This window comes from Bacillus sp. MZGC1 (assembly GCF_002998605.1).
GTDB lineage: Bacteria > Bacillota > Bacilli > Bacillales > Bacillaceae > Bacillus.
Genome location: NZ_PVRE01000001.1, coordinates 230,686 through 288,356, shown reverse-complemented (window position 1 = coordinate 288,356; position 57,671 = coordinate 230,686). Strand labels below are relative to the sequence as shown.

Sequence of the window (57,671 nt, the reverse complement as noted above, 5' to 3'; positions counted from 1 at the left end):
CCTACCGCATTTGGATAAACGTCAGCCTCAGCTGTATATATTTTAAAATGATACCATAATTCCACTTGTTATCATATATGTAAAACGTCATCAAACCGCTTCAGGCCACCCTTGTATATACATGTTATAGGTTCTAAGATACAGGCGGATTTCACTAGAAAAAGCAGATTATTGATCTGCTTTTCTTTGTAAATGCCATGTTTTTAGTTTAAGCTTTGTTTCATTTCTGCCACTGATCGAGATTGATTTATTTCCCGGGGAAGGAAAGTAACGAGCAGTAAATACTTCTCGGCCTCCGTTTACAAAAATCTCGATCGACGATGCATCGATAAAGATGTGAAGGTCGTGTAATTCCTCTATTGCTACTTCTCGAATTTCTTTTGATCGATCTTCAAATCGATCTCGCTCTAATGTTAATTTGCCTTCATCTTTATCATAAATGATACGGGCTGCCGCTCGAATACAGCATTCAAACCCTTTTTGTGTGTCAATTTGATCAATGAATACCTCTGCGCTTGTAATATCATCTACAGGAATCGATTGGACGGAGCGTTTGATATGAAAAACATTCTCTTGTTCATTGGTTCTCATCGCCTGGAGCTCAGTGACTGGTTTTTGAATCAGATGTCCGTTATCATCTAATCGCAGCTCTCTCGGGATCGTGAGGCAGTGTATCCATTGATACGAAATCGTTGGATGATGCTCTTCTCCTTGATCAGGCACCCCCATCCATCCGATTAAAAGACGTCTGCCTGATTCGTCTAGAAAGGTTTGCTGCGCATAGAAGTCAAAGCCGCGGTCCAGCTCCTCAAACGCTCCGTGCGTATATTGATAGGTATGATCATCCAATCTCCCAACAAAATAGCCTGATTGATGTGTATTATGATATTTTAAGCCATCCGGCTTGAGCCCCTGCGGGGACACAATCAATACATCCCGGCCATCTAATTCAAATAGATCTGGACATTCCCACATATAACCGAAATCCTCTAATCTATTTTTCCCACTGCCAGCAATCATGCCTTGAAACGTCCAATTGTCTAAAGTATCAGAGGTAAACAAGACGAGATTCCCTTTCAGGTCCAGGCTTTGTGCACCAAGAACCATGTACCACTGGCCATTTCGCTTCCATACTTTCGGATCACGAAAATGGGCGGTGAATCCTTCTGGCAGCGTCGCCACGACACCTTTTTTCTGAAAATGAATGCCATCTTCTGAAACAGCTAAACATTGATATGTCTCACGGTTTCCTTGTTCATCGCGAACGTTTCCAGTGTACATCACATACATCTGTCCATCGTCAATGACTGCACTGCCAGAATAACAGCCGTTTTGATCAAACCAATCACTTGGGGCAAGGGCGGCTTCCTCGTGCTGCCAATTCACTAGATCTGTCGATGTGTAATGGCCCCAAAATTTTGCGCCGTGTCCCGTTTTGAATGGCTGCCACTGATAAAAAACGTGGTAAACCCCTTTCCACTGAATCAACCCATTCGGGTCATTTAAAAGACCAACTGGCGGCATTAAATGAAAATGCTGACGGTACACATCTTTTTTCACCAAATGCTCATAGTTTCGAATACGGTCTGCTACCTTTTGACGAAGTGCTGCGTCAGTTGTTGTCATAACTGTGACCACTCCTTGATTATTTTTCTACTTCTTTTACTTTAAAGATGATGGTGAGAGTAAATGAAACAGCAACAGCGATTAACATACCAATCACATAATTCACCACATTCTGCACACCGTATGGCGCGGCAATCGCAATCATCGGAATACCCGTTAAACCATAGGCGTTGGCTGCAACCTTCGTGAAGACAACAAATGCCCCGCCTAATGAGCCTCCGATCATCGCGGCAATAAACGGCTTACGATAGCGGAGGTTGACACCAAATATGACAGGCTCGGTAATACCTAGGAAAGCTGAGAAAGCTGCAGGAAGTGCGATTTCTTTTATTTTCGCGCGTTTCGTTAAGAAAAAGACAGCCAATCCCGCCCCGCCTTGAGCTACGTTGGACATGGCCCAAATTGGCAGCAAATAGTTACGCCCAATATCATTCAGCAGTCCTGCTTCAATCGCATGGAAGCTATGATGAACCCCTGTAAGAACAATGAGAGAGTAGGCACCTCCGAAAATGAGTCCTGCTAAGAAGCCTGCATGATCATAAATAAATGTCAATGCATTCGAAATTCCAGTACCGAGCATTCTTCCAAGCGGTCCAACTGCAATAAACGTCACAAATCCAGTCACAATCACCGTCACAAACGGGGTCACAAGTAAATCAATACTGTTCGGAACCACTTTTCTTAAATTCTTTTGAACAAGACACATGATGTACACAGTCAATAAGACTGGAATGACTGTTCCTTGGTAACCAAGAAGAGCAATATCAAAATTGAATAAATGCATATACTCTGGTTTCGCATCCGTCAGCCCCCACGGGTTGAGCAGGTTCGGGTGAATCATAATCCCCCCAATAACGGCTCCTAAATACGGATTTCCACCAAACTCTTTCGCTGCACTGACCCCAATTAAAATCGGCAAAATGATAAAGGCTGCACTTGAGAACATATCAAGCATTTGGAAGATCGCAGAGCTTGGGTCAGCCCATTTGAAGGCTTTCATCATGCCTAATAGGCCCATTAATAAACCGCTTGCAACAATTGCTGGAATGATCGGTACAAAAATATTTGATAACGTCTTTGCAAAACGTGCAAGTGGATTCATTTTTTGTTTCACTGCTTCATCATGGCTGACAGGCTTTTGTTTCTCGTCTCCTGTCTCAAGACCAGTCTCACGAGCAAATGGTTCATATACTTTGTTGACTGCCCCCGTTCCAAAAATGATTTGGAATTGTCCCGAGCTTGAGAAAGCCCCCTTCACCCCTTCAAGTTCCTCAATGGCTTCTTTGTCAATCAGTTCCTCATCTTTTATCACCAATCTGAGTCTTGTTGCACAATGCGTGGCACTGATGACATTTTCTTTGCCGCCTAATCGTTTTGTTAATTCTTTGGCTGTTTTTTGATAATCCATGTTGTCTCCTCCTTTTTTAAAGCAAAAAAGACCTAAAATTCACCAACGATAAAAGGACATACACGTCCCCTCGTTACGCAAATTTTAGGTCTTGCCTGCCTGGCAGTCACAATCCCACGATATCAAATTTTGATTACGCTTTCATCATAGTATAAGAGTGAGACGTGCGTCAACCTCTTTTTTCGAATCAATTGACCCATATACACTAATAAGAGTAGTGTGCATAAAAAAAAGCCTGCATGCAGGCACAACCACTAAACCAATTCGGCATCCTGCAGACGCTGGACATGCAGCGTGATGTAGCCGATCTCCGATTCAGGGAGATGAAGTTCATATTCATTTTTCAACAAATCAGCGAGTCCACGTGCACACCGGTAAGCCAAATCATACTTTGTTTGGATAAAACTCAGCATGTCATCGTCCATGATTTGAAATGCCTCATTTGATTCCAACCTGCCTAATGCATACCTCAAATGTGTCACAAGCCGCTGATAGGAAATACTATCCTCATCAATTGAATGTTGAAAATAGCTTTCTATATGCTCGATCATTTCTTTGATCATCGTTGTATATTTCACGGTCTTTTTCATAGACTCCGTATTCATTTTGGCCGTATGAATATGGAGTGCCACATATCCTGCCTCATCGTCCGGCAGTTCAACCCCAAGCCGATCCTTTACATAACGAATGGCATACTTTCCAATATCATATTCCTGCTTATATAAGACTTTGATCTCACCAAGCAATTTATTATATAGCACAATGCCCTTTTGAATGCGCTCAATGGCAAAGGATAAATGGTCAGTCAGTGATATATGAATATGATCACTAAGCGGCATCATCAGTTCACCCTCTGCATAACTGATAATATGCTCTGCCACCTCAATATGCGCTTCGGGCAATGTCGCAAGAATTTGTTTGAATTTCTCATTTTCTTCACGCACAACAAAGATTTTCTCTATTTTTTGAACGGGAACGACGTCATTTTTCCCCTTCTGAAAAGCAATTCCAGGCCCCATCACAATTTTCTCCTGATCACCTTCCTTTACAATCACCGCATTGTTATTCAATATCTTATATATCTTCAAGGGGTATCCTCTCCCACCAGATAACGTTTCTTATGAGGGATTTTACCCTGTTTCATCTCTCATGTAAAGGTAAGAGCGGACCAGCACGCGCCTCTCTCGCCGTCTTCTCATCAAGCATCATCAGACTTTGCTTAAACGGTTTCTCTGACCTGCGCTTCTTCTTCTTTTCTTCTGCCAGCTTCTCTAGCTCTCTCTCTTTCACGACTTGAAAGAACCTATCATCCACCGCGGCCGCCTGAAAACGTTGCTGCTTCATCATCACACCAGGATTCACAAGCACATTCATCATGAAACCAAACCATACACTCAACCAGTTTTTGAATTTCCTCACTGAACATCCCTCCGCTTTTCTTAGAATCTAGCAGTTCTAGCAAAACAACTGCTCCTATCATATCCCGAGAAAAAAGAGAGGTTTGTCACAATCTGGGTGAAAAAACAAACTAGTTTTCAGAAGTTTTGTTGAAAAGTGCAGAAGATCATCAAGTACGAGGATGTTTGAATAAAAATTTTATACACACTCTATCCAAAAGATAAGCACACCTTATCAACAGGGTTTATCCACATATCAACATCCCATTACTAGATTTTGTGTATGCGATTTTTTTATTTTCCATATATATATCTAAATAATTGAGTTATCAACAGGAGTTTGTGCATAAGTGAGACTTTATAAACAAAATAGTTCTTTATAACTATGTAAAATAAGACCATTTTAGTAAAGGAATTGTTTTCATCGTATTGAATACTTAATAACGGGCAGTGAATCTTTCCTATTTATCCACAAAAAGAAAGGCTATCTCCCTAAAACACAGCTAGAAAGGGGAAAATTAATGAAAAAGGTCATCTCTCGTTCTTCTGTTCTATTGTTCTCCACTATTTTTATTTTATCCACATTCTTTACAGGTCAACAGGCTGCTGCCGCTCCATCGAACAAACAGGTGGAATTGGAAAAAGCAGAAATCTTCGGTGAAATCAATGTCAACTCTAGAAAACATACCACTGTTATTGTTGAATTAAAGGAAAAATCCTTAGTTGAAGCCAAGCAAGAAGGCAAAGCTCAAACAAAGGCCTCCCTCAAAAAATCTCGAACAAAAGTAAAAAATGCAGCACTCAAAGAAATTGATAAAGCGAGTGTTCGTCAGGAATATGAAAAAGTCTTCTCTGGTTTCTCTATGAAACTTCCTGCAAACGAAATTCCGAAGCTGCTAGCAGTTGACGGAGTAAAAGCCGTTTATCCGGATGTTACATATAAAACAGATGAAGTGAAAAAGGAAAGCATTCAGCTTCCAAATGAAGATGTCTCCCCTCTTATGGATAAAAGCGCTCCATTTATCGGTGCACCAAAAGCTTGGGATGCCGGCTACTCTGGAAAAGGGGTAAAAGTCGCTGTCATTGATACTGGAGTAGACTATACCCACCCTGATTTAAAAGGAAACTTTGGTTTATACAAAGGCTATGATTTTGTTGATAACGATTATTCTCCGCAAGAGACGCCTAAAGGAGACCCTAGAGGTGAATCGACAGACCATGGCACACACGTCGCAGGAACAATTGCTGCCAATGGACAAATTAAAGGTGTCGCAAAGGATGCCACACTTCTTGCGTACCGTGTACTTGGACCAGGCGGGTCTGGGACAACTGAGAACGTTCTTGCAGGCATCGACCGCGCTGTTACTGATGGAGCAGATGTCATGAACCTCTCTCTCGGAAACAGTGTGAATAACCCTGATTATGCCACAAGCATCGCACTCGATTGGGCCATGTCTGAAGGCGTTGTCGCTGTCACATCGAATGGAAACAGCGGACCGAACAGCTGGACAGTCGGTTCTCCCGGCACGTCAAGAGATGCCATTTCTGTCGGAGCAACTCAACTTCCGTACAGCCTTTATAGTGTGAAATTCCCGAACTATTCTACTGCAAAAGTGATGGGCTACTACCAAGAGAGTGATTTAAAAGCACTTGACCAAAAACAAGTCACACTCGTCCATGCAGGTATCGGTGACGAAAAAGCATTTGAAGACATCGATGTTAAAGGAAAGGTTGCCGTGATCGAACGAGGAGCCATTGCCTTTGTTGATAAAGTCGACAATGCAAAAGCTGCTGGTGCAATCGGCGTTGTGATGTATAACAACACCGATGGAGAAATTCCAGTCGATGTACCGGGTCTCGCTCTTCCTACGATTAAGCTTTCAAAAGCTGAAGGAACGGCGCTTGTCAAAGCCATTGAGGCTGGAAACAATACAACGACTTTCTCCATTCAATTTGTCAAAGAACTTAGTGAGCAAGTCGCTGACTTCTCATCTCGCGGACCAGTTGTGGATACGTGGATGATTAAGCCTGATTTATCAGCACCTGGCGTCAGCATTGTGAGTACGATTCCAACGCATAACCCTTCTCAGCCTTACGGATATGGCTCAAAGCAAGGAACAAGCATGGCTTCACCGCATGTGGCAGGGGTCGCAGCGATCATCAAGCAAGCAAAACCATCGTACACAACTGAACAGATCAAAGCACTGATGATGAATACAGCAGAAAAACTATTTGACGCAAATGGCAGCCCATTCCCTCATAACACACAAGGGACAGGCAGTGTTCGAATCATCGAATCACTCCAAGCGTCATCTATCGTTTCTGATGCCAGCTATTCTTACGGCACTTTCTTGAAAGAAAAAGGCGTTCAAATCAAAACGAAGAAATTCAAGGTAGAAAACCTTTCAAAAGCACCGAAAACGTATACCATTGATTACAAATTCAATGGCAGCGGCATCAGCACAAACGGAACGAAAAAAATCACTGTCAAAGGGAATTCCACTGGGTCCTTTACTTCCGCGGTACAAGTGAAATACGGTAAAACCAAAAAAGGAACGTACCAAGGCAGCATTACCCTTCGTGAAAATGGCAGAAAGGTCACAGAGATTCCTACTTTATTGATTGTAAAAGAGCCTGATTATCCGCGCGTCACTTCGGTTTCCGTTGAGCCGGATAACCGTGCTGGAAGCTATGTCATTAGCAGCTATCTGCCTGGTGGCGCTGAGAACCTTGCATTTCTCGTCTACTCGACAGATGGAGAGTATTTAGGTGAAGCAGGTGTTTATCAACATGTAGATAAAGGAGAACACCGCGTAAAATGGAATGGCACGATCAATCAAGGTCAAAAGCTGGAACCTGGTGAGTATACAATGCTTGCGTATGCAAGTTTGAAAGGGAAATCAGACACTGTTCAAACAAAGGAACCCTTCGATATTTATCCTGAATAAACGTGAATCACAAGAAAAGCCTTGTATGAGCGGATTAGCTCATCAAGGCTTTTTGATTATATATGGAGGAAAGAGAGTCTGATGTTGATATTGCTATGGATCGTTTCTTTTTTGACTGCTTTTTTTCTAACGATCACTTTGATGTATTTTTTCACCCTTTTACACGCGAAACATCCTCGTCCTTTTCATCAACCATGCGAGTTGACGGTCTATGGGTCTTCATTACCCGCTTAGTTTGCTGGTGACAGCCGCGTTTATTTTCATCATGATGCTCCTTTTCCACCTCTATTGGCTGCGTGGACGGTAAACAGACATACATACGTTATGCATCAAAGGCTTCTTTTAATAAACGATACGATGTGAGCCGGTCTTGCATGTGGTGAGTGATCGTCACAGCGATTACTTCATTTGTACGATACGCTTTCGCTAGTGCCGTCAGCTGCTTTTTCACAGAAGATGGCGTTCCAACCACCATCCTTTGACGATTGGCAGCCACTCGTTTTTGTTCATATGGACTGTAGGAATAAGCTTGTGCCTTTTCATATGAAGGAAAGCCCCCGAGGTTTTGCCCCTGTTCATTGGCGAGTAAGGATAAATCTAAGCTGACTGCCAGTTTTTCTGCCTGTTCCTCTGTTTCAGCACATAAAACGAAGACCGCAAGACTGACGCGCGGCTCATCACCGAATGCTGAAGGTTCGAACCGGTTGATGTATTGCTCCACAGAATCTTCTCCGCCTTCGCCATTGATAAATAGAGCAAACGTATAGCCTGCACCTGCTTTCGCCGCAAGTCTTGCACTCCCTCCAGAGGAACCAAGAATCCATACCTCTGGTGCAGTCTCTACCTTCGGAGAAGCGGTTAAATGGGGCAGCGGGTAAAATTCATCCGCTAGGTCGTGTAAATAGACCTTCAATTCTTCTACCTGCTCAGGATATTGATCACCTAGTCGTTTTCGTTCACCATGATGAAGGGCAATGGAGGAAATGGGCATACCACCAGGAGCACGTCCAATCCCAAGATCAATTCTGCCAGGAGCCAGTGCTTCGAGAACCCTGAAGTTCTCTGCTACTTTATAGGCACTATAGTGAGGCAGCATCACACCGCCTGAGCCAATACGTATATGTGACGTAACGGCTGATAAATGACCGAGAAGCACCTCTGGACTCGACCCTGCAAGCCGGTTTGAAAAGTGATGCTCTGATACCCAAAAACGGTGATAGCCCCACTTCTCTGCCTGCTTTGCCAATTCAACCGTTTGCTTCAATGCTTCAGCAGGTGTTGCATCTCCGATCAAAGGAGATTGATCCAGTATACTTAATTTCATCATGCTGCACCTCTTACAGAAATCCCCCTCTCTCAATCGAAAGGGGGGATGTCTTATTTATTTTCGATTAAAGCCCTTCTCTTTAACAAATTCTCCAAGGAAGGCACGCTTTGGCTGACTAAAGCCGCGAAGCATCTGCTTAGACCAAGTATCTTTTCTCTCTCCGTTTGTTCGTTCTTCATAATATGATGAAATACGATCATCGTATTCTTTTAAATAACGATCCACATGCGCTTCATCTTGCTGATATGCATTTTCATGATAAATGAGTTCAACTGGCAGCCGTTCCTTTTGTGACGATTGACTCGCTGGATGTCCGACAGCCAGACCAAATAACGGCAGCACATAAGATGGCGTTTTAAGTAATTCAGACACTTCTTTCAGTTGATTACGCAGACCGCCAATATAGCAGATCCCAAGTCCCATTGATTCTGCGGCTACACTCATATTTTGCGCAGCGAGCGCCGTATCAATGACGCTAATGAGAAAGGCTTCCGTATTCTCAAGCGCCTCCTGATGATTTTCCCCTGCTTTTTTTGCAATATCATCATGGCGTTTCAAGTCTGCACAGAAGACAAAGAAATGCCCATTCTTCTCAACGTATGGCTGATTCCCAGCCAGTTCAGCAAGCTTGGCTTTCTTCTCTTGATCTGTCACTCCAATAATACTATACGCCTGTACATAGCTTGATGTCGAAGCAGCCTGTGCACTTTTAATGAGTGTCAGCACCTCTTCTTCGGACAAACGCTCGTCTGTAAACGAACGGATGGACCGATGATTTAATATCGTTTCTATCGTTTTGTTCAATTCGAAGACCTCCTTCACTTGTACTATCATATGACAAAGACATATGGCTTTTCAAAAATTAAAACTCGCATGAAAAAAGACAGTCTATACTTAGACTGCCCTTACCCGTTTTATTTAAATAAATAACTTTGATATTTCGTTAATTGAACACTTGCGTTATAAGCAATCCCGAATCCAATAAGGACAGATAAGACAGAGCTTCCTCCGAAGCTGATAAATAGGAGCGGAATCCCTGTTACAGGCATCACGCCTATATTCATCCCAATGTTCTGGAACGTATGGATCACAATCAGTGCTGTATATCCTACACAGAAGAATGACGCAAACCGGCTATAAGGATGGATACGGTCGATCAGCACGACAAGCCGGTAGATCAAGAAGAAGAACATGATCACAACAAACGCACATCCGACAAAGCCAAAGGCTTCTCCTATAATGGAGAAAATCATATCTGTTTGTGCCTCTGGGACATAGACTTTTAAGTTTTTAACCCCATTCCCAAAAATCTGTCCAGCACCAATAGCCATAATGGCCTGGTCTACTTGATATTTATCAGACCCAGACGCATCCTGAGTCTGCGCTTGGTTGGCTGACGTAGAGCTATCAGGCAGCCAAGCGGTAATCCGGTTAATCTGATACTGCTGAATGCCAATTGTTTTCGCAACATCAGGGAAGAGAATGATCACGGCTAACACAGCGGCAACTAAAAGCACAACCACAGAACCGATGAGAGAAATCAGCTTCCAATTAACCCCTGATAAAAACACCATCACAACGACAATAAACATACAGACAGCTGCCGTACCTGCGTCCTGTAAGAAAATCAGTCCAACTGGAACGGCTGCTACACCGGCAATTTTTAATAGTAGGAAGATATCATCTTCTAATGTCCGTTTTCCTCTAGGGCTTGACTTACCGATGACAGATGCAAGCATCATAATCAAACCAATTTTCATAAACTCTGAAGGCTGAAGTGTCCCAATCCCTGGTATCACAAACCAGCTTTTTGCACCATTTTTAATTGGAGCAAAATCATGACCTCCGATTTGTGCAGGAGCGACTTTCAGAAAAAGTAACAACAGTATGCCACCTATAAAAATATAGAGGCTTAGCTTCTCTAATTGCTCCAAATCAAAGTAATTTATGGCTACAATACATATAACTCCGACCATGTAGTAAATAATCTGCCTCGTCCATGCATTAGATCCATACTGTCCAAATTGACCCGCAGCATAAATCGCAATGACACTGATGGCAAAGAAGGCTAAAAATATAAAAATTAAATCCCCTTGATAGTACGGAGATGTATTCTGCTTGTTCATGAACTAACCACCCTTATTACAAAACATAAAAGCCCTTATTTATATTAGATTGAATTTTTCACAAAAGCAACTCACCTTAAATATGACGGAAGATACATCCGAAAGGTTCCAATCATTTTTCAAAAAATGAAATACTTTTCATTCTAACAATAGGAAAAAATTCCTCTATACTCTTTCCATTCATCCGATCATGAGTCCTTTAAAAAGATTATTTTACAGATATTAAGGGGAAAATTCAATGACCTATGTGGCGATATGACAAGCAATTATCAAGCCAGCATAAGCTGTACGGAGAGAAAAGGAAAAAGCCACTTTCTACGGAATAAGGCCCATTTTCCAATTATTGAGTTTACTTCAAAGTCAATTGTGGTATAATACTTGTAACAAAATGTTCACAATATCTCCTAAAAACAGACACAATTGCATCCTGACCTCTCATTTGATTTGGATATCAACTTACAAAGGAGTTGGATACGATGGATATGTTCTTTGCGTACCTATGTATTGCAACGGCTACACCCCTGTTTTTATGGCTTGAAAACAGAAAAATTGCACTAGCTTCTATTCCACCCATTATGATTATGTGGATTTTCTTCGGTCTTTACATGACGAGCAGTTTATCTCCAGCAGGACATACCTTCATGATCGCATTCTTTGCCATTAACGTCATTTTGGCACACATTGCAGCGTTTCTCATTTATGGACTTCCATTCATTCGCAAAAGATTCAGCAGCACCAGATAAATCACGCACCACCTATTGGAGGCGTAATCAACATCATGATAAAAACCACTCACCTTTGAGGGATGAGTGGTTTTTTTATTATTTCTCTGAATGCTCAGACTGCTTTGGCGCAGAAGGTGAATAACCATCTTTGCTGTTCTCTCCGTGGCTGTAGTGAGCCGCAAAGATCCAAACAGATCCGATAACGAAGATAATCGCACAAAACAGACCAAACAATGTATTTCCGACTTGAACAGTTCCGTTCTCGCTTTCTGTCATGTGCATAAACATGAATAGCTGCAAGAACGCTTGAATGAAAGCAAAACCAAAGATAATCCATAGTTTTGCAGAACTGCCAATTTCAGCTCCAATGGCAATCCAGAATGCTAAGATTGTTAGCACAATGGATAGGATGAAGCCAACTACGTGTTTCCAAGGGAAGTGTTCGTGCTCTGCTGAGGAATTTGTTTTTCCAGCCATATCACAAAAGCCCCCCTAATCCGATCAAGTAAACAGCTGTGAAGATGAAAATCCATACAACATCAAGGAAATGCCAGTATAGACTTGAGATAAAAATCTTCGCTGCTGTTTGTGGAGTTAATCCACGTTTTTTAATTTGGAACAAGACCCCGGTAATCCAGAAGATACCGATGGATACGTGTAGTCCGTGAGTTCCTAAGAGTACAAAGAATGCAGACCAATACGCACTTGTATGGATGCTCGCACCCTCATGTACATAATGGAAGAACTCGAAAATCTCAAAGCCAACGAAGCCTGCACCTAGAAGCAGTGTCAGAATCGTCCAAATGACAACCCCTTTTGTACTTCCACGGCGCATTTCATGAACAGCAATCCCGCATGTAAATGAACTAACCAATAACAGGAATGTCATGATCAATACAAGCTTCATATCAAACAGTTCAGCTGGTAAAACGCCGCCAGCTGTTCTGCCATGAAGAACAAAGTAGGTCGCAAAAAGTGTTGAGAATAACACGATTTCCGCGCCAAGGAATATCCAGAAACCAAGGATGTTTAAACGTCCTGTTTCAGACTGATATTCAAGCGGTGCATTTGCATAGCTGCTATCATTATGTCCCATTACTTCTGCGCCTCCTTATTCTTTTTCTCTGTTTCAATCACTTCTTCAACAGGAATATAGTAGCCATCGTCATATTCAAATGAGCGTAAAATCATTGTTGCGAATACACCGATTAAGCCAATAATGCCAATCCAGTACCATTCAAATACAAGACCGAATGCACCAAGTCCGAAGAATGCAGACATGATGAGTGGTCTGCCTGAATTGTGCGGCATGTGAATTTTCTTGAATTCTTTTTCAGGATGAACGTCTACGTTGTTTTGCTTCCAATGATGGAATGCATCTGGTGTTGTCACTTCTGGAAGTGCTGCAAAGTTATAATGCGGCGGAATTGCAGAAGATGTCGCCCAGTCAAGAGTACGTCCATCTCCCCAGCTGTCTCCAGACACTTCACGTTTCGCGTGTCTCCAGCTGTAGTAGATGTTGTAGCAAAGGATGATGAATCCGATACCCATCATAAATGCACCAATTGTTGAAATAAAGTTTAGTGCAGTCCAGCCATCTTCTGGTCCATACGTATAAATACGTCTTGGCATTCCTTGCAGTCCTAAGAAGTACTGCGGGAAGAAACAGATGTTAAATCCGATCATGAATACCCAGAAGAACCATTTGCCGATTCTTTCGTTTAGCTTGTAACCAAACATTTTTGGATACCAGAAAACAAGACCAGCAAAACAAGCAAAGACAGTACCTGCGATTAATACATAGTGGAAGTGGGATACAAGGAAGTACGTGTTATGGTACTGGTAATCCGCAGCTGCCATCGCAAGCATAACCCCAGTGACACCACCGATAACGAAGTTCGGGATGAAACCAAGTGCCCAAAGCATTGGTGAAGTAAAGCTGATACGGCCTCGATACATCGTAAAGAGCCAGTTAAAGATTTTCACACCTGTTGGTACAGAAATCGCCATTGTTGTAATCGAGAAGAATGAGTTAACCGCTGCACTGTTCCCCATTGTAAAGAAGTGGTGAACCCACACAAGGAAACTAAGAACAGAGATTGCCACAATCGATACAACCATCGCTTTGTAACCAAACAACTGTTTTCTTGAGAACGTCGCAAAGATTTCTGAGAAAATACCGAAAGCCGGCAGGATGACGATATATACCTCAGGATGTCCCCAAATCCAGAAAAGGTTCGCCCAAAGCATTGGCATACCGCCTGCTTCGAGTGTAAAGAATGCAGAACCGAATAAACGATCAAATGTCATAAGTGCTAAAGCAACTGTTAATACAGGGAATGCGAATACGATGATGACAGACGTAATCAATGTTGTCCATGTAAACATTGGCATACGCATAAGTGTCATACCTTTTGTACGCATTTTTAAGATGGTCACCATGAAGTTAATACCTGTCATAAGTGTACCAATACCTGCAATTTGGAGCCCGAGCAAGTAATAGTTCTGTCCAGGACCTGGTGAGAAATCATTTCCGGCTAGCGGCATGTAACTCGTCCAGCCTGCACTTGGTGATCCTCCAATGACGAAGGAAATGTTGAACAGCATCGCTCCAACCATGAATGTCCAGAAGCTAAGGTTGTTCAAATAAGGGAATGCAACGTCACGTGCACCAATTTGAAGAGGAACAACGACGTTGATTAAACCAATTAAAAATGGCATCGCCATGAATAGAATCATGATCGTACCATGCGTTGTGAAAATTTCATTATAGTGGTTGGAATCTAAAAACGTATTATTAGGAAGCGCCAGCTGCGCGCGCATCATCAGTCCGTCTACCCCACCGCGGAAGAACATAATCACAGCAGCAAGGATATACATGATCCCAAGCTTTTTATGATCAACTGATGTTAGCCATTCTTTCCAGAGCCATTTCCACTTTTTAAAGTAGGTTAAAACAAACACGATAGCAATGGAAGTAAGAGCGATAGAAATTTGCGCACCAAGAATTAATGGGTCTCCAGTTACAAAAAACTCATCCCATTTCAAATGCATAACGGCCTCCTCCTTTCCTTAGTCAGTTTATTCATTATCTAGTTTTCTTTTATAGTTCTTCACATTCTCGAAAGGATCTGTTTTGGAATGCGGAGAAACTGATTGGTAACCTAAACGTTTGCGTGCTTGGAGTGCGTATTCAGAATCCTCTCCATGCTTCGCAAAGGATAAATGTGTTGATGAGAATGTCTGCACATCTGCAGCATCCGGAAGCATCAAGTAGTCATACGTTTTCTTCGTTAACTTTGGTGCTTCTTTCTTCGTTTTGCTTACCCATTTATCATAGTCAGACTGCGTCATCGCATTGACTTTGAATTTTTGCTGAGCAAAGCCCTCGCCTGTGAAGTTGGCGTTTCTTCCTTCATAAGTGCCAACTTGATCAGCTTGAAGATATTGTTCCATCTCCATTCCAGCCATCGCATACTTCTCCCCGCCTAGCTGAGGAATCCATAGTGATGCCATTGTATCAGCGGAAGTGATTTTGAATAAAACCGGCTGATCTTTTGGAATGTTTAAGTAGTTCACTGTCTCAATATTTTCCTCTGGATAGCTAAAGATCCATTTCCAATCAACAGCTGTAGCATAAACGACAAGTGGATCTTTATGACTTGTTGCTTGAGGTGCCTCTTCCAAAGAGTAAATTGTTTTTACAGTTGGAACCGAAAGGGCAGCAACGATTAATATTGGGATCACTGTCCAGATAACTTCTAGAAGCGTATTCCCGTGTAGTTCTGGGTTATAAGAGGCGTTTCCAACGTCCTTACGCTCACGGTATTTAACCAAAATGATGGTAAACAGTACAAATACCGCACCAACGATAAAGAGCATGAATCCAATGGATAAAAGGATTAAGTCTTTTTGTTGTGCTGCGACAGGTCCTTTAGGATCTAAAACAGCGATATTGCTGCAACCTCCTAATAAAAAAACACTCACGAGCATCGCTAATAAAAGCATAGGTTTAATGGCTCTGAACAAGAAGATCACCATCCTTCCTTAGATAATGTATAAATTGCTGAATAATTGTGAAAAGCCATCTGCCTTCGAAAACTTTTCTTCCCTTTGTAATGCTATCAAAATCTGTTAGAGTTAGCTTCCCTTTTTTCAAAAGTTCATTTATTTTTCAACAGATTTCTATTAAAATGTCATAAATTCGACATAAATTTATATTATTGCACACACAATAAATTTCTAGGATTTTGAAAAGTTGAGAGTTGAAGGCAAAGGACAAACAATCAAGAACTTTGTCAAATTTAGGTTTACCACAATAAAAAAGTTTGGTCGAATTTCAATTTAACTTAATGAAATTTTATCTAGGTAAACAATTTTGAAATAGGTATCCCCACATTTAACAAAAACCTTACTCATTTTAACGCAAGTTCACAAGAAAAGAAAGTATCGATTCTCTGCGATACGCTGTAAGAATTGGTAATGATGCTGAATTAGTGGAATCTCGCTAAAGACTTCCAGCAAAAAACCGGCTCAGCGCCGGCACTCTGCATTTATTCATCTCTCACTAAGATGTCAGGTCGTCTATAGATCTCCCCTTCATGTTCAATGTCCATGTACGTCCACTTGCCTGTATAGGTTAAAAAGCGGTTGCCCTCTTTTTCTACTACTATCGTATCCTCTGATTTCAGTCCAGGCAATGAAGGATTCCACGTAAACACTTGATGCAGCTGAATTTCTTCCTTCGATGAGGGAACAGCAATGATTTCCCTAGATACAAATCCCGTCTTTCCCCCTTGATGAAGCTTTTTCCAGCTATCAGGGAAGCCCTCTTTTTCATACTGAGCAATACCTGCTTTCAGTACATCTCCTAATGTTTTACCAGGACGTGTGGCGGCATTCATGACTGTATCAATTCGTGCAAGCCGCTCTTTGTTCTCTTCAAGCTCCTTTGGAAGCTGACCAAAGTAAACAGACCTTGTGACATTCGCTACGAGCCCGTGCCGTTCTGCACAGAGGACAACAAGCGCGTGCTTTTGAAGTGCTTTCTCTGTTGGAATCGGGTGACGGTATTGATGGATCCGGTCATCCGTTGCCACAAGCAGGACTTCTATCGTCATCCCTTGTGCAATGGCTCTTTGAGCAATAAGCGAAGCAATTTCGTGTTCGGTCTGCCCTGGCACGATTTCTTGACAGACACTTTCTACAATGACCGCTGTTTCATGACAAAGGATTTCATATTGACTGAGCAGCGAGGCAGTAAGGATCGATCGAACATGTGACAAATCCGGCTCGATCCATTCGAATCCATCCATTTGAATGTCCGCCCCAATTCGTTTACCTTTTGTGAGTTCTTGAATGTAGGGGGTCTCATCCTCATACCAATCCATTGTGACCACCTGAAAGGGATGATCGACATACGCCATTTCCTCTTCAATGATCCGCTTTTCTTCCATTTGATTCACAATGAGGACGAGGTCGTCTTTTAAGACGAGCAGCTGGCACACGCCCTCTGGCGTATTTAACACAATGTGATTCCTTCTTCCGCCTGTCAGCCAGGAGAAGTTATTTCGCTTTTGAATCAAGACACCATCAAGCTGCTTTTCTTCCATTAGTTCTCTTACTTGTTCAATCATCTAATCACCTGCCTGTATGAAGTGTTTGAATGAAACGGTTAAAAGCTGTTTTCCCTTGCTCAGTTCTTTTAAACACACCCGCCTGCGAGAGAATTCGAGAAAAAATAGAGCCAATTTCTTGTTGTAAAATGGTTTCGGTATTGTCCTCTGTAAAGGTGTTCTCTTCAAGCAGTCGCTTTGCCCATGTTTCGTGTTTCATGATAGCAGGACGGGCTTTGATTTCTTCAAGAGGACTTTCGGATAGCAATGCCTCTTTTAATTGGCTTAACTCCTCTGCTAATCTGCCAGGAAGGACAGCAAGGCCCATGACTTCAATTAATCCGATATTCTCTTTTTTAATATGGTGGACTTCTTCGTGCGGATGGAAAATGCCGTCTGGGTGCCGCTTGTCTGTACGGTTATTACGCAGCACTAAATCTAATTCATAGTCATCCCCGTGGCGTCGCGCAATAGGTGTAATGGTATTGTGCGGAGTCTCTCCTGTATGAGCGATCAGCCCCACCTCTTCATCTGAATACAATTTCCACTCATGTAAGATAAAGTCTGCAGCGTCCGCGAGCGACTGCCGCTCGCTGCTTCGAAGGCGGATCACAGACATCGGCCATTTCACAATGCCAGCTCGCACATCCGGAAAGGCTTTGAGAGAAAAGACTTCTTCCATCTCTGCTTTCGCCATCGGAAATTCATGTGCACCGCCCTGAAAATGGTCATGACTTAATATACTGCCTCCGACAATCGGAAGGTCGGCGTTCGACCCGATGAAATAGTGCGGGTATATAGATATGAAGGAAAGCAGTCGTTCAAAGGTTTTTTTGGTGATGCTCATTGGCTCATGTTTACCTTTGAACACTATGCAGTGCTCGTTGTAATACACATAAGGTGAAAATTGCAGAAACCACGATTCACCTGAGAGTGTCACAGGAATAATCCGGTGATTCTGTCTCGCTGGATGGTTGATCCGCCCCTCGAAGCCAACGTTTTCTTTACAAAGGAGACAAAGAGGGTATTGCTTTTGACTGAGCTTCTTAGCTTCAGCGATGGCTTTGGGGTCCTTTTCCGGTTTTGATAGATTAATGGTGATCTCCAGCACACCATCGTCTGTTGGTGTAAACCACTGTACATTTTTGGCGATCCTGCCTGTATGAATATAGTGGGCATGCTGCTGCATCGCATAGAACCAGCTTGTAGCTGCCTCTGGTCCCTCATGTTGGCGTTTTTCTTCAAACTTCGCATAGATGACACTTGGAGGTGCCACCAAGCAGCCCATGATTTTCGCATCTAGTAAATCACGATACGTATCCGTCCCCTCAGGAATAAGGCCTGTTTCAACTGCCCAATCCAGCATCGGCATTAAAATGTCTTCAAGGTCTCCTTCTCCTGAGACTGTTCTTGCTTCAGCGTCATCGAGCCCGAGCACCTCAAGCAGCCGATTTCTTGTATAATCGATATCTAGTGATGTCATCAGCTCTTTATTGATCCCGTATTGAATCAGCTGTTCCAATTTTTCAAAAATATCAATCGCCATTCCCTCTGTCCCCTCTCTTGCCTGCCTGTTACGCTTTATTCACTTTGGTAGCCATCTGGATGCTTCTGAAACCAATCCCACGCGCTCTGAATGATCGTGTGAAGGTCAGCATATTGAGGTGTCCATCCCAATTCTTGCAGCGCTTTTTCAGAAGAAGCAATCAGCTTTGCTGGATCTCCCGCGCGTCTTTTTGCCACTTGTGCCGGGATGGCATGCCCCGTGACTTTTCTGACAGCTTCTACGACCTGCTTCACGGAGAAACCTGTTCCATTCCCTAAGTTGTAGGTAGCACTACCTTTTCCAGCACGCAGCCGATCAACGGCTAAGATGTGTGCCTCTACTAAGTCCATCACATGAATGTAATCTCTAATACACGTGCCGTCCTCTGTCTCATAATCATCACCGTAAATCTTGATCTGATCCCGTTTTCCTAAAGCAACTTGCAGAATAATTGGAATGAGATGTGTTTCAGGCTGATGATCCTCTCCGACAAGTCCTTCTGTATGGGCACCAGCTACATTAAAGTACCGAAGCACCACGTATTCTATTCCATACGCTTGCTCAGACCACTTCAGCATTTTTTCAATCGCTAATTTTGTTTCTCCATAAGGATTCGTTGGGTTCGTTTCATCCGTTTCAACGATCGGCACGCACTTCGGTTCACCGTATGCAGCAGCAGTTGAAGAAAAGACGATGTGTTTCACATCAAATTCATTCATTATTTGTAGTAAAGCGGTTGCTCCGCCGACGTTGTTGTCATAGTACTTAAGCGGGTCTGTCACACTCTCCCCGACAAGTGAATCTGCCGCAAAGTGCATGACCGCTTCTATTTGATGCGTTTTGAAAACCTGTCTTAAAAAGACGTGATCCCGTAAATCTCCCTCTTCTAAGACAGCTCCTTCCAAAACAGCTTCTTTGTGGCCTGTCTGCAAATTATCCACTACCACTACTCGTTCGCCTTTCGCTAGAAGAGCCGCCACCGCATGACTGCCTATGTACCCTGCTCCTCCACAAACTAAAATTGTCATCACACTTCCTCCTTTGTGAGTTCTCTTGCGCCGCCTCCAATTCCAGCTGTGTAAAAAGAGGCTTGAATGCCTGTTTTCTCTTGATATATCGCACCAGTTTCTTCTATAAATGAACCCAGCAGTTCTTCTTTCACAATGCTGATCGTGCATCCGCCAAAGCCTGCACCTGTCATACGGGAGCCAATCGTCCCCGGGTGCCGCCAAGCTGCTTCAGCCAGTGCATCTAGTTCAAGTCCTGTTACTTCATAATCATTCTTTAAAGAAAGATGAGAAGCCTTCATGAGCCCACCTAGTTCTTCCATTTTATCATCTTTCAGAAAATTTACTGCTTTCATCGTCCGCTCGTTTTCCGTCACGACATGTCTTGCCCGTTTGCGGCATATGTCATCTTCAATCAAGTGGGCATGTGCTGCAAATTCATCCGCAGTGAGCTCACATAAGTGGGTGATGTCGATTTTTTTCCGAAGATCATTTAAAGCTGATTGACACTCTGCCCGGCGCTCATTGTATTTGGAATCAGCCAGTGTCCGCTTTTTGTTTGTATTGGCGATGACAAGCGCCAGTCCCTCTTGCCGAAAAGGACTGTATTCAAAGGCAAGGGTGTCACAATTGAGCAAAATGGCGTGATCTTCTTTTCCAAGGGAAATCGAAAACTGATCCATGATCCCGCAATTGACGCCAATAAATTCATTTTCTGCACGCTGTGAGAGGAGGGCAAGACGGGCATTTGAAACGCTGAATGAATGCCATTCGTTGATGAGAACAGCGGTGACAAGCTCAATGGAGGCAGAGGAAGACAGACCTGCGCCATTTGGAATATTGCCGCTGTACACAATGTCAAAGCCTTCTTCTATCTTCATCCCTGCTTCTATAAACTGATTGAACACACCCTTCGGATAATTCGCCCAGCCGTCCGATTCCACGTAAGCGATTTCATAAAGGTTGAATTCTTTCACACCATCGCTATCAAAGTTCAAGGAATACATTCTCACGCGGCCATCTGAACGCTTCGCACAAGCAGCATACGTTCCGAGAGTAAGTGCGCATGGAAACACATGGCCTCCATTGTAATCTGTATGTTCACCAATCAAGTTCACCCTTCCTGGGGCAAAAAAATAGCGAAGTTCTTCTCCATCTCCAAATTGCTGGTGAAATGCCGCGCGTAACGTCTCGATCATATCCATTCCCCTTTTCTCTTCTGATACTTTTATTTTAGTTGTCCCAGCAGCATCAGTTCAATGGTAAAAAAACCGTTAAAAAATACCCTTTTTTTGCTGTGAATGGTACGATGTGATATGAGGTGTAACATGATTCTAAATAGAAAAAGGTTGTTTTTTGCTGCGAAGGAGGATTTCCAATTTGAAGAAGGAAGCATTTGCATTTCGTTTTCACCATTCTGATGTGACATTGCCGGCGCAAATATGGTCTGTTGGCTGGGAAGTACAATCATCTTCGTTATATAGCTGGAATGGCGTGGAGCGGAAAGATCAAGGCAAGTGCATCTTTCAGCTCACACTGTCTGGACATGGCATGATTGAAATCGGAGAGAAACGTTTCAAAGTGTTGCCGGGTCAGGCCTTTCTCGTGAAAAGCCCAAGTGCCTATCAATATTATTTTCCAGAGGACAGTGAGCATTGGGAATTCCTTTATTTAACGCTTTACGGGGAAGCCTGCGATCTTTGCTTTGACCAATTTATTGACCAAGGAAAGCAGGTCATGCGTTTTCATCCAAATTCCAGACCGATCCGCCTGCTCAAGAACATTTATGATGAAGCCAGTGAAAGACGGATTACCAATCCATTTGAGGGGTCTAGCCTTGCTTATCAATTTGTCATGGAACTATATTCATATTTGCCAAAGCTTGAGGGACAAATGGAGAAATGGCCCGAGCCCATCGTTCAAGCTGCCTTGTTTGCCAGCCATCATTTTCACGAGGAAATTGGCCCGGACGATATGGCAGCTGCGGCACGTTTATCCAAAAGTCATTTTACGAGGGAATTCAAAAAAGCCACTGGCTTCACACCTATTCACTATCTAACCAATATCCGGTTAGAAAAGGCGGAAACGTTACTGAAAACAACAAAATACTCGATTGAAGAAATCGCCATACAGTGCGGCTACCGAAATGCGAATTACTTGAATAAAGTCTTTCGAAAGAAAATCGGCATGTCTCCAAAGCAACTGCGGGAAACAAGCGATGCATAATAAAAAGCAGCCGCTTTCACAATTGGCTGCTTCTTTTACGCTTTCGTCAGGTCAACATGAATTCTCCCTTGTCTTAAAACAATGGTCATTTGCGTGTCAGGTGTCATTAAGTTTTCTAAAATGTCCGTTGCCGTTTGAAGCGCAATGTCCATTCGGTTGATCTTTTCCTTTTCTTGTTCCGAAAACGCTTCTGGATGTGCGGTCATTTCTTTGACTAGCCTCAGCACTTGTTCATGCTGCTTTTCTGTTTGCTGATATATGACATCATATAATTCGTCTGGCCTGCTGCTCATTTCACATCACCTATCTTTTTTCATGTGTTAAATCGCATCTTCTTTTGTTTTCTTGAAGACGAACCATTTACTGGCGACATAATTCACAACCACAATCACAAAGTTGACAAGAATTTTTGCGACGGTTTCATTGAGCGCCATTTGGCTCACAAATAAAATCATCAGCCCCAGATCTACACCTAGAGACATGAGACGAACACTAAAAAATGAAGAAAGCTCACGCATAAGGCTTTTCGTATCACGAGCCTTTTGCTTGAAGACATACTTCTTATTGGTGATATAAGCAAAGAGAACAGCAAATACCCATGAAACAACTGTAGCTGTTTTATAATCCATGGAAAACATCTCAACGAATAAGTAGAAGCTGACTATGTTGACAATGGTTGTACACACACCCATCACAAGATACATGACAACTTCTTGATACTTTTGAAAAAGGCTATACATGTCTTTCTTCATTCCTTCTTGGTGGTTTCTGTTTCTTTTAGAATACCATCTTGAGAAGAACTTCCCAAACGAACAATATGTACGTCCTGCACAGATGAAATTTGTTCTACTTGATGGCAAATGTCAACCTAATTGGTTTATATAAGCCAAATGATTTAGGTCTTTTTCATTATTTTAATTTATAATCTTTTAACTGACTTTACAATTGTTTATTATTAGAAGTAAGAAATCAATATTTATGGGTTTTTTAGTCATTTTTTTAGGAACGTGGTAGGTGATAGATTTTACAAAATAGGTTAAATGTCATCATTTTTCGACAAAATCTATTTTGCGCTGTTTTCATCCACACGTACAGTTACTAGACGGTTTGTTCAAGTCATTGGTTGCAGATGAATATGTCTTATTGAACTGGAGGATATTATGGATACGCAAGTGAAAAGAAGAGTTGACGAAGAGTGGGTTTATTTGATTCAGGAAGCGAAAAAAATTGGACTAGGCATCGAAGAAATACAAGCTTTTTTAACATCCAACGGTGATCAGAAGATGATAAACAAACCGTAAATCAACGCCGTTATCCTTTGTCTTTCAGACTGCTTTGGCTAAAAGTTCTGACTTGTCAATTGACCTTTTGAAAATCCTTTCATGACGATACGCTACAGTAATTGAACACCCCTTCATACCAATCCCTTCCACTCATGGGGTTCTGTCTTTCTATATTAGGAGGACAGTCCGTTTCCCGTTCTTTATATGATCCCTTTATAGCCGCTATTCATGAAAATTGTCATTCTCACGTTATAAAACCAAGCTCCCCACCCATATATTAAGCATGAAAACAATGAGAAAGCAGAAAGGTGGGTAGAGCGTGAGTTCAGATTCCCTTTCCTATTATCACCAAAAAAAGGATCAGTATTATCATGGCGTGAACCCGGTCATTGTCAGCCGTATTCGTGAGGAATGGACGTCTTTATTGGATATCGGATGCGGCACAGGCAAACTTGGAAAAGTCCTGAAACAAAAGGGCCGGACCATTTATGGAATTGAATCGTTTGAGGATGCAGCAAAAGAGGCTGAGCAAGAGCTAGATCATGTGCTATGCGGAAATATTGAACAGATGACTCTCCCTTACGAACATGAACACTTTGACTGCATCATTTTCGGAGATGTCCTTGAACATTTATTGGATCCGTGGGCCGTTTTAAAGAAGGTCAAACCCTTCCTTAAAAAAGAAGGAATCATCCTGTCATCCATTCCGAATATCGGTCACATATCAACAGTTTTAGAATTACTAGCCGGCAGATTCACTTATACAGATGCAGGATTAATGGATCAAACACATTTACGTTTCTTCACCCTTCACGAAATTCATGCACTCTTTCATTCAGCAGGCTTTCGTATTCGCGAACTCGAAACCATTCGCGTAAAGCATCCTTCCTATGCAAGCGTGATGAGTGATTTACATGAATTACTCATGAAGCATGGCATTCGTTCAGATTTTCACGAGGCCGCTACCGCCTATCAGTATGTGGTTGAGGCGGTTCAGTTTCATGAGTAACCCCACCATCCTGTTTGTTTTATGTGTAAATGATGAATCGATGTTTCAGGCTTGCTTTCGGCAGCTCGCTTCACTTCCTGCTCCCCATGGATATCATGTGGAGGTTTTGCCGATTAGACATGCATCCAGTATGACCTCTGCTTATAATGAAGCGATCACCCATCCAGCTCAGTTTAAAATTTATCTTCATCAAGATACCTTGATTGTCAAACAGCATATGCTGCTTGAGCTGATCCCGCTTTTTTTACAGCATCCATCACTTGGGATGATTGGGGTCATAGGAGCTGAAAGCGTGCCTGACAATGGGATTTGGTGGGAGAGTTCTCATTGCAGGGGGAAAGTCATTGAATATCGTCACGACACCTATCAGCTGCTTTCGTTTGAAAGAGGTCGTCAACAACAGGCGGAAACGCAAGATTATATCAATGCTTCGGCGATTGATGGTCTTTTCATGGCGACGCAGTATGATGTGAAGTGGCGTGAGGATCTCTTTGATGGCTTTCATTTTTATGATGTTTCGCAGTCCTTTGAATTCGTCCAGCAGGGCTATGAGGTTGGAATTGCGAGACAAGAAGAGCCTTGGTGTATCCACAAATGCGGAGATCATTTTGACGCAGAAACATATGAAAAAGCGAGACAAACATTTCTTGCGAATTATCGGTAGAAAGCACCCTTTTCGGGTGCCTTTTTTATGATATACTGTCATAAACAACCAGATCGTCTCATATGCATTGGAGTACCTTGTCCCTAATTCGTACAAAGGAGGAAACAATGGCAGACAAAAAAGTTCATTATAAGAAGGTTGCCGCTTCAGAGGATTTTCGAAAACTTCTCGAGGAAAAACGCAGATTTATCGTACCGATGACGATTTTCTTTTTTCTCTTTTACTTTTCACTTCCGGTTGCTACATCCTACTTCACCTTTTTGAACACGCCGGCAATTGGCGCGATCTCATGGGCTTGGTTATTCGCCCTCACACAATTTGTCATGACCTGGGTATTATGTGGACTTTATGCGAGAAAAGCAGCTCAGTTTGACAAATATGTAAGCGCTTTAAAAACTAAATCAAGAGGTGATGACGAATGAGCATGACCGCTTTTATTTTATTCATAGCGATCGTAGGGCTCACATTGGTCATCACATATTTTGCTGCGAAAAAAACGAGCAATGCGAGCGATTTTTACACGGCAGGCGGAGGTTTGACTGGGTTTCAGAACGGCCTTGCCATCGCCGGGGACTATATGTCTGCCGCATCATTTTTAGGGATCGCTGGAATGATCGCGTTAAATGGATTTGACGGCTTTTTCTATAGCATTGGCTTTCTAGTGGCGTATCTTGTCGTTCTTTACGTTGTGGCCGAACCGCTTCGAAATCTAGGGAAATATACGATGGCCGATATGATTGCTGCACGATTTAAGCGTCCTGCCATTCGAGGGGTTGCCGCGTTTAACACAATCACAGTCTCTACTTTTTATATGATTGCACAGCTTGTTGGGGCAGGTGCATTAATCAAACTGCTTCTTGGCATTGATTACTGGATTGCTGTGCTGGTCGTAGGTGTCTTGATGACCATTTATGTCGTGTTTGGCGGCATGATCGCTACCAGCTGGGTACAGATCACAAAGGCTGTGCTTCTCATGCTTGGGACCCTGATTATTTCACTGCTTGTATTTGCAAAGTTTGATTTTAGTCTGCTGAAGATGTTTGAGGAGATGAAAACAGCGACCCCGCTCGGTGGGGCATTTCTTCACCCGGGAAATAAATATGATGTGCCTTTAGAGACGCTGTCTTTGAACCTTGCTTTAGTGCTTGGGACAGCAGGTTTGCCGCACATTTTGATCCGGTTTTATACGGTAAAGGATGCCATTTCTGCGCGTAAATCTGTTTTATCCGCTACGTGGATCATCGGCATTTTTTATTTAATGACGGTTTTCCTTGGCTTCGGTGCTGCTGCCTTTGTTGGAACAGAAGCGATCACAGCAGCAGATGCAGCAGGAAATATGGCCGCTCCTCTGCTCGCCCAAGCCCTTGGAGGTGATTTATTATTTGCCTTTGTTTCCGCTATTGCCTTTGCGACCATTTTGGCAGTGGTAACTGGTCTCGTCTTATCCGCAGCGTCTGCCTTTGCCCATGACTTTTATAGTCAGATCATCCGCAAAGGGAAAGCGAGTGAACGGGAACAGGTGAAGGCGGCACGCTTTGCTTCCATAGGCGTGGCCATTCTTTCCATCATTCTTGCATTATTTGCCCAATCCTTAAACGTCGCTTTTCTTGTGTCACTTGCCTTCGCCGTGGCAGCAAGTGCAAATTTACCATTGATTATCTTCACTGTCTTTTGGAAACGATTTAATTCTACGGGTGCCATTGCAGGGAGCTTAGTAGGACTGTTGAGCGCACTGATCATCGTCTCGCTCAGTCCAAGCGTCTGGGACCCATCGGGAACAGCCATCTTTACAGGAGATCCGCTCATCCCGCTGTCGAACCCTGGAATTATCTCGATCCCACTCGGATTCCTTGCCGCTTACTTAGGCACGATATTCTCCTCTGAAAAAGCAGATGATGACACCTTTACGGAAATTCAAGTAAAGGCACATACAGGCATGCATATGGATACTGATTCATAAGGAAAAGCCGGCAGCGAGCCGGCTTTTTAATAGCGCTGAAATAACTCTGGATTTTTCGGAACGTTTTCTAAATAAACGATCTTTCCTTTGTCGTCCAGTTCTGCAATGTCAATTCCTTCTGCTGTATAGACACGGCCATCCGAAAGTTTCCCGCAAACAGCCCAGTTCGTTTCATATTTTCCGTCTTCTCTTTTTTTCCATCCATCCCACATATGCTTGATGTCTTCATGCACGTGGAAAAACGTGTTTAAAAACTGTGTAAACGCTTGGATGCCAGGCTTCTCGGCACCATTTAAGACAATCATGACATCGTCAGAAAACAATGCTAGCAATTCATCCATTTGCTCCTGTCCTTTTCCTGCTTCATCGTAGCGGCGAAAATACGTATCGAGCACTTCCATTGTTCATTCTCCTTTATTTACCTGTCATTTCGAAAATAATCGAACAATTTAATTGTACACAATTGTTTCTCACCTGTCTATTTTCCCTGAAATCAGAAAAGACATGAATTGAGTCAATCCATGTCTCCTACAGGTTAAAGAGATGCTTTTTCTAATGCAACAAGTGCTTTCAATTTTTCTGCTGCTTTTTTTGGATCAGCGCTCTGGCTAATGGCGCTAATGATGCTAATACCATCTGCCCCTGCTTGGATGACTGGTGCAGCATTGTCGTATGTGATACCCCCGATTCCAACAATTGGAATATGAAGACCATGACGACGTACTTCAGTGATCAAAGATACTCCTTGGACACTGCGTGTATCCTTTTTCGTTTCTGTTGGATAAACTGGGCCCATGCCGACATAATCTGCGCCGTCCTTCATGGCTTGTTTCACTTCATCTAGGTTATGCGTAGACACACCTAATATTTTATTTCCGATCCGTTGTCTGACGTCTTCTGCATTTGTGTCTTCCTGTCCAACATGAACGCCATCTGCATTAAGGTCTATCGCTAGCTGTACATCATCATTCACAATAAAAGGAACATTTGCTTCTTGGCAAAGCACTTGAAGTTGACGAGCCAATTGTTTCTTCTCTCCTCCTTGCAAGGCTCCCTCGCCCTTTTCTCGAAATTGAAACATGGTGATTCCGCCTTGAATGGCTTCTTTTACGACATCAAGCGGCGGTCTGCTTGTATTCGCTGTTCCCATAATAAAATAAACCGATAATTGCTGTTTGATTTGCTGTTGATCAGCCTTTGTCATGTGAAATTCCCCCTATTCTCCCCATAGTCACCACATCATCGCCAGTTGTGTGTGTGAGTGAATTTAACAATTCCATTTGAAACGTCCCTGGCCCTTTATCCTGAGTGTAATGAGCTGCCCTTTCAGCTGCGACACCATAAAACAGTAATGCAGCTGCTGACGCATGAATAGGCCGTTCACCCACTGCACAAAATGCCCCGATGACAGACGTCAGTAAACAGCCGGTTCCCGTCACCTTGGTGAGCCATTCATGTCCATTATGAATAGACAACACGTCCTCTCCATCTGACACCACATCGACTTTTCCTGTGATCACCACAACGGTCTGAAGTGTCCTTGCCGCTTGTTTGGCTAGTGCCGATACATCTCCGTTCGCTGCTTTCGCATCAACGCCTTTTGACTCCCAGCCATCCACTCCAAGTAAATGAGCCATTTCTGCAGCATTTCCTCTGACAACGGTCATGTTCACTTGCTCTAACAGCTGTTTTGCCGCTTTCGTTCGAAACGTTGTCGCACCGACGCCGACAGGATCTAATAGAACAGGTACACCATTTTCATTGGCAGCTTGTCCAGCCAGAACCATGGCCTCCACCGTGTCCTTTGTCAATGTGCCGATATTGAGCACAAGTGCATCCGCCAACTGCGCCATTTCAGCCACTTCTTCTTTGGCATTTGCCATGACTGGCGAAGCGCCTAAAGCAAGCAGACCATTCGCTGTAAAATTCGTCACGACTTGATTGGTGATATTATGAACGAGTGGATTTTCCGCTCGAACCCTCTCCAATAAATGAGACACGCAGCTTGTTTTCATCCGTATCGTCCTCCCTTTTACTCTGCTCCCCACACATAGGATTTAGTATGCTTTAACCATTCTCTTGCCGCAAACGACAAATAGCGATCCTTTCGCCAAATGACTCCTAAATGCCACGGGATCGACGTGTTTAAGGAAATGACTTTCACCTTTTCAGGATCAAGATCACGGCAGATCCGCTCAGGCAGAAGACCAATTCCCAAGTTCTCGGCTACCATCTCACTAATGAAATCCCATTGAGACGTTTCATAAATGACATTGGGCCGGAATCCCGCATTCATACATTCATTCAATATCCGGCTATGCAGAACAAAATCTTCTCGAAAGAAAATAAAAGACTCTTCCTTTAAATCAGCTAAATCAACCTTATCACGACCTGCCATCGGATGTGATGGATGCGTCACGAGCTTCATGTCTTCTTTAATAATGGTGTACGTATGAAAAATTTTATCATTTGCAGGCAGAACAATGACACCAATATCTAACGAACCATCTTCGACCCCTTCCTCTACTTTAATAGAGCCGTGCTCCACCAATTGAAATGTGACATCTGGATACTGCTGGCGGAATTCTCCCATGACATTCGGGAAAAAACTCGATCCAATCATCGGCGGCAGCCCGATGCGAATATGTCCTTTTTTGACATTCATTAAATCATTTAGCTCGCTCGTTAAATTCTGAAATGATTGTGTGATTTCACTCGCCTGTGTATACATCGTTTGTCCAGCATCTGTCATTTCAACCTGCCGGCCATTTCGATAAAACAACTGCACCCCCAGCTCATCCTCGAGATTTTTGACCATCTTGGAAATGGTAGGCTGCGACACATAAAGAGATTGTGATGCTTTTGTGAAGCTTTTTAACCTCGCCACTTCTAAGAAATATGTTAAATGTCTAATGTCCACATGACTCACCCTTCCTATAGACAAAAGGAATACTAACTATTCGATATATGTATTTTACCTATAACTGAACGTGCTGTACACTTTAAAGTAAGCTAATCAATTGGAACGTTGTCATGTTTTTGTGAAACAGTGAACAATTTATATAGAAAAAGGAGTGAACAGAAAGTGAAATTGCTCAAAACGCCGCTGATTGCTGTCCTTCAGATTATGGCTTTGTTTGTTTTTGCGAAATTGATGAATGTGCTCGCGGCCTTTTTGCATTTAAGAATTCCGGGCACGATTTTAGGCATTCTGGTCATTTTCTTATTACTTCATTTTAAAATTATTCAATTAAAATGGATTGAACTTGGCGCCGTATGGCTGCTTGGAGAACTGCTGCTATTCTTTATCCCGTCAGCAGTTGGTGTCATTGATTATGGAACATTGCTTTCTCAATCTGGCACAAGTATTGTCCTTGTCGTCTTACTTAGTACCTTTGTCGTCATGCTCTCGACTGGTATCATGACGCAAATGATTGCGAAAAGAAAGGAGCGAAAAAAGCTATGTTAGTTGGCGCACTATTTCTGATCTTAACGGTTCTTTTATATCTCGGATCAAAAGCGGTGTATAAACGGCATCCGAAGGTCTATGTCTCCCCATTACTTGTGACGCCGCTTGTCCTTGTCGTCTTGCTATTAATCGTCAACATTCCTTACGATGCATACAATCAAGGCGGTAAATGGCTCACGAATATGCTTCAGCCTGCGACTGTTGCTTTTGCCATTCCTTTATATAAGTATTTTCACATTCTGAAGAAGCATGCAGTGGAAATTATTTTGAATGTGGCTTGTGGTTCTGTCATTGCGATCCTATCAACAGCATTTATCGCCAAGTTGTTTCATTTGGATACAGGCCTTATTGAAAGTCTTGTCCCAAGGTCGGTCACAACACCGGTGGCGATGAGTGTGTCAGAAATGATTGGCGGCATGCCGTCCGTTACGGCTGTATTCGTCATTTTAACCGCACTGTTTGGGTCAATCATCGGTCCAATGGTCATTCGTTATTTCCGTATTGATAATGACATTGCCATGGGCGTCCTGCTTGGAACAGGTGCACACGGGGCAGGAACATCGAAGGCATTTGAAATGAGCTCCGTCTCAGGGACGATCTCAAGTGTGTCGATGATTCTTTCAGCTATTATTACATTATGTGCAGCGCCTCTCCTCATGTCGTTTGCCTTATAAAAAAGCCATTTCCTTTATCGGAAAATGGCTTTTTCTTATGCTTGGATAAAGACAACCTTTAAATAATTTCCTTCAGGATAATTCTTCGTTGTACGGAAATCCTCAGGAAGTGTATATTCTTCAAGGATACGATAGGTTTGCCCTGATTCTTTAAAGGCCTGCGCAATAAATCCTTTGAATTTCTTCATACCAAATGCACTGCTATTCGTTGATGCCACAATGACGCCGTTCTCAGCTGTGATTTGGATGGCTTCTTTTAATAGCTTCTTATAATCCTTCGCCGCACTGAATGTGTGCTTTTTCGTGCGTGCAAAGGATGGCGGGTCTAAGATGACAAGATCATAAGTCCATCCTTTTTTCGCAGCAAACGGAAAATATTTAAAGACGTCCATGACTTTCATATCCTGCCCGTCCACATCTATATCGTTGACTTCAAACTGTTCAGCTGTTTTTTTCAAACTGCGGTTTGCGACATCTACACTTGTCGTCCGGCTCGCTCCGCCAAGCGCTGCTGCCACGGAGAAAGCGCCTGTGTAAGAAAATGTATTAAGCACGCTCTTTCCTTTTGCATAACGATCTCGAATCGCTTTTCTCACATGACGTTGATCAAGAAAAATGCCTGTCATCGCACCATCATTTAAGTAAACCGCTACGTTCATGCCATTTTCTTTCACGATGAGAGGAAATTCACCTTTCTCTCCCTTCACAAAATCATCATCTTCTATATACTGTCCAGACGTATCAAATCGTTTCTTTTCATAAATGCCTTTATAGTCTGGATATACTTGCTCAAGTGCAGCCAATACTTCCGCCTTTAATGTATAGACTCCTTCGCTATACCATTGGATGAGATAGAAACCGTCATAATGATCAATCGTGAAGCCGCCAATTCCATCACCCTCTCCGTTGAACACACGGAAAGCAGTCGTCTGCGCATCACGAAATAAATGCGTTCTGCTTTTCGCTGCCTGCTCAAGCTTGGAGACAAAAAAGGCTTGGTCTATTTTTTCGTTGGCATCAAATGTGATTACCCAGCCGATTCCTTTATTTTGTACACCATAATATCCTTTTCCTAAAAAGGCGCCTCGCTCATCCACCCATTCAATCAGCTCGCCTTCTTTCACACCGCTTACATGAGATACAGCATCTTTGGAAATGAGCGGATATCCCTTTTTCACTTGTTCTGCAAATGTTTGTTTTAATGAGATTTTTTTCATTTGTGTCATCCTTATCCTAAATTGACTCTCTCTATCCTATCATATGAATGTATACGTTACTCCTATTATGATAAGATGAGGAGAAAAATATCAACACACCATAGAGGAGGCTCTTTTTTTGACGACATTACGATTAGATCATACAGGTATTATGGTCACAAATATTGATCAGTCCATTGATTTTTATGAAAAGGTCGTGGGCATGAAATTAAAGGATCGCATCACTCATACAAACGGAGTCATTGAGCTTGCATTTCTCGGTTTTAAAGATGAGACAGAAACGGAAATTGAGCTCATCCAAGGGTACAGCAGCGACCTGCCATCTGAAGGAAAGGTCCATCATCTTGCCTTTACAACAGACAATATTCATGCTGAATTCAATCGTATTCAAAAGCTGCAAATTGAATTAATTGATGAAGAAATTACGACGTTACCAAATGGATACTGCTACTTCTTTTTCAGAGGCCCAGACCAAGAATGGATCGAATTCTTCCAGCGCTAATATTTCCTAGGAAATGGGGCCAGTTACCTTTATCATCATATAAACTGCGATATTTCTTAGGCTCCATAAAAGAAAAAGAGTAAGAGCATCCATATGCCCTTACTCTTTTTTTATAACACCTTACTAAGAAATGATTTTGTCCGCTCATGCTGCGGGTTTCCAAAGAGAGCCTCCGGTTTGTCTTCTTCGACAATATATCCGCCATCCATAAAGAGCACGCGGTCTCCTACCTCTCTCGCAAAGCCCATTTCATGTGTGACCACAATCATTGTCATGCCTTCGACGGCTAATTGTTTCATAACTGCTAATACATCCCCGACGACTTCAGGGTCAAGAGCAGATGTCGGTTCATCGAATAATAACACTTTCGGGTCCATTGCCAAGGCTCTTGCAATGGCGACACGCTGTTTTTGTCCACCAGATAATTGGTTAGGGTAGCTTTTGGCTTTGTCTTTTAAGCCGACCTTTTCAAGCAGGTCTATTGCTTTATCGACTGCCGCCTTCTTGTCGGCGCCTTTTACCTTCATCGGTGCGATCGTGATGTTTTCTAAAACGGTTTTATGAGGAAATAAATTAAAGTGCTGAAACACCATCCCCACTTCTTGTCGTACTTTATTGATATTCACCTTTGGATCTGTAATCGTATGTCCGTGGACAACGACTTCGCCAGCCGTAATATCTTCTAATTTATTGAGACATCTTAGAAACGTGCTTTTGCCTGATCCAGAAGGACCAATCACACACACTACTTCCTTTTCCTCGATGACTGCATTAATGTCCTTTAACACTTCGTGATCGCCAAAGGATTTCTTTAAATTTTTCACCGTAATCATACTCATTTGATATCAAATCTCCTTTCTGCGTAGCTAGCCAGTAGAGAAAGTAAATAAATGATCACGAAATAAATGATACCGACAATGAGCCAGACATTCAAAGGATCAAATGTTGCCGATGCTTGTACTTGTCCCCGCTGCATAATATCGGCGATTCCGATAATCGATAAGAGAGACGTGTCCTTCAAGCTGATGATGGCTTGGTTTGTAATCGCTGGAAGCATGCGGCGGAATGCCTGCGGAAGGACGATAAAGCGCATGTTTTGTCCCCCTGTAAAACCTAAGGAACGTGCAGCTTCTGTTTGTCCTTTATCAATGGACTGAATTCCTGCACGAATAATTTCTGAGAAATAAGCCCCTGCATTAATCGCTACTGTAATAATCCCTGCCGGCACTCGATCAAGCGATATGAATTCAAGTGTATTCAAACCAAAGTAAATGAAGAATAGCTGTACGATAAATGGTGTGCCTCGAATGGCATTGACAAAGACAAGTGCGATGAAGTTTAAGATTTTAAAAGGTGACAGACGGAATAATGCCACAATCAAACCGATGATAAATCCTAAAATGATGGCAACAACAAAGATATATAAAGTGGTTTGCAAACCATCCATTAAATATGGAAATGCATTAATAATCGTGTCCATGTTTCTCCCTCCCTAATTCACATACGGTGCCACATAAAGAAAGCGCGCTCGGAGCGCGCCTCGCTTGTGTTATGACTTCAAATATTTATCAATAATTTTGTCATATTCACCGTTTTTCTTTAGGTTCTCTAGACCTTTATTGATCTTTTTCAATAGGTCTTGGTTTTTCCCCTTCATCACAGAAATACCATACTGGTCTCCATTCAATCGGTCTCCAACTGTTTTCAATTTTAAATCTTGTTGTGCGATTGCATACGTAATGACAGGATAATCCTCTATTAAGGCATCTGCATTTCCGTTTGAAACTTCTTGGAACATCGATGGGCTGTCATTAAATTGAACCACTTCATACCCATATTTATCTGCGTTATCTGATGCAAATTTTGCACCTGTCGTCCCATTTTTAACAGCTAGCTTTTTCCCCTTTAAATCATCAATTGATTTGATGCTGCTGTCCTTTTTCACAACAACTGTCAGTCCAGCGTCGAAGTATGGATCTGAGAAATCTACCTTCTTCTTACGCTCATCTGTAATACTCATCCCGCCCATTCCTACATCAAGCTGGCCTGCCTGCATTGCTGGAATAATGCCTGAGAAGTCCATAGCTTCAAGTTTCACTTTGAAGTCTTGGTCTTTCGCGATTGCGTTAATCAGATCAACGTCTATTCCTTCATATTTACCGCCCTTTTCAAATTCAAACGGCGGATATGTTGTATCTATCCCTATTTTATATGTGCCTTTGCCTTCTCCCGAACCGCTGTCCGATTTTGATCCACAGGCTGCCATGACGAGCACAACAATGAGTCCCATGATCAGTAACATCGATTTTTTCATAAAACACGACCCCCTATTGTCAGTTTTGTCTAAATATTCGCAATACCAATAATACTATACCACGCTAAATCTATAGCGTGTGATATTTTTTATCAATACCAAAGATCCATACAATACTAGATCAATAGTCTCTTTAAATTTTACTTTTTTGCGAATAACTCATTTTATTCTAAAAGAAGAGTGATTCACAATCATGATGTGAGATAATCTTACGAAAAAACGAGACATCACCTTGAAAATCTCCGTTTTTTCTAACATACGAAAACAGACTCTTGAATTACCTTCTTCTCTCTATTGATATCGTAATATATTTTTTCCAAAACCCTCTTTTTACCTAAAAATATGTAAACGCATACAAAAAGATGGATGATCCCTATTTCTTTCACAACTGGTTGAATTTACATCAAAAAACATGTTTTACAAATTGCAAGAGAGCGCTTAAAATATAAGAAGATACTGAATATGGAAAGTGAATTCAGATGAATGGACATCGAACTAGATGGATAGATGAAGAAAGGAGGATATAAATTGGCCGAAACAGGTGTTTTGTCGTCCGTTGATGTAGCGAATATGTTAAATGACTGGTATGTCATGATGAAAAAAAGAGAAATACAAGGTGCGATCCAGCTAAAAGAAGAGATTCTTCAAGCGTTTGATCGAATGGAAGAGAATCAAGACGTCTTACTTTACTATCAATTGCTAGAGTACCGTTTTAAGGATCTCATCGAAGATACAGCTTCGTTGGATCATAGTCTTTTTGTTGATGAAAATGCGATCCGTACAGATGACATGCTCAGTTACTATTTCTATTTCTTTAAAGGGATGTATGAAATGCGCAGAGGCAATCAGGATACGGCATTTCACCTTTTAAAATTGGCCGAGGATAAATTAGATCTCGTGCACGATGACATTGAAAAAGCAGAATTTCATTATAAAACAGGGTGTCTTTACTATAATATAAGGTCCACGCTTCTCTCCATACACCACTTAAAGATGGCTTCATCTATTTATGACGCAGATCCATGTTATGTGAAAAAATCAATCAGCTGTCAAATGATGCTCGCTTTGAATTATGCTGATCAATCGAAATATGATGAGGCAGAGTCATTATTTGAAGAAGTGATTCATTCACTAGAACAAATGGAAGACCCAGATTTACTTGGTCACGCGTATTGCAATGCAGCTTTTATTAAAAGTCTTAGAAATGAATACAGTGAAGCTGTGCCGCTCCTAGAAAAAGCTTTATTGATCGAGACATTTGAAACGTCTTCTCCAGGCGGCTACTTACTTGCCATGTATGTCTATACAAAAGCACTGTTCAAGCTGAAAAAGCCTGGTTTGTTCCACTATTATGTACAGCTTTCACTACAAAAAGCAGAAAATTTAAAACAACGAAACATTTCACTTAAATTATCCATTTTAGAAACACTTATGCTTCAGCCAGACAACATGATGGAGCAAATCAAATCTTATTGTGATCAATTAGAATCTATGAATTTCCTTGTCGATCTTGAAGCCATCTGTCAGGATGCAGCTGCTTACTTAACGGATCTTGGACTTCATGAAGAATCCACTTATTTCTGGAACAAGGCGTTGTCCTTAAAAACTTGTTAAAAATATGGAGTGATGTATGATGAAAAAATGGTTTATCACAACTGCGATTTTGACACTCTTGATAACAGGTGTTTCCATTGGCGCTTCTATCCAAAAAGACAGCCAATCTGCACAATCTCAAGATATCATTCAAAAGAGAGACCGCGGCACCAATCCTTAAAAATGAAAAAGAGCAGCTGTGAATATAACAGCTGCTCTTTTCTATGCGCTAATCAATTTCTCGTTTAATATTTTGCATTTTTTCATCTAAGTAATGGGCGATATCTGCCGCTTCCTTCAATTCATCGGTCAGCTGATGAGGGACATCGTTTTGCAGTTTATAATAGATTTTATGTTCAAGGCTCGCCCAAAAATCCATCGCTATGGTCCGCACCTGAATCTCAACCTTCACATGCTCCACACGATTCGTTAAGTACACAGGGATTTCCACAATTAAATGAAGACTTCTGTAGCCATTTGGTTTTGGATGTTGAATGTAATCCTTCACTTCAAGGATTTTTAGATCCTCTCTTTGCCTCAATACATCCATAATATTATAGATATCTTGAATAAAAGAGCAGATGATACGGACACCTGCGATATCATGGATATACTCCTTGGCACATTGTGTTGTGATGTCGCATCCTTTTCTTGCTAATTTATTTACAATGCTTTCAAAGGATTTGATTCGTGATTTTGTATGCTCTATTGGATTGTGTCCATGGATTAAATTATATTCCTGGCTGATAATTGAAAACTTTGTATCCATTTCATCTAATGCAAATTTATATACTAATAATTCATTTTTCCAGTCTTCCATGACGTTTTTCAAATCTTCTACATGAGTTGCTGACATATTCATTTCTTTTTGTCATCTCCTTTTGGGAAACGGCGGCTGCACCGCTTTCCGTTTACTAGACGGAGAAAAGACTCAAAAGGTTTTAAAAAATACGTCGTCAGCCTCGCTGTTTGTAATACGTTAACGCCAGCGCAAGCGCGAGTACAGAGCCTTTCACAATATCCATCGCGTAATAAGGGACAGACATCATCACAAGTCCATTTTGCAAAATACCGATGAGCACAGCCCCAATAAACGTACCAAATGCATTTGGCTTTCCTGCTCCCATGACGGAAAAACCGATAAAAGCTGCCGCTACGCCATCCATTAAATAAGGTGCGCCAGCATTTATTTCCGCTGTCATCACCCTTGATGCCAGCACAATACCACCGATTGCTGCAAATAAAGCCGAGAGCAGATATGCTGCGATTTTATATTTGTTTACATGAATACCGGACAAACGAGCCGCTTCCTTATTCCCTCCAATAATGTACATAAATCGGCCGTGCTTTGTGTAGGTCATGAAAACATGTGCAAATAGCACAATGGCTGCCATTAAGAGAATGATATATGGCACCTGGCCGATTTTGCTGAAAAAGGCGGGGATTGTGCCCGTTGAGAATGTACCGTCAGGCAGCACCATGTTTTCAGAAATGGTCGCCCCTTTCGTATACGTTTGAGCCAGTCCTTGAATGATAAACATCATAGCTAATGTCATGAGCATATCTGGAATTTTCATTTTGACAATCATCAAGGCATTGAGTAATCCAACAATAAGGGCAGCCGCTAGCGCAGAGAGGATCGCAATCAGCGGGTTTTGCGAAAACCACACGAACATAGAAATCACAATTGCATTCGATAACGTTGCGACTGATCCGACTGATAAATCAAAGCCGTTTACTGCCAATGAGATGGTAAGGCCCACCGCAATAATGGTCACAATGGAGATAGACCGTAATATATTGATGATATTCCCTGATTGCAAAAACGCTGGATTCGCTGCCGCAAATACCACAATCAATACGACAATGGTTAAGATCGTGCCATATCGATAAAAGAAATCAAATAGATGAAAGGATGGCCGCTGTTTTTTCATTTGCTGCACAGGGGCTGGAATTTGTCGTTCACTCATGATTGTCCTCCTGTTGAATGATATAAAAGCTCTTCCTCAGTCGTTGGCGCAGTCATTTCCCGGGCAATGCTGCCATCATACAGCACGTAGACTCGGTCTGCGATACCTGCAATCTCCGACAGCTCACTTGACGCATAAATCACAGATTTCCCGCGGGCGGCAAGCTCTGCAATCAGGGTGAAAATATCTTTTTTCGCTCCAACGTCAACGCCTTTTGTTGGTTCATCAAAGAGATAGATATCCGCTTCAGCCAGCAGCCATTTTCCTATGGAAATCTTCTGTTGATTTCCACCGGATAGATGCTTCACCTTTGCTTCAAGAGATGGGGTTTTGACACCAAGCCGTTTGACGATTACGTCTGCTTCCCGCTTTTCCTTCGAACGATGTAAGAAGCTGAACACTCTTGAGAATGAACGAAGACTTGCAGCCGTTAAGTTCCATCCCACGCTCTCTTCTGTTAGAACCCCTTCCTTTCTACGTTCTTCCGGCACAAGGGCCATTCCAGCTCTCACGGCTTGATGAGGCGATGTGATGCGAACGGTTTGACCATGAAGCTGCACAGTTCCCGTCTTTTTTTCTGAGGCGCCGAAAAGGGCTTTACACAATTCCGTTTTTCCAGCACCGACAAGGCCTGCAATTCCGAGAATTTCTCCCTTTTTCACGTGAAGATGAATGTTGCGTAATTTATGCTGGTCGTTTAGCTGCTTCACTTCAAGCACAATAGGTGCATCCTTCAAAGGTGTACGGAGCGGGAATTGCTCCTCTAATGGCGCACCTAGCATTTCTTCAATAATCTGCTGCGGATTTGTATCTTGAACGAGGTGTTTTGCGACATCGGTTCCATTTCGCATCACTGTCAGTTCATCACAGATGGTGAAAATTTCAGGCATGCGATGGGAGATAAACACAATGCCCGTTCCATTCTGTTTCAGCCGATCAATCATTGAGAATAACTTGCTTGTTTCTGTATGACTAAGAGGGGCCGTTGGTTCATCTAAGATTAAAATGCTGCATTTAATCGAAACGGCCTTGGCAATGAGCACCATCTGTTTTTCTGCAAGGGTCAGATCACTCACAAGGCGTTTTGTGGAGATGTCGATGTCCATTTCTTTTAATAGTTGAGCTGCCTTACGGTGCAGCTCTTTCCAGCCGACAAATGTTTTTTTCTCAATCTGATGCATCATCATATTCTCACCAACACTTAAGTAGGGAACTAGCGCCGTATCCACTTCTTGATGGACCGTCTGCACACCATATGAGGCCGCATTCTTTGGGGTTTGAATGGATGCCGCCTGACCATTGATATGGATGCTTCCTTCATAGTGCGAATGAGCGCCAGAAAGAACTTTCATTAACGTGGACTTCCCAGCACCATTCGCTCCAATCAGCGCATGAACCGTCCCTTTTTTTAATGTAAAATTCACTTGATCTAACGCTTTTACTCCTGGGAATTCAATCGAAATATGTTTCATACAAACAAGCGGCGAAGTCATAGGTGTCCTCCTTCTCATGATCATCATCTGAAAAACGAAACACTCTCTATGGAAGAGAGTGCACGTCGTTTATTTTGTATAATGCTTCTTCAAGGTCTTCATCCAATCTTCTTCAAAAGCAGTCGATGAGCCGAACCCCTTCACTTCGTCTGCAAGATTGACCATATTGATGGCTTTTCCTGCTTGTTGAAGCTGATTTTGCGAGATGAGAGAGGCCTCAAGGTCATAGGAAGATGGCGTTTTCTCACTCGCTATTTTCTTCGCAAGAATTCTCACGTCAACAGCGCCGATGAGCTTCGGATCAACCGCTGCTGTGTACTTCCATGGACTTTCTTTCGCTGTCATTTCTTGAAGATCAGCATTTGACACATCAATCCCGTAAATCTTCACTTCTGTTCTTCCTGCTTCCTTTAGCGCTCTTGCTGCGCCAATGGCAAAGGCATCCCACGTGGCAAAAATAGCGTCAAGTTTACCCTTTGGATATTTATTCAGCATGGCTGCTACTGCATTTTGCGTTTGAACAGACGTATCAGAGGAAGCAATGCCAAAGCGGTCAAGTTCCTTGATCCCTTTGTGTTGGTTGAGCGTTTCTTGATAGACCTTGTTTCGTCTCACCATTGGCGGGAACCCATCTACCCAGAGGTATGCAATATTTGCTTTTTCTTTAAAATCAGATACGAGTGCGTCTAATGATTTTTTCGCTAATTGTTCGTCATCTTGAGACGTCACTGTGACCCCTTTGATGTCCTTCAGCTTAGGATTCGAATCAAACGCTACGACTGGAATGCCCTTCGCTGTAATCTTTTTCACGTCAGCGACGGTCGCCTCGTCGTCCCCATGAGAGATGATAAAGCCATCATAATTTTCTTCCAGCGCCTGAGAGATCGCATCATGGAATTTCGCTGTATCTCCATTTGCGGTGTAGACATCTACCGTAAAGCCAAGCGCTTCACCTTCTGCCTTCGTCCCAGCTAAAAACTGCGCTGTATGATCATCTCCTCCGATTTTACGGATGACTTTAATTTTTGCTCCCTGTCCCTTTGCAAATCGCTTCGGTACATTGTCAAAGGAGACCTTTTCGTTCGCATTTGCCTTTGAGCCTGCACTTGATCCAGTGCCGCAGCCCGTTAATAGGATCGTCAATACCATTAATAATATAAGACATGATGTAAAATGCTTACGCTTCATTGCTGTTCCTCCTCAAGTTGTTTTTATTTTTCACATCGGAAAACTAGGTAAAACAGTGGGAAAACGCCAGTAAACTGTTCTTTCATTTGAAAAAGAGACGAAAAAAAGCCTCTCCTGGAAGAGAGGCTTGATCACCGTTGCATGAAACATGTATCGGGAAGTCTTCCTCTCTTATCTGTCAAAGCTGTAACAGCTTTGCAGGAATTAGCACCAATTTCTATAGTAGAAACGGTTGCCGGGCGTCATAGGGCCAGTCCCTCTGCCTCTCTTGATAAGAGATCCGTTATGAAATTTTGTTTTAGTTAAAATGTCTTCTTTACTTTAATGTGATGTCACATCAATGTCAATGATTTTTTTGAAAATTTAAAACAATGCGTTTGTGGTTCAGACATGCTTAACTTCCGATGATTTTCTTAGCAGGTGATGATTTCTTCAGGCGAAAGTCATATTTTTTCTCATTCACAAATTGTGGATTGAGGTGTGCTGATCCTTTATCTTGGCCGCTTTTCAAGAGATACGTTTTGTAGCCTTCCATCCATTTCCCACGCCATACCCACTGTGATGCCTTTGCACCTTTTCGGTCGTCATACACGTTCTTCTGGAAGGTATTCTTTTGATTCACTCCATAAAGATTCACGACTAAGTAATGCGAGGCACTCGCTGTCATAATATTATTCGTGATTCGATTGTTCACGGCTTGATATTGCATCAACAATTGACCGCCTTCTAAGCCGGCTGTGTCATTTTTGTACAAAATATTATGTGAGATCGTCGTATTTGTTGTTCCGCCTCGCTTTTTATCATAGCCGCCAATTGAAATACCTGTATAACGGTTCAAATACACTTGATTGTGTTCGATGCGAATGCGATCTGCCATTTTTCCTTTATGTTCACTTGTGACTTCAATCCCCAGGTCATTGTGATGTGTGATGTTATGATCAATCACAATGTCCTTCCCGCCATCAACATAAATTCCGCCAGCGGAGATGTCTTTGCCATAGGCTGGATTCCCTGCACTCGTAATCTCATATACTTTGTTTTTAGATACGACACCATTTCTAACTTGATCGTACTTTTTAGAAGGTGCTACGTTCTCAAAACCAATTAAATCAATGCCTATATTATCTGTGTGGCGAACCGTGTTATGTGTCACACGGAACTTGTTGACGTTCCCATTTAGCACAAGCGCTTCACTGAAGCCAAGCTTTAATTTTTCAACAGTGTTTCCTTTGATTTCAATGTCTTCAATGGCCGCAGGAGCTTTTGTTCCATAGACCGCAATACCGTGTGCATTCCCATTTTTGTGTTTCGTCTGAATGTCATACACTCGGTTGTTGAGCAGTTTGACGCCTTTGCCGCTTCCTTTGATGAAAATACCGACTGGTGTCACATCTTCCTTATTCGTCTTGAGATGTCCCACCGTCAGACCTTTGAGGGTGATGTAGCTTTTTTGATCGATCGTGACAAGACCGCCATCTGCTTGATTTCCTTTAAGAGAAGCCCCGCTAATGACAGGTTTTTCTTTTCCGTAAGCTTGAAAGATAACGGGTGCTTTCTTTGTACCTGAATGGCGGACAATCAATTTCTCTTTGTATGTGCCGCCTCTCATGTAAATGGTTGCCCCGGCTTTCGCCATACTTGCCGCTTTTTTCAGCGTGCGAAAAGGTTTTTGCTTCGTTCCCGGGTTTTTGTCGTTTCCGTTTGGCGCCACGTAATAGGCTGTGCTTTGCTTAGCGCCAGCCTCCTCTGTCATCGCTTGACAGCCGAAGCTGATCACGGTCATGAATAAAATAAGTAAAATGCCTAGTATCGCTCGTTTCATCTTGTTGTTTGCTCCTTTCACTTCTCTTCTTCCTTTATCGGTTAAAAAAAAGAGGATTAAAATATGAGAATGCCCCTTGCAATGTACTAGTCAAAAGGTGTATGGTTGAAAGAATATCTTACAGGAAAATCATCCGCTTTTAAATTGTCAGATTAATCAGTTAATAATGCATTTGGATTTTATTTCTTTATTAAAAAGGGGTGACATGAGGCAGACTGATGGCAGAGAGAAGGAAAGCGCTTTAACAGATTTTTCTTATCTGAATTCCAGAAAAGCTATTGCTTATATTTTGTGAAGGTATAGAATAGAATCATAATTATTTCATATTATTAGAATTTTCAAATAATCAAACAGCAAGGAGATTTACGATGCCAAAACAACCCATCCGCGTTGAACTTAGTTCAACAAAAAAACCAAAACCTCAATCTGATCAACTTGAATTCGGAAAAATCTTCACAGATCACATGTTTGTGATGGATTATTCCATTGATCAAGGCTGGTACGATCCCAGAATTATACCTTATCAGGCCATTCCAATGGACCCAGCTTCGATGGTCTACCATTATGGGCAATCTGTTTTTGAAGGCTTAAAAGCTTATGTTTCTGAGGATCAGAAAATTCTCTTATTCCGTCCGGAAAAGAACATGGAACGCTTAAACAGATCCAATGACCGCCTGTGTATCCCGCAAATTGATACAGAAACGGTTTTAGAGGGCTTAAATGAACTCATTCGCATTGATAAGGATTGGGTACCTGATGCAGAGGGCACTTCCTTGTATATCCGTCCATTCATTATTTCCACTGAGCCGTATTTAGGCGTTGCGCCGTCAAGCACGTATAAGCTGCTGATTATCTTATCTCCAGTGGGATCTTACTATAAAGAAGGCATCCACCCGGTCAAAATTGCAGTTGAAAACGAATTTGTCCGTGCCGTTAAGGGCGGGACAGGAAATGCCAAAACAGCTGGAAACTACGCCTCAAGCCTCAAGGCACAGCAAGTCGCTGAAACCAAAGGCTTTTCACAGGTTCTTTGGCTTGATGGAGTCGAGAAAAAGTACATTGAAGAAGTCGGGAGTATGAATATCTTCTTTAAAATCAAAGGAGAAATCGTGACGCCTGAATTGAACGGCAGCATTTTAGAAGGCATCACCCGTAACTCTGTACTTGAGCTGTTAAAACATTGGGGTATTCCAGTGACAGAGCGTAAAATTTCGATTGATGAGTTAATTGAAGCACATCAATCAGGTGAGCTTGAAGAAATCTTTGGAACTGGAACGGCGGCCGTCATCTCTCCTGTCGGGGAATTAATTTATCACGATCAGCCATATGTAATTCAAGATGGTCAAACAGGTGAAGTATCGAAGAAATTGTACGAAGCCATTACTGGTATTCAAAAAGGAACACAGCCAGATATCTTCGGCTGGACAGTAGAAGTCGACTCGGTCGTCAAACAGACTTAAGCATGTAAAAGAACCTTTCAGTCATGAAGGGTTCTTTTTTTGTTTATTTACCCCTCCAATATACCTTATAATGGTAATCATACGTATAAGGAGTGATGGTATGTTTTTTACTTATCTACTAGCGTTCTTTGGTATTTGTATCGGATCGATGATCATAGCTACAGGTTTCGACGATTCACCGTTCCTCACCCGGTTTCTATTTAAGTTTCTCGGAATTTCTATCTTTGTTCTTTCTATTACTTTTGTGAAGGTTAGACGAAGGAGGTTACGCAACAAAAAGGCGAAATAGACTCAGATGTCCAGTCAGCCTTCCATCAAATTGTGCACCAAAACAAGACCGATACCCCCACAATCGCCCCTGCATATATCCACTGTTTCCTTTTTATGCTCCGCTTTCTTTCGATCAGTAAAAAGATCTCTGGTAAAAAGACGATGATGATTTCTAGGATAAAGACAAGGTGATAAACAAGCGGCATGGGCTGGAAATCAAAGTCTCTTTCATCTCCACCAATCGTTGCGAAATACATCAACAGGTTGGTCACTGGAATGGTAAAACAAACGAGCAGGCGGAGAACATAAATCCACACATACTGTCTATGACGAATAAGACCAATAAATGAAGCAATGATGCCATACAAAAACAAGACCACTGTGCCGTAACTCATCAGTGGTTGAACGATAAAGCCGTAAAGCATTAAACCAATTGCAACCATATTCAAACCGTCCTTTCTTTGAAGCCATACATGCTGTTTTTTCTATCATACACTTCTTTCTTGAATTCCCATATGGGGCAATGATAAAAAACGACCCCATAAAGGGGCCATTTTGTTTTACGCTTTGACTGATTTGAAGAATTGCGGTAAATATTCACGATGCGCTTCGAGCATTTCATCTAAAATTTGCTTTGCAATTTCATCAGATGGGACAAGCGGATTAATCGTCATCGCCACAAGAGCCGTCTCGTAATCTCCTGTTACAGCCGCTTCTGCTGCCACACGCTCGAATGATTTGATTTGTTGAACGAGCCCTCTCACAGCTACAGGCAGATCGCCCGTCGCAATTGGTTTTGGTCCGTCCTTCGTAATGATACAGTTCACTTCAACCGCTGATTCAGCCGGAATGCTGGCAATCGCCCCTCTGTTCACTGTATTGACAGGTTGGATGTCATGCTTATCATTATAGATGGAGCTGATTAAGTTACATGCCGCATCACTGTAATATGCCCCGCCTCTTTTTTCGAGCTGCGGTGGTTTAATCGATAAATCAGGATTTTTATAGAGCTCAAATAATTCTTGCTCAACCTGCTGTACAACCTCTGCTCTTGTTCCTTTTTCTTGGGCTGCTTTTTGCTCTTCTTCCAGCATATCTTTTGTTTTATAGTAATAGCGATGATACGGACATGGGATCACCCCTAAGCCTTTTACAAAAGAAGGTTCCCAGTTTTTCGCTTCAATGTTCTTCATAGACCACTGACTATTCGGATTTCCCAATTCATCGAGCACTTGATCCTTGATGCTGACCCCGTCTAAATACACGTCTAACCCATAGACCATGTGATTGAGGCCCGCAAACTGTACCTCGATCCGCTCAACATCTACATCAAGCGCCTTGGCAATCCCCATTTTCATCCCAATGGGTACATTGCATAGACCGACTACTTTTTTTAGATTCGTGTAGCGCAGCACAGCTTCTGTGACCATGCCCGCCGGATTTGTAAAGTTCACAAGCCATGCATCTGGACAAAGTTCTTCCATATCCTTCACGATATCTAGAATGACTGGGATGGTTCGAAGTCCTTTAAATAAACCGCCTGGTCCGTTCGTTTCCTGACCGATGACGCCGTATTTGAGCGGGATTCTCTCATCTTTTGCCCGTGCTTCCAGCAGTCCTACACGAAATTGTGTCGTCACGAAATCTGCGTCCTTCAGGGCTTCCCGGCGGTCAAGCGTCAGGTGTACCTCAATCGGCAGACCCGCTTTTTCAACCATGCGTTTCGCGAGAGCGCCCACGATGTTTAACTTTTCCTGACCCGCTTCAATATCCACTAGCCATAATTCCTTTACAGGCAATTCATGATATCGTTTGATAAACCCTTCGACAAGCTCAGGCGTATAGCTCGATCCCCCGCCTATTGTGACAATTTTGATTCCATCTTTCATGAATTGACACCTCCGAGTTGCTTCATTTTTTCATGGAGCTCGATGATTTCCGCCGCGAGTTCCTTGACGGTCATTGCGTTCATGAGATGATCCTGTGCATGGATCATTAAGAGACTGATGTCGGTCTTTTCTCCTCTAATTTCTCCTTGGATCAGCTCTGTTTGTGCGTGATGCGCCTCATTTAACGCGTCTTGTGCTTCCTGCAATTTTTGCTTCGCCTCATCAAAATTTCCTTGCTTTGCACATGTAATGGCCTCCATCGCGGAGCTTCTGCCATTCCCGCCGTGTAAGATGAGTTGAAACACAATTTGTTCCATTTCCATCGGCCGCATCCCCCTTGTTTCCTCTATTACATGCTGACGACATTTTCATCAGTTGATGCTTTTGTTTCTAGCTCACTTTCTTCTTTTAATTTCTGCTTATCCCACATTCTAAAGAATGGGTAGTATAAAGCGAATGACAACGCCAGGTTAATCAGCTGCATGACAGCACCAGAGATTTTGCCTCCTGTGGCGAGATAGCCTGAAATGATGGGCGGCATGGTCCATGGGACAGCGATCCCCGCCGGTTTTGCTACAAGTCCTGTGCTCATTCCGATATATGTGGTGATGATCATCATGATTGGCGTAAGGATAAACGGAATGAGAAGCATTGGGTTCATGACAATCGGCATTCCAAAAATGATCGGTTCGTTGATGTTAAAGATGGCTGGCCCAATGGCAAGTCGGCCAAGCTGTTTCATTTGTTTACTTCTGGCACGTAAGATCATCGTCAGCACTAAAGCAAGCGTTGCACCGCTTCCGCCGACATTGATGAAGATTTCAAAGAACTGCGCTGTGAAGATATTTGGCAGCACTTCTCCTGCTTGGAATGCGAGACGGTTCTCATCCATCGCACCGAGCCAAATTGGGCCCATGACGCCGCCGACAATGGTTGCTCCGTGAATACCACATGCCCAGAGGAGCATTTGCACACCAATGGCGACAATACTTCCGCCTAAGCTTCCACCAAGAATGGAAAGCGGTGTGCCAATTAAGACCGTGATGATATTATGAATACTCTCAAATGGTGTCATCTCAATCACAAGTCTAACGACCCAGATCAGCGTGATGACCACAAAACCTGGAATAAGTGCGATAAACGATTTACTCACTGCTGGCGGTACACCATCAGGCATCCTAATGACGATATTCCGCTGGACAATGAATCGGTAAATTTCAGTTGAAAGCATGGCAATAATCATGGCAACGAATAACCCTTTACTGCCCATCAATGTGACTGGAATTCCCCCACCTACTAGGATGGCTTCTGTTGAGCCTTCAGGTGTGAAAGGAACTTGATATGGTGTCGCCAAAAGGAAAGCTGCAACAGCGATCGCACCAGATGATAGGGCATCCACTGCATACTTTTCAGCAAGCCTGTAGGCAATCCCGAAGGTGGCAACAAGTGCCATAATGTCAAAGGTTGCATTAACAGGATAGGATAGTTTCGTGGCCCATTCAGCTCCAAAGATACTTGCCATAAAATCGCTGTATCCTGGGATCGGAAGGTTGGCTAAAATGAGAAACAGTGAACCGACAATAATGAGAGGCATGGTTAAAACAATTCCGTCACGCAATGCTTGTAAATGTCTTTGAGCGGCAATCTTCCCTGCAAACGGCATGACCTTCTCTTCTAGAAATCGGTTGAATCCATTCATCCCTTCCGCCCCCTTTATCCGTTCACTAACTGTTCAGCAGATTTTAAAACCTCAGCCCCATTACATACGCCATAATGCACGGTATTAATGACGTCGACTGGAATTCCTTTTTCTTCTCCGAGCTTTTTCATTTGTGGTAATAAATATCGAACCTGTGGTCCTAATAAAAGCACATCGGCTTGATCAATATGACTTTTTGCTGAATCTCCTGATACTGCCCAAATACGATAGTCTTTTCCTTGTTCTTGTGCGCTTTTCTCCATTTTTGTGACTAGTAAGCTTGTTGACATACCTGCTGCACAAACCAATAAGATGTTCATGTGTAAACGCCCCCTTTTGAAAGTGTGAAGCTTTTCTTTACACATTCATCATATTATGAAACCGCTTTCATAAACACCTATACTTTTTCCTTTAGGAAGCGGAAAAAGTTAAGATCACACTGTTAGTTCTTGTACGAAGGGACCTTTTTATACATGATATCCAGCATGTCTTCAAATGTATCACAGGCGATGAGATGCTGAATGAATTTCACATTATGCACAAGCTCGCCCAGCAGACGGTACATCCCTTTTAAATCTTTGGCATTCTCTTTTTCGACACAAAGCAAGCAGACAAATTGAACTTTTTTCTCTCCCCATATGATCGGTTTTTCTAATGTACATATCGCCCAAAACGTCTCTTCTGTCAGCGGCGTCATAGGGTGCGGAATGGCTGTATAATGCCCGAAGGATGTCGGTGCAGCCTCTTCTCTTTCCATCACAGAAGGTGTAAGCTCTGCTGGTGCTAACCCCATATCGATGATTTTTTCCGTGAGAAAGGTGATGACCTCTTCCTTTGTTTGAAAGGCGCATTTTGTAAAGACCAATTCCTTTTTCATATATTGAGAGGCCAATGTCACCCTTGTTTCACTCGTCAGGGCTTCTTCAATTTTTAAAAAGTCGCCTCCTCCCAAAATGGTGTTTACTTGTATGACTGGAATCGGTAAATCCATCTGAATCGGGACCGTTGTAATAATCAAATCCAGGGCATGTAAAGACACATGCGGAAGCGAATAAAGCTCTGCTGTTCCTAAAATGGTCAGTTTTGACCCAAATTGTGACCGCAAACGATCCTGAAGCAGCCTTGCACTCCCTGCACCAGATGCACAGACAATGAGACATCGCTTCGGCGGAATCTCCATTTTCCTCCTCTCTAAAGCCGCACCAAAATGAAGCGCCATATATCCGATTTCATTCTCATGAATACTCAGCCCCTCCTCTTCTTCTAGGACCCTGCTGGCGATAATACCTGCTTCAAAAGCAAGTGGATACCCCGCCTTTATTTCATCAAGCATCGGATTTCTTAAGTTCATTCCATATTTACACCGGGTCATAGCTGGCTTTAAATGCAGACTCAGTCCAATCATTAATTCCGCATCGCCGGCTAAATCAAGCTGCAGTTTTTGATCAATGGCTTGGAGCATAAGCTGAACAAGACGGCTCGTGTCATCATCCACAATTTGTTTTTGACCACTCGATGAAAAGGACTGTACCATTTTGGCTGTTCCTAATAAATGAATGGCGATATAGACGATCTCCTCTTGTGGAAAAGAGACGTCCAGCAGTCCTTCAAGGCGTTCCACCATTTTTTTAGCGACCTTATATTCCTTTGCCTGTGGTATCTCATTGATTTCCTCTGGCAAAACAGATACATAGTTTCCGTGTCTAATCCGTTTGCAGGCAATCGCAACATGAACGATTAAATTATTCATGCAAATGTCTGATAGATTCATTCTTTCTTCATTGATATAATCAATCATTGTTTTCTGAATCAATTCCAATTCATGTTTTGGCAAAATGGTGACTGCTGTGTTCAGCATCGTTTGGCAGGAACGGCGTTCATTGAATAAATATTCTGACATACAATAACGAATTTTCATCTCCGATCCTTTGATCCGGCAGCCTTTATTCGGCTTCGCTTCCAGCTTCAGATCAAAGGGCTCAAGCTTGCGTTTGACCCATTTCATATCGTTACTCATCGTCGATTTACTAATAAACAGCTGATCCTGTAAGTCTTCCAGTTTCACATAAGACTCTGCGAGAAGCAGCTTCTTTAAAATAAACCGAACGCGCTCCTCCGGCAGAACAGCCAGTGGCTCTTCCTGTTCGACCTCCTCTTTCATAAAACGGCGAAAGGCATTCTCATCGTTGATCAACAGCTCATAGCCAGCTCCTCGAACAGCTGATACAGCCGCTTGATAAGGAGCGAGACGGTCGTTCAGTTCCTTGATGTCTGTACGAATGGTGCGGCTTGTCACTTGTAAGCTGACAGAAAGCGCAGCGCTTGTGAGCGGGGTCTCCGCTGCCATGAGCTGACTTAAGATGTGCGCCAGTCTTTTACTCAGCATCAGATCGCCTCCTTATGTAAGGGTGGAGAATCTGCCTTGTCTGGACAGGGTGTATACGCTTGCAGTTCTCTTCATTACTCATATTCTACTGAAAAGAAATAAAAATTGCCAACTCATTTATATGACAAACGCCCCTATTTATACAACAAACCATATCTAATGACCTATGAATCTTTTTGTAGGACTCTGGCAGAAACCATAAAAAAAGGCGCTACACCTCCGTGTAATCGCCTTTTTTATGAAGGGATCAGCTGGGTAAAGACAACCAGTCTCTTTTCATGAGTCCCTGCTGCATGATCAAATGTCCCTGTACACGTAATGAAATTGAGATTCCGTGTAAAAGCGTACCCGAAAAACGCATTCGGCTTTTCTTCACGCGGATAGCTTTGCACTTTGATCACTTCAAAAGTTCGCTTTTTTCCTGACGAGGACGTCACGATTACCTTGTTTCCCTTTTTTAGCTCCTTTAATCGATAAAAAACAGAAGGTCCCCATTTATTTATCAACATGGCCATTCATGACGGCATTTCCTTTATCTCCTGGCTTTGGACCATCTTTAAACCAAGCTGTGTTGTCCGTATTTTTTGGGACGCCCATACTGCCATCCTTTGATAAAGTTGTTTTCTCCACTTTTGCTTTGACATCAATCGCCGGAATCGCAATTTCAGCCGGGACAATACCAGACGGTTCGTCTTTTAACATGTCTTGTGAATGAGACTGTTTTGCGGCTTGGTTTGTTGTCATTTTTTCAGGAGATGAGGTTGTTTTAGAGGATGACGAATCAACCATAGATTGTGATGCGCAGCCCGTGATGATGAGAAGCATCAGAAGACCAAACAACCACCTTTTCAAGTCAGTCTGCCTCCTTTTAAAGAAAGGAACGGCACGATTGTGCACGTTCCCCTTTCCTTTTTATACGAGCTTAATTTGATGTCTTACGGCGAGTAAGGAAGAACGCACCCGCTGCACCGCCGGCTAGGATCAAACTTGCGATCATTCCCGCAAATGCTTCATATGACATACCTAAAGGACCGGCTGTGCCTCCCATACCTGTTTTCGGCATTTCATTAGGCATGTTGGATTTGAACAGTTCAGGATGCTGATCAACAATCGCTGCTGCGACATCTTGACCGACTATGAACATATGACCGTACGCTTCTCTCACTGTTGGATAAAGCTGATCATATTCGCCATTATGGTAAGACGTATATGTTTTGATCAGCTCATCAATATGCATTTTCAAGCCAGCTTCTAAATCCGCCGCCTTCAAACGTCCATCTGTCGCTTGATCTAGAATTTAACTTGCTTCATCCGATACGCATCTAAGTTTTTCACAGCTTTTTCTTTCGCTTCTTTGTCTCCTGATGCATCCGCTTTGACATAATCAACAAAGTAGCCGATATGGCTTGACCAAATGGCTTTGAATTGTTTTCCTGCATCCTTACCATAAACAGATGCAATCGCATCAGATAAATCATTCGTGTTTTCGTTCAAAGCTGCGGCTGCTTGATCAAAGTCCTTGCTGCCATCATTTCCTTTTTGCATGGCAACGACTGCAAGTGCCAAATGCTCTGAGAACAAGTAGTTTAAATCTTCACGAAGATCTGCAGCTGGTGTATCGACTGATTTATGATCAAATTTCCCAGGAAATTGATCTGTGATCGCCCACGATACGCCTTTGCCTACTTCAAACATATGATGAATGGACTTTCTAACGGTTTCATAGGTCGTATCAAAATCCTTTTCTGTGTAGCTGTCAAACGCTTTTAGCAGTTCATTCACATGCATCTTCAAGCCTTCTTCAAGTTCACTTGCTTTCAATCTCCCGTCTGTTGCTTGATCGAGCATATCGGCTTGTTTCATACGATATTGGTCAAGCTGCTTGACTGCTTTCTTTTTACCTGCTTCATCTTTCTTTGCCGTTGCTTGTACTTAATCAACTAAGTAACCGATATGGCTTGACCAACTGTCTTTGAATTGTTTCCCTGCTTTTTTTCCGTACACAGAGGCGATGGCATCTGATAAGTCATTCGTGTTGTCATTTAACGCTGCCGCTGCTTGATCAAAATCTTTACTGCCGTCAATTCCCTTTTGCATCGTGATCACTGCTAAATAAGCATGCTCCGAAAACAGCTGGTCTAGTGCTGCTCGAAGATCGGTTGCTTTGTTTGACACTTCTTGTGACGAAGACGTCTTCTTTTCCTCTCCATGCATATGTCCTTCGCGTGCACTTGCGATATGAGCTGCCGGAAATATAGTAATGCTGCGCTAAGCGGGATAGTTAAAATCGCTTTTTTCATGTTCATCTGTTATTGCCTCCTCTTTCCGTTTGTTATGTACTTAACGGAAGAAGCATGAAATGGATCATTCAAATCTATTATTTTTTCGTTCAGGGCTCAATCGGTAATGCTTGCATAAAAAAAGCCGGATTATCCGGCTGATACGTTACGACGTTTAGATGCTTTTCGCTCTTTATATATTTTCCTCACCACTGGATAAATCACTGGTGCCCATTTGACAATTTGTTTCAGCCATTTTTTCATTTCTCCCGCGCCTCCTTATTGTCATTCTTACAAGGACGATTCCCCATCTTGTCATGAAATAAACAGGTGCGGGAGAGCAGGAGTTAAATCACGCCTTGTGCGATCATCGCATCTGCCACTTTGCGAAATCCTGCAATATTTGCTCCTACGATTAAGTTTCCAGAGTGTCCATATTCGTCTGCTGTCTCTGTACACTGACGATAAATCGTCTGCATCATTTGTTTCAGCTGATCATCTACTTCTTCAAATGTCCAAGACATTCTTGCACTATTTTGTGCCATTTCCAGTGCTGAGACTCCTACCCCGCCAGCATTCGCCGCTTTTGCCGGCGCAAATAGAATATCATTCTGTTCAAACACTTTGACTGCCTGAAGAGTAGAGGGCATATTAGCTCCTTCTCCTACCGCAATGACACCATTTTCCACGAGCTGCTGCGCTTGCATCTCAGATATTTCATTTTGCGTTGCACATGGAAGCGCAATATCACAAGGAACAGACCAAATTTGTTCACAATCTTCAATCAATTCGGCATGCGGGTGAATGTCTATGTATGCCCCAATCCGTTGATTGCTCACTTCCTTTAGCTGCTTCACAGTCTCAAGTGAAATGCCTTGAGGATCATAAATCGCTCCGCTTGAATCACTGCAAGCAACGACCTTACCGCCTAGCTCCATGACCTTTTCCATCGCATAAATAGACACATTTCCTGATCCAGACACAACAACTGAATGCCCTTCAAATTGCAGTCCATGCGCTTTTAACATTTCTTCCATAAAGTACACCAGTCCATAGCCTGTCGCTTCTTTTCTCGCTAAGCTGCCTCCAAATCCAGGACTTTTCCCTGTGAGCACACCCGCCTCATAAGCACCGCGCATTTTCTTGTACTGTCCGAACATATAGCCAATTTCGCGTGCCCCTACGCCAATATCACCTGCTGGTACATCTTGATCAGGTCCAATATATCGGCTGAGTTCACTCATAAAGCTTTGGACGAAACGCATGATTTCTCCATCAGATTTCCCTTTAGGGTCAAAATCTGATCCACCTTTTCCCCCGCCGATCGGCATACCAGTCAGTGCGTTTTTAAAGATTTGTTCAAATCCTAAAAACTTAATAATGCTTGCATTGACAGATGGGTGGAATCGAATGCCTCCTTTATAAGGACCGATGGCACTATTGAATTGAACCCTGAAACCCCGATTGACTTGTACTTTCCCCTCATCATCTACCCAAGGTACACGAAATACCACAAGCCGCTCAGGCTCAATGAGTCGTTCTAAAATGCCCTGTTTTTCATACTCTGGGTGTTTTGCAAAAACAGGAACGAGTGATTCTAGAATTTCTTTTACGGCTTGCTGAAATTCCTCCTCACCAGGATTTCGTTTTTCCACCTCCTCTAACACACGGTCGATGTAGCTTTGTGCTGTTTGTGCTGCTCGATCTAAGGTCAACATGTCTCATCTGCCTCCTTGTAGATATCTTCACACATTTATCTGTTAGATTTTCTAACGCATATTGAGATTAATTTAACACCATTTGTAAAATCTGATCAATACTGATAACAGATGAAAATGATGCCGATTTGAGATGGATCAAGCAGCCGCAGCAATCGTTTTTAGAAAGTATCTCTTGCAGAATGACTATTGTGCTAGAAATGATGATTTAGACGTTATATATCCCGCACTCTTTGACAAATAGATGAATCATGAATGATTTCTAGTTGATCTTCAACCCGAAAAAAAGGCCTAAAGTTTTACAGGCCGTCCGCTCAATCTTTTCGGATCTTCTCATCTTTCTTTCGATCAGGGTACACGACACAAAGCCAATATAAAATAGAAGACGATGGGAAATTAATTAAACCGACAATGCCCCAAAACCACTTATAGCGCCCTCTTTTCTTTGCATCCATAAATAAAAGAAGCCCCTGCGCAAACAATAACGGCAATGCGCACAATAAGATGATCATCTCCGTCTGACTCATAAGGAAGACCCTCCTTTAATGTGTTGATATTCCTTGATGCCGACAACGACGCAGAGCGGCACACTCACTACTTGAAGAAGAATGAAGATGATAGGCAAATGGGTGATGGCAGCGACAAATAGTGCCAGAATGGTCAGACTGATGAGAACGTACGCCAGTACTTCTTGTTTAAAACGCCTTTTCTCTTGTTCCTTTGCCTGCTTCAGCATCATCATGACAGCCTGCTCACTTGGCTCTTTCACTTCAATTTGTTCATCTAGCTGCTGTAACTCTTCCTTTAAACGTTCGGTGAACTGATCTTCCTTCATTGAGACCACTCCTTTCGAATTTTCTTTAATCCATGATGAACCCTCGACTTCACAGTGCCTTCTCTCATACCGAGCATTGAAGCAATCTCTGGATAAGTAAAGCCATAATAATAGTGCAAAATAATCGGTGCTCTCTCCTGTGCCTTCAATTCGTTTAGAGCATCCCACATCTCATGCCATGTGTGGCCCTTTTGCTGAATGTCCCATTTGAAGCGGCGTATGGTCTCTTGATTCGCCTTCCCTTCTCTTAATTGTTCACGTTTTCTTTTCTTCTGGTGATCTAAAAATTGTCTAGATGCAATGGAAATGAGCCATGTTGAAAATAAGGAATCTCCTCTAAATGAAGAAAGTTTCATGTACGCTTTCAGCATCGTTTCTTGCATGATTTCTTCTGCCAGCTCTTGTTGAAGGGTGAGCTTCATTATATAACGGTAAAGAAAGGAATAATGATGACGATAAAGGGCTGTAAATGCAGCATCATCTCCCTGTTTTGCCCGCTGAATCAATAATGTCTCTTCTGTCTGCTCCAAACACACCCCTCCTTCCTTTTCTTCTCTTATTCATGTGACGACACGGATGACGACATCGTTCAAAATAGACTTAATTTTTTTAACTTGGCTCCTTTTCTCCCTGTTGATCCAGTATTTGATTCATTTTATATCCAATTTTTTCTTATGTAATGATTATGACATTCTTTCGTCCCTAACAAAATGGTGCGTTCGTAATCATCTTGATTTTCTATCAAGCGAAGAGCCTCTCCCTCATAATCACTAGGTCATCCCAATACCTATCGTCAATGATCCTTGTCTCATTTAGATGAAAATAAAATAATCATGGCCTTAGTTTCCTAGAAAATCATGGAATACACAGCGCCAATTCTTAGCCGATGATACCTTTTTGCGTGCTATGCTCTTCCTACATTCCGAAAAAGGCGATACTGGCGAAGAAAGGGGGGGCAGTTGAATTGCAGCTTATTTTTGGAAACGTTTACATTAAAACAAAATAGAATGGAGATGTTGACTTTGAAGAAAAAAGTTCCAATGTTAGCTGGTGTGTTAGCGGTTGGTCTCGTGACTTCATTATTTGCACCTAATGGGGAGGCAAAAGCGGCAGCCAAGTATCCAGAAAGCCCTTCTATTATGGCCAATTTTAATCAACAAGGATTCTCCACATTAAATGGCGGTACAACAGGCGGTGAAGGCGGTAAAACCGTCACAGTCAAAACTGGAAATGAACTATTGGCTGCCCTCAAAAGTAAAGGAACAAACGAAAAATTAAAAATTGTTGTCGACGGGACGATTAACCCTTCTAATACATCTGCCAATAAAATCGATGTGAAAGATACAAACAATGTCTCGATCGTCGGCAAAGGCACGAAAGGTGAATTTAATGGAATTGGTATCAAAGTATGGCGTTCCAATAACGTCATTATCCGCAACCTGAAAATCCATCACAGTAACATCGGTGACAAGGATGCCATCGGAATCGAAGGCGCTTCTAAAAACGTATGGGTCGATCATAATGAGCTGTACAACACATTAAACTCTGGGAAAGATGATTATGATGGATTATTTGATGTGAAAAAAGACTCCGACTATATTACCTTCTCATGGAACTATGTACATGACAGCTGGAAAACGATGCTCATGGGCAGCTCTGATAACGACAACTACAACCGAAAAATTACGTTCCATAACAACCGTTTTGAAAACCTGAATTCTCGTGTACCGTCTATGCGCTACGGGGAAGGTCATGTGTATAACAACTACTATAAAGGCATTCATACCACAGCGATCAACTCTCGTATGGGCGCGAAGATGAGAATTGAGCACAACGTATTTGAAAATACAAATAATGCGATCGGCAGCTGGGACAGCCGTCAAGTCGGTACATGGCATGTCATCAACAACTCATTTATTAACAGCACAGGCAGTCTGCCAACGTCTTCAACAGGTACGTACAACCCTCCTTATCACTACTCTTTGCTTAACGTGAACAATGTCAAATCAGAAGTGGTATCAAATGC

The 57,671-nt window shown here is 42.5% G+C and carries 58 protein-coding genes, 1 pseudogene and 1 riboswitch (1 of these 60 running past the window's edge); of the genes and pseudogenes, 15 read left to right on the top strand and 44 right to left on the bottom strand.

The window, feature by feature from the left end; translation table 11 throughout:
• Positions 1–168 precede the first annotated feature (168 nt).
• The 4 genes from C6Y06_RS01385 to C6Y06_RS01370 all read right to left on the bottom strand — a co-directional run bounded on the left by C6Y06_RS01385 (position 169) and on the right by C6Y06_RS01370 (position 4,453).
• Positions 169–1,626, bottom strand: a complete 1,458-nt coding sequence (locus tag C6Y06_RS01385; protein ID WP_106036412.1) for a sucrose-6-phosphate hydrolase — start codon at positions 1,624–1,626, stop codon at positions 169–171.
• A 19-nt stretch (positions 1,627–1,645) separates the two neighbouring features.
• Entirely contained in the window at positions 1,646–3,034 is a 1,389-nt protein-coding gene (locus C6Y06_RS01380; RefSeq protein WP_106036411.1) for a sucrose-specific PTS transporter subunit IIBC, read from the bottom strand.
• A 254-nt stretch (positions 3,035–3,288) separates the two neighbouring features.
• Positions 3,289–4,122 (bottom strand): PRD domain-containing protein, encoded by an 834-nt coding sequence (locus tag C6Y06_RS01375; RefSeq protein ID WP_066031570.1) that lies wholly within the window; start codon positions 4,120–4,122, stop codon positions 3,289–3,291.
• Positions 4,123–4,174: 52 nt separating this feature from the next.
• A complete protein-coding gene (locus C6Y06_RS01370) occupies positions 4,175–4,453 on the bottom strand; it encodes a hypothetical protein (RefSeq protein ID WP_106036410.1) in 279 nt (92 codons plus the stop codon).
• 499 nt (positions 4,454–4,952) lie between these two features.
• Between C6Y06_RS01370 and C6Y06_RS01365 the strand changes: the two genes are divergently transcribed.
• Positions 4,953–7,379 (top strand): S8 family peptidase, encoded by a 2,427-nt coding sequence (locus tag C6Y06_RS01365; protein ID WP_106036409.1) that lies wholly within the window; start codon positions 4,953–4,955, stop codon positions 7,377–7,379.
• 322 nt (positions 7,380–7,701) lie between these two features.
• Here C6Y06_RS01365 and C6Y06_RS01355 read toward each other — a convergent pair whose 3' ends face one another.
• From C6Y06_RS01355 to C6Y06_RS01345, 3 genes are all read right to left on the bottom strand, one after another.
• Entirely contained in the window at positions 7,702–8,706 is a 1,005-nt protein-coding gene (locus tag C6Y06_RS01355; RefSeq protein ID WP_181185420.1) for an LLM class flavin-dependent oxidoreductase, read from the bottom strand.
• Positions 8,707–8,760: 54 nt separating this feature from the next.
• Entirely contained in the window at positions 8,761–9,510 is a 750-nt protein-coding gene (nfsA, locus tag C6Y06_RS01350; RefSeq protein WP_106036408.1) for an oxygen-insensitive NADPH nitroreductase, read from the bottom strand.
• 110 nt (positions 9,511–9,620) lie between these two features.
• Positions 9,621–10,832: an FtsW/RodA/SpoVE family cell cycle protein gene (locus C6Y06_RS01345; RefSeq protein ID WP_066031564.1), complete on the bottom strand. Its 1,212-nt coding sequence runs from the start codon at positions 10,830–10,832 to the stop codon at positions 9,621–9,623.
• Positions 10,833–11,308: 476 nt separating this feature from the next.
• On the opposite strand from C6Y06_RS01345, the gene C6Y06_RS01340 reads away from it, so the two are divergent.
• On the top strand, positions 11,309–11,575 hold the full coding sequence (locus C6Y06_RS01340; RefSeq protein ID WP_003215279.1) for a spore morphogenesis/germination protein YwcE: 267 nt from the start codon (positions 11,309–11,311) through the stop codon (positions 11,573–11,575).
• A gap of 78 nt (positions 11,576–11,653) precedes the next feature.
• On the opposite strand, the gene qoxD is transcribed toward C6Y06_RS01340, so the two are convergent.
• From qoxD to C6Y06_RS01300, 8 genes are all read right to left on the bottom strand, one after another.
• The gene (gene qoxD, locus C6Y06_RS01335) at positions 11,654–12,034 is read right to left on the bottom strand and encodes a cytochrome aa3 quinol oxidase subunit IV (protein WP_003215204.1); all 381 of its coding nucleotides are present in this window, start codon (positions 12,032–12,034) and stop codon (positions 11,654–11,656) included.
• A 1-nt stretch (position 12,035) separates the two neighbouring features.
• Positions 12,036–12,653: a cytochrome aa3 quinol oxidase subunit III gene (gene qoxC / locus C6Y06_RS01330; RefSeq protein WP_007497820.1), complete on the bottom strand. Its 618-nt coding sequence runs from the start codon at positions 12,651–12,653 to the stop codon at positions 12,036–12,038.
• Complete coding sequence (qoxB, locus tag C6Y06_RS01325; RefSeq protein WP_060597551.1) at positions 12,653–14,611, bottom strand: cytochrome aa3 quinol oxidase subunit I; 1,959 nt, start codon at positions 14,609–14,611, stop codon at positions 12,653–12,655. Before qoxB ends, qoxC begins: the two co-directional genes overlap by 1 nt.
• Positions 14,612–14,638: 27 nt before the next feature.
• Positions 14,639–15,595 (bottom strand): cytochrome aa3 quinol oxidase subunit II, encoded by a 957-nt coding sequence (gene qoxA, locus C6Y06_RS01320; RefSeq protein WP_095285740.1) that lies wholly within the window; start codon positions 15,593–15,595, stop codon positions 14,639–14,641.
• 515 nt (positions 15,596–16,110) lie between these two features.
• Positions 16,111–17,193, bottom strand: a complete 1,083-nt coding sequence (locus C6Y06_RS01315; RefSeq protein WP_106030647.1) for a M24 family metallopeptidase — start codon at positions 17,191–17,193, stop codon at positions 16,111–16,113.
• Between the two features lie 4 nt (positions 17,194–17,197).
• Positions 17,198–18,718: a UDP-glucose--hexose-1-phosphate uridylyltransferase gene (gene galT / locus C6Y06_RS01310; protein WP_060597553.1), complete on the bottom strand. Its 1,521-nt coding sequence runs from the start codon at positions 18,716–18,718 to the stop codon at positions 17,198–17,200.
• Between the two features lie 35 nt (positions 18,719–18,753).
• Positions 18,754–19,746, bottom strand: coding sequence for a UDP-glucose 4-epimerase GalE (galE, locus tag C6Y06_RS01305; RefSeq protein ID WP_106036407.1), 993 nt, complete (start codon positions 19,744–19,746; stop codon positions 18,754–18,756).
• Positions 19,746–20,924 (bottom strand): galactokinase, encoded by a 1,179-nt coding sequence (locus C6Y06_RS01300; protein WP_060597742.1) that lies wholly within the window; start codon positions 20,922–20,924, stop codon positions 19,746–19,748. The genes galE and C6Y06_RS01300 overlap by 1 nt, the downstream gene beginning before the upstream one ends.
• Before the next feature lie 181 nt (positions 20,925–21,105).
• On the opposite strand from C6Y06_RS01300, the gene C6Y06_RS01295 reads away from it, so the two are divergent.
• Complete coding sequence (locus tag C6Y06_RS01295; RefSeq protein WP_034660412.1) at positions 21,106–21,951, top strand: AraC family transcriptional regulator; 846 nt, start codon at positions 21,106–21,108, stop codon at positions 21,949–21,951.
• A 35-nt stretch (positions 21,952–21,986) separates the two neighbouring features.
• On the opposite strand, the gene C6Y06_RS01290 is transcribed toward C6Y06_RS01295, so the two are convergent.
• Both C6Y06_RS01290 and C6Y06_RS01285 read right to left on the bottom strand, forming a co-directional pair.
• Complete coding sequence (locus C6Y06_RS01290) at positions 21,987–22,244, bottom strand: hypothetical protein (protein WP_003215318.1); 258 nt, start codon at positions 22,242–22,244, stop codon at positions 21,987–21,989.
• A gap of 27 nt (positions 22,245–22,271) precedes the next feature.
• Positions 22,272–22,655 carry a GtrA family protein gene (locus tag C6Y06_RS01285; RefSeq protein ID WP_012011676.1) on the bottom strand — a complete coding sequence of 128 codons (384 nt, stop codon included), beginning with the start codon at positions 22,653–22,655 and terminating at the stop codon, positions 22,272–22,274.
• A 456-nt stretch (positions 22,656–23,111) separates the two neighbouring features.
• On the opposite strand from C6Y06_RS01285, the gene C6Y06_RS01280 reads away from it, so the two are divergent.
• The 5 genes from C6Y06_RS01280 (at position 23,112) to C6Y06_RS01260 (ending at position 26,867) form a co-directional block, all read left to right on the top strand.
• Entirely contained in the window at positions 23,112–23,252 is a 141-nt protein-coding gene (locus C6Y06_RS01280; protein WP_008345506.1) for an anti-repressor SinI family protein, read from the top strand.
• 301 nt (positions 23,253–23,553) lie between these two features.
• Positions 23,554–24,243: a class I SAM-dependent methyltransferase gene (locus C6Y06_RS01275; RefSeq protein WP_106036405.1), complete on the top strand. Its 690-nt coding sequence runs from the start codon at positions 23,554–23,556 to the stop codon at positions 24,241–24,243.
• Positions 24,236–24,907, top strand: a complete 672-nt coding sequence (locus C6Y06_RS01270; RefSeq protein ID WP_106036404.1) for a glycosyltransferase family protein — start codon at positions 24,236–24,238, stop codon at positions 24,905–24,907. Before C6Y06_RS01275 ends, C6Y06_RS01270 begins: the two co-directional genes overlap by 8 nt.
• 107 nt (positions 24,908–25,014) lie before the next feature.
• Positions 25,015–25,329 (top strand): DUF485 domain-containing protein, encoded by a 315-nt coding sequence (locus C6Y06_RS01265; protein ID WP_106036403.1) that lies wholly within the window; start codon positions 25,015–25,017, stop codon positions 25,327–25,329.
• A complete protein-coding gene (locus C6Y06_RS01260) occupies positions 25,326–26,867 on the top strand; it encodes a solute symporter family protein (protein ID WP_106030654.1) in 1,542 nt (513 codons plus the stop codon). The genes C6Y06_RS01265 and C6Y06_RS01260 overlap by 4 nt, the downstream gene beginning before the upstream one ends.
• A gap of 26 nt (positions 26,868–26,893) precedes the next feature.
• Here C6Y06_RS01260 and C6Y06_RS01255 read toward each other — a convergent pair whose 3' ends face one another.
• The 4 genes from C6Y06_RS01255 to cidR all read right to left on the bottom strand — a co-directional run bounded on the left by C6Y06_RS01255 (position 26,894) and on the right by cidR (position 29,787).
• Positions 26,894–27,268, bottom strand: a complete 375-nt coding sequence (locus tag C6Y06_RS01255) for a nuclear transport factor 2 family protein (protein WP_060597556.1) — start codon at positions 27,266–27,268, stop codon at positions 26,894–26,896.
• 134 nt (positions 27,269–27,402) lie between these two features.
• Positions 27,403–28,071 carry a thiamine phosphate synthase gene (gene thiE, locus C6Y06_RS01250; protein WP_106036402.1) on the bottom strand — a complete coding sequence of 223 codons (669 nt, stop codon included), beginning with the start codon at positions 28,069–28,071 and terminating at the stop codon, positions 27,403–27,405.
• A complete protein-coding gene (thiM, locus tag C6Y06_RS01245) occupies positions 28,058–28,882 on the bottom strand; it encodes a hydroxyethylthiazole kinase (RefSeq protein WP_106036401.1) in 825 nt (274 codons plus the stop codon). Before thiM ends, thiE begins: the two co-directional genes overlap by 14 nt.
• Before the next feature lie 17 nt (positions 28,883–28,899).
• On the bottom strand, positions 28,900–29,787 hold the full coding sequence (gene cidR, locus C6Y06_RS01240; RefSeq protein WP_003214744.1) for a cidABC operon transcriptional activator CidR: 888 nt from the start codon (positions 29,785–29,787) through the stop codon (positions 28,900–28,902).
• A gap of 165 nt (positions 29,788–29,952) precedes the next feature.
• Between cidR and C6Y06_RS01235 the strand changes: the two genes are divergently transcribed.
• The gene (locus C6Y06_RS01235; protein ID WP_012011691.1) at positions 29,953–30,336 is read left to right on the top strand and encodes a CidA/LrgA family holin-like protein; all 384 of its coding nucleotides are present in this window, start codon (positions 29,953–29,955) and stop codon (positions 30,334–30,336) included.
• Positions 30,330–31,010 (top strand): CidB/LrgB family autolysis modulator, encoded by a 681-nt coding sequence (locus C6Y06_RS01230; protein ID WP_034660418.1) that lies wholly within the window; start codon positions 30,330–30,332, stop codon positions 31,008–31,010. Before C6Y06_RS01235 ends, C6Y06_RS01230 begins: the two co-directional genes overlap by 7 nt.
• A 35-nt stretch (positions 31,011–31,045) precedes the next feature.
• On the opposite strand, the gene C6Y06_RS01225 is transcribed toward C6Y06_RS01230, so the two are convergent.
• Positions 31,046–32,227: a class I SAM-dependent rRNA methyltransferase gene (locus tag C6Y06_RS01225; protein WP_106036400.1), complete on the bottom strand. Its 1,182-nt coding sequence runs from the start codon at positions 32,225–32,227 to the stop codon at positions 31,046–31,048.
• Positions 32,228–32,345: 118 nt separating this feature from the next.
• On the opposite strand from C6Y06_RS01225, the gene glxA reads away from it, so the two are divergent.
• The gene (gene glxA / locus C6Y06_RS01220) at positions 32,346–32,729 is read left to right on the top strand and encodes a glyoxalase GlxA (protein WP_034660421.1); all 384 of its coding nucleotides are present in this window, start codon (positions 32,346–32,348) and stop codon (positions 32,727–32,729) included.
• 110 nt (positions 32,730–32,839) lie between these two features.
• Here the strand turns inward: glxA and C6Y06_RS01215 are convergent, their stop codons facing one another.
• The 3 genes from C6Y06_RS01215 to C6Y06_RS01205 form a co-directional block, all read right to left on the bottom strand.
• Positions 32,840–33,568: an amino acid ABC transporter ATP-binding protein gene (locus tag C6Y06_RS01215; RefSeq protein ID WP_060597561.1), complete on the bottom strand. Its 729-nt coding sequence runs from the start codon at positions 33,566–33,568 to the stop codon at positions 32,840–32,842.
• The gene (locus C6Y06_RS01210) at positions 33,565–34,209 is read right to left on the bottom strand and encodes an amino acid ABC transporter permease (protein ID WP_003215015.1); all 645 of its coding nucleotides are present in this window, start codon (positions 34,207–34,209) and stop codon (positions 33,565–33,567) included. The genes C6Y06_RS01215 and C6Y06_RS01210 overlap by 4 nt, the downstream gene beginning before the upstream one ends.
• Before the next feature lie 69 nt (positions 34,210–34,278).
• Complete coding sequence (locus C6Y06_RS01205) at positions 34,279–35,043, bottom strand: transporter substrate-binding domain-containing protein (RefSeq protein ID WP_034660424.1); 765 nt, start codon at positions 35,041–35,043, stop codon at positions 34,279–34,281.
• A 528-nt stretch (positions 35,044–35,571) separates the two neighbouring features.
• Between C6Y06_RS01205 and C6Y06_RS01195 the strand changes: the two genes are divergently transcribed.
• Entirely contained in the window at positions 35,572–36,657 is a 1,086-nt protein-coding gene (locus C6Y06_RS01195; RefSeq protein ID WP_106036399.1) for a Rap family tetratricopeptide repeat protein, read from the top strand.
• Between the two features lie 19 nt (positions 36,658–36,676).
• Positions 36,677–36,817 carry a hypothetical protein gene (locus C6Y06_RS19970; protein WP_162839379.1) on the top strand — a complete coding sequence of 47 codons (141 nt, stop codon included), beginning with the start codon at positions 36,677–36,679 and terminating at the stop codon, positions 36,815–36,817.
• 48 nt (positions 36,818–36,865) lie between these two features.
• Here the strand turns inward: C6Y06_RS19970 and ywaC are convergent, their stop codons facing one another.
• The 5 genes from ywaC to C6Y06_RS01170 form a co-directional block, all read right to left on the bottom strand.
• Entirely contained in the window at positions 36,866–37,498 is a 633-nt protein-coding gene (ywaC, locus tag C6Y06_RS01190; protein ID WP_003215004.1) for a GTP pyrophosphokinase YwaC, read from the bottom strand.
• A gap of 94 nt (positions 37,499–37,592) precedes the next feature.
• Entirely contained in the window at positions 37,593–38,606 is a 1,014-nt protein-coding gene (locus C6Y06_RS01185) for an ABC transporter permease (RefSeq protein WP_034660426.1), read from the bottom strand.
• Positions 38,603–40,099 carry a sugar ABC transporter ATP-binding protein gene (locus C6Y06_RS01180; RefSeq protein ID WP_066031554.1) on the bottom strand — a complete coding sequence of 499 codons (1,497 nt, stop codon included), beginning with the start codon at positions 40,097–40,099 and terminating at the stop codon, positions 38,603–38,605. The genes C6Y06_RS01185 and C6Y06_RS01180 overlap by 4 nt, the downstream gene beginning before the upstream one ends.
• A gap of 69 nt (positions 40,100–40,168) precedes the next feature.
• Complete coding sequence (locus C6Y06_RS01175; RefSeq protein WP_106036398.1) at positions 40,169–41,287, bottom strand: sugar ABC transporter substrate-binding protein; 1,119 nt, start codon at positions 41,285–41,287, stop codon at positions 40,169–40,171.
• 168 nt (positions 41,288–41,455) lie between these two features.
• Positions 41,456–41,565: riboswitch (SAM riboswitch) on the bottom strand.
• A 116-nt stretch (positions 41,566–41,681) separates the two neighbouring features.
• Positions 41,682–43,109, bottom strand: a complete 1,428-nt coding sequence (locus tag C6Y06_RS01170; RefSeq protein WP_106036571.1) for a DUF1565 domain-containing protein — start codon at positions 43,107–43,109, stop codon at positions 41,682–41,684.
• A gap of 368 nt (positions 43,110–43,477) precedes the next feature.
• On the opposite strand from C6Y06_RS01170, the gene C6Y06_RS01165 reads away from it, so the two are divergent.
• Positions 43,478–44,569, top strand: a complete 1,092-nt coding sequence (locus C6Y06_RS01165; RefSeq protein WP_060597564.1) for a branched-chain amino acid aminotransferase — start codon at positions 43,478–43,480, stop codon at positions 44,567–44,569.
• A gap of 314 nt (positions 44,570–44,883) precedes the next feature.
• Here C6Y06_RS01165 and C6Y06_RS01155 read toward each other — a convergent pair whose 3' ends face one another.
• The 14 genes and pseudogenes from C6Y06_RS01155 to sigY all read right to left on the bottom strand — a co-directional run bounded on the left by C6Y06_RS01155 (position 44,884) and on the right by sigY (position 56,175).
• Positions 44,884–45,282 carry a hypothetical protein gene (locus C6Y06_RS01155; RefSeq protein ID WP_106036396.1) on the bottom strand — a complete coding sequence of 133 codons (399 nt, stop codon included), beginning with the start codon at positions 45,280–45,282 and terminating at the stop codon, positions 44,884–44,886.
• A 117-nt stretch (positions 45,283–45,399) separates the two neighbouring features.
• Positions 45,400–46,728 carry a 6-phospho-beta-glucosidase gene (locus C6Y06_RS01150; RefSeq protein ID WP_060597566.1) on the bottom strand — a complete coding sequence of 443 codons (1,329 nt, stop codon included), beginning with the start codon at positions 46,726–46,728 and terminating at the stop codon, positions 45,400–45,402.
• Positions 46,725–47,051, bottom strand: coding sequence for a PTS lactose/cellobiose transporter subunit IIA (locus C6Y06_RS01145; RefSeq protein WP_003215078.1), 327 nt, complete (start codon positions 47,049–47,051; stop codon positions 46,725–46,727). Before C6Y06_RS01145 ends, C6Y06_RS01150 begins: the two co-directional genes overlap by 4 nt.
• Before the next feature lie 26 nt (positions 47,052–47,077).
• Positions 47,078–48,427: a PTS cellobiose transporter subunit IIC gene (gene celB / locus C6Y06_RS01140; protein WP_060597567.1), complete on the bottom strand. Its 1,350-nt coding sequence runs from the start codon at positions 48,425–48,427 to the stop codon at positions 47,078–47,080.
• Positions 48,428–48,441: 14 nt separating this feature from the next.
• A complete protein-coding gene (locus C6Y06_RS01135) occupies positions 48,442–48,747 on the bottom strand; it encodes a PTS sugar transporter subunit IIB (protein ID WP_034660433.1) in 306 nt (101 codons plus the stop codon).
• A 122-nt stretch (positions 48,748–48,869) separates the two neighbouring features.
• Positions 48,870–50,813 (bottom strand): BglG family transcription antiterminator, encoded by a 1,944-nt coding sequence (locus C6Y06_RS01130; protein WP_060597568.1) that lies wholly within the window; start codon positions 50,811–50,813, stop codon positions 48,870–48,872.
• Between the two features lie 236 nt (positions 50,814–51,049).
• Positions 51,050–51,328 (bottom strand): class F sortase, encoded by a 279-nt coding sequence (locus tag C6Y06_RS20270; protein WP_223250417.1) that lies wholly within the window; start codon positions 51,326–51,328, stop codon positions 51,050–51,052.
• The gene (locus C6Y06_RS20265; RefSeq protein WP_223250416.1) at positions 51,309–51,665 is read right to left on the bottom strand and encodes a class F sortase; all 357 of its coding nucleotides are present in this window, start codon (positions 51,663–51,665) and stop codon (positions 51,309–51,311) included. The genes C6Y06_RS20270 and C6Y06_RS20265 overlap by 20 nt, the downstream gene beginning before the upstream one ends.
• 70 nt (positions 51,666–51,735) lie before the next feature.
• Positions 51,736–53,119 (bottom strand): annotated as a pseudogene (locus tag C6Y06_RS20510) (copper amine oxidase).
• A gap of 123 nt (positions 53,120–53,242) precedes the next feature.
• Positions 53,243–53,356: a hypothetical protein gene (locus C6Y06_RS20245; protein WP_223250414.1), complete on the bottom strand. Its 114-nt coding sequence runs from the start codon at positions 53,354–53,356 to the stop codon at positions 53,243–53,245.
• An 83-nt stretch (positions 53,357–53,439) separates the two neighbouring features.
• Positions 53,440–54,810, bottom strand: coding sequence for an NADP-specific glutamate dehydrogenase (gene gdhA / locus C6Y06_RS01115; RefSeq protein WP_060597570.1), 1,371 nt, complete (start codon positions 54,808–54,810; stop codon positions 53,440–53,442).
• Positions 54,811–55,124: 314 nt separating this feature from the next.
• Complete coding sequence (locus C6Y06_RS01110) at positions 55,125–55,337, bottom strand: hypothetical protein (protein ID WP_060597571.1); 213 nt, start codon at positions 55,335–55,337, stop codon at positions 55,125–55,127.
• A complete protein-coding gene (locus C6Y06_RS01105) occupies positions 55,334–55,645 on the bottom strand; it encodes a YxlC family protein (protein WP_034660438.1) in 312 nt (103 codons plus the stop codon). The genes C6Y06_RS01110 and C6Y06_RS01105 overlap by 4 nt, the downstream gene beginning before the upstream one ends.
• Complete coding sequence (gene sigY / locus C6Y06_RS01100; protein ID WP_106036395.1) at positions 55,642–56,175, bottom strand: RNA polymerase sigma factor SigY; 534 nt, start codon at positions 56,173–56,175, stop codon at positions 55,642–55,644. Before sigY ends, C6Y06_RS01105 begins: the two co-directional genes overlap by 4 nt.
• Before the next feature lie 510 nt (positions 56,176–56,685).
• On the opposite strand from sigY, the gene C6Y06_RS01095 reads away from it, so the two are divergent.
• Positions 56,686–57,671, top strand: the 5' portion of a protein-coding gene (locus tag C6Y06_RS01095; RefSeq protein WP_414428756.1) for a pectate lyase family protein. 25 nt of this gene lie beyond the right edge of the window; 986 of the gene's 1,011 nt are visible here — the first part of the coding sequence; its start codon is at positions 56,686–56,688; its stop codon lies off the right edge, out of view.

Excerpts from the sequence above, each read along its gene's own strand:
- C6Y06_RS01385 (WP_106036412.1), bottom strand. The coding sequence starts at position 1,626 with ATGACAACAACTGACGCAGCACTTCGTCAAAAGGTAGCAGACCGTATT.
- C6Y06_RS01380 (WP_106036411.1), bottom strand. The coding sequence starts at position 3,034 with ATGGATTATCAAAAAACAGCCAAAGAATTAACAAAACGATTAGGCGGC.
- C6Y06_RS01365 (WP_106036409.1), top strand. The coding sequence starts at position 4,953 with ATGAAAAAGGTCATCTCTCGTTCTTCTGTTCTATTGTTCTCCACTATT.
- C6Y06_RS01355 (WP_181185420.1), bottom strand. The coding sequence starts at position 8,706 with ATGATGAAATTAAGTATACTGGATCAATCTCCTTTGATCGGAGATGCA.
- C6Y06_RS01345 (WP_066031564.1), bottom strand. The coding sequence starts at position 10,832 with ATGAACAAGCAGAATACATCTCCGTACTATCAAGGGGATTTAATTTTT.
- C6Y06_RS01340 (WP_003215279.1), top strand. The coding sequence starts at position 11,309 with ATGGATATGTTCTTTGCGTACCTATGTATTGCAACGGCTACACCCCTG.
- qoxD (WP_003215204.1), bottom strand. The coding sequence starts at position 12,034 with ATGGCTGGAAAAACAAATTCCTCAGCAGAGCACGAACACTTCCCTTGG.
- qoxC (WP_007497820.1), bottom strand. The coding sequence starts at position 12,653 with ATGGGACATAATGATAGCAGCTATGCAAATGCACCGCTTGAATATCAG.
- qoxB (WP_060597551.1), bottom strand. The coding sequence starts at position 14,611 with ATGCATTTGAAATGGGATGAGTTTTTTGTAACTGGAGACCCATTAATT.
- C6Y06_RS01315 (WP_106030647.1), bottom strand. The coding sequence starts at position 17,193 with ATGATTGAACAAGTAAGAGAACTAATGGAAGAAAAGCAGCTTGATGGT.
- galT (WP_060597553.1), bottom strand. The coding sequence starts at position 18,718 with ATGGCGATTGATATTTTTGAAAAATTGGAACAGCTGATTCAATACGGG.
- galE (WP_106036407.1), bottom strand. The coding sequence starts at position 19,746 with ATGACAATTTTAGTTTGTGGAGGAGCAGGGTACATAGGCAGTCATGCG.
- C6Y06_RS01300 (WP_060597742.1), bottom strand. The coding sequence starts at position 20,924 with ATGATCGAGACGTTACGCGCGGCATTTCACCAGCAATTTGGAGATGGA.
- C6Y06_RS01290 (WP_003215318.1), bottom strand. The coding sequence starts at position 22,244 with ATGAGCAGCAGGCCAGACGAATTATATGATGTCATATATCAGCAAACA.
- C6Y06_RS01285 (WP_012011676.1), bottom strand. The coding sequence starts at position 22,655 with ATGTATCTTGTGATGGGTGTGTGTACAACCATTGTCAACATAGTCAGC.
- C6Y06_RS01280 (WP_008345506.1), top strand. The coding sequence starts at position 23,112 with ATGGATACGCAAGTGAAAAGAAGAGTTGACGAAGAGTGGGTTTATTTG.
- C6Y06_RS01270 (WP_106036404.1), top strand. The coding sequence starts at position 24,236 with ATGAGTAACCCCACCATCCTGTTTGTTTTATGTGTAAATGATGAATCG.
- C6Y06_RS01265 (WP_106036403.1), top strand. The coding sequence starts at position 25,015 with ATGGCAGACAAAAAAGTTCATTATAAGAAGGTTGCCGCTTCAGAGGAT.
- C6Y06_RS01260 (WP_106030654.1), top strand. The coding sequence starts at position 25,326 with ATGAGCATGACCGCTTTTATTTTATTCATAGCGATCGTAGGGCTCACA.
- C6Y06_RS01255 (WP_060597556.1), bottom strand. The coding sequence starts at position 27,268 with ATGGAAGTGCTCGATACGTATTTTCGCCGCTACGATGAAGCAGGAAAA.
- thiE (WP_106036402.1), bottom strand. The coding sequence starts at position 28,071 with ATGACAAAGGCTGATCAACAGCAAATCAAACAGCAATTATCGGTTTAT.
- thiM (WP_106036401.1), bottom strand. The coding sequence starts at position 28,882 with ATGAAAACAAGCTGCGTGTCTCATTTATTGGAGAGGGTTCGAGCGGAA.
- C6Y06_RS01230 (WP_034660418.1), top strand. The coding sequence starts at position 30,330 with ATGTTAGTTGGCGCACTATTTCTGATCTTAACGGTTCTTTTATATCTC.
- C6Y06_RS01225 (WP_106036400.1), bottom strand. The coding sequence starts at position 32,227 with ATGAAAAAAATCTCATTAAAACAAACATTTGCAGAACAAGTGAAAAAG.
- C6Y06_RS01215 (WP_060597561.1), bottom strand. The coding sequence starts at position 33,568 with ATGAGTATGATTACGGTGAAAAATTTAAAGAAATCCTTTGGCGATCAC.
- C6Y06_RS01210 (WP_003215015.1), bottom strand. The coding sequence starts at position 34,209 with ATGGACACGATTATTAATGCATTTCCATATTTAATGGATGGTTTGCAA.
- C6Y06_RS01205 (WP_034660424.1), bottom strand. The coding sequence starts at position 35,043 with ATGAAAAAATCGATGTTACTGATCATGGGACTCATTGTTGTGCTCGTC.
- C6Y06_RS19970 (WP_162839379.1), top strand. The coding sequence starts at position 36,677 with ATGAAAAAATGGTTTATCACAACTGCGATTTTGACACTCTTGATAACA.
- ywaC (WP_003215004.1), bottom strand. The coding sequence starts at position 37,498 with ATGAATATGTCAGCAACTCATGTAGAAGATTTGAAAAACGTCATGGAA.
- C6Y06_RS01185 (WP_034660426.1), bottom strand. The coding sequence starts at position 38,606 with ATGAGTGAACGACAAATTCCAGCCCCTGTGCAGCAAATGAAAAAACAG.
- C6Y06_RS01180 (WP_066031554.1), bottom strand. The coding sequence starts at position 40,099 with ATGACTTCGCCGCTTGTTTGTATGAAACATATTTCGATTGAATTCCCA.
- C6Y06_RS01175 (WP_106036398.1), bottom strand. The coding sequence starts at position 41,287 with ATGAAGCGTAAGCATTTTACATCATGTCTTATATTATTAATGGTATTG.
- C6Y06_RS01170 (WP_106036571.1), bottom strand. The coding sequence starts at position 43,109 with ATGAAACGAGCGATACTAGGCATTTTACTTATTTTATTCATGACCGTG.
- C6Y06_RS01165 (WP_060597564.1), top strand. The coding sequence starts at position 43,478 with ATGCCAAAACAACCCATCCGCGTTGAACTTAGTTCAACAAAAAAACCA.
- C6Y06_RS01155 (WP_106036396.1), bottom strand. The coding sequence starts at position 45,282 with ATGGTTGCAATTGGTTTAATGCTTTACGGCTTTATCGTTCAACCACTG.
- C6Y06_RS01150 (WP_060597566.1), bottom strand. The coding sequence starts at position 46,728 with ATGAAAGATGGAATCAAAATTGTCACAATAGGCGGGGGATCGAGCTAT.
- C6Y06_RS01145 (WP_003215078.1), bottom strand. The coding sequence starts at position 47,051 with ATGGAAATGGAACAAATTGTGTTTCAACTCATCTTACACGGCGGGAAT.
- celB (WP_060597567.1), bottom strand. The coding sequence starts at position 48,427 with ATGAATGGATTCAACCGATTTCTAGAAGAGAAGGTCATGCCGTTTGCA.
- C6Y06_RS01135 (WP_034660433.1), bottom strand. The coding sequence starts at position 48,747 with ATGAACATCTTATTGGTTTGTGCAGCAGGTATGTCAACAAGCTTACTA.
- C6Y06_RS01130 (WP_060597568.1), bottom strand. The coding sequence starts at position 50,813 with ATGCTGAGTAAAAGACTGGCGCACATCTTAAGTCAGCTCATGGCAGCG.
- C6Y06_RS20270 (WP_223250417.1), bottom strand. The coding sequence starts at position 51,328 with ATGGCCATGTTGATAAATAAATGGGGACCTTCTGTTTTTTATCGATTA.
- C6Y06_RS20245 (WP_223250414.1), bottom strand. The coding sequence starts at position 53,356 with ATGAAAAAATGGCTGAAACAAATTGTCAAATGGGCACCAGTGATTTAT.
- gdhA (WP_060597570.1), bottom strand. The coding sequence starts at position 54,810 with ATGTTGACCTTAGATCGAGCAGCACAAACAGCACAAAGCTACATCGAC.
- C6Y06_RS01110 (WP_060597571.1), bottom strand. The coding sequence starts at position 55,337 with ATGAGTCAGACGGAGATGATCATCTTATTGTGCGCATTGCCGTTATTG.
- C6Y06_RS01105 (WP_034660438.1), bottom strand. The coding sequence starts at position 55,645 with ATGAAGGAAGATCAGTTCACCGAACGTTTAAAGGAAGAGTTACAGCAG.